The following is a 57671-nucleotide window of genomic DNA, read 5'->3' on the forward strand; positions in this document are numbered from 1 at the left end:
GCGGGTGCGCGAGACGAGCGAGCCGACTTCTTCCGCGCGGCGGGTGGAATCCTTCACCGTCGTGGTGATCTCTTCCAATGCGGCGGCGGTTTCCTCCACGGAGGCGGCCTGCTGTTCGGTCCGCCGGGCAAGCGCGTCGGCGGAGCCGCGGATCTCGTTGGCACCGCCGTCGATCGCCAGAGCCTTCTCGCCGACCGTCGACATGGCCTGGTGCAGACGGGTGACGGAGTTGTTGAAGTCGATCCGCAGGCGGTCGAGGTCGCCGGCGAAGGGCGTGTCGATGCGGGAAACGAGGTCACCGTCGGCAAGACGGCCCAGCGCGTCGGCGACCGTCTGGACGGCCTGGGCGACGGTCTCTGCTTCCTGTGCCTTGATCGCGTCGCGCTCGCGGCGTTCCTGTTCGCTCAGCGCCTGGTTCTCTTCCGCCGCACGCGCAAGGCGCCCGCGTTCGATGATGTTTTCGCGGAAGACGGTGACGGCGGCCGCCATCTGGCCGATTTCGTCGGTGCGTCCGGCGTCCGGGATGGTCTCGGAAACGTCGCCGCGCGCCAGCTTGCTCATCATGCCGGTCATGCGCACCACCGGCCGCACGACGAGGCTCGACAGAAGAAGGGCAAGGACGCCGATCATGGCGAGAACGCCGACGGCAGTGGCGATGGTGGCGGCGATGCGGAATTCGGAAATGCCGGCATAGGCCATGTCGCGGTCGACGATCAGGCAGAGATACCAGCTGTCGAGCACCGGCAGGCCGGTGACCTGCACGAAGCGTACGAGGACGCGCTTGCCGTCGAGTTCGGTTTCCGTCAGCCCGGCCGCCTCGATGGACGGGGTCTCCTGCGGGAACACCTCGGTCAGCGGCTTGGCGACGAGATCGCCGTTGGGATGCACGAGGACCGTGCCGGACTTGTTGACGAGGAAGGCGGACCCCATGCCGCCGAGATCAACCTCGCCGATCATGCCGAGCAGTCCCTGCAGGGGAAAGTCGGTGCCGGCGATGCCGAGCAGCTTGCCGTCGCGCTTGACCGGAGCGGTGGCGCTGATCACGAGCTTCTGCGAGGCGGAATCGACATAGGGATCGGTCAGCACCGGGGCGTCGAGCCTGACGGTATCCTTGTACCAGCCACGCTTGCGCGGGTCATACCCCTTCGGCATCGTCGCGGCGGGAATGCGTGTCATGGTGCCGTCCTCGCCGCCGAAATAGACGAGGGCGAATTCGCGGCTGAGCAGCGCGTTGTCAAAACCCTTGAGAATGTCCTGGGTATTTTCCGCCCGGGTGACGCCGGCGCCGGCGAGCTCGGTCAGCATGACGCGGGCATTCAGCCAGTTGGCGATACCGGTAGCCGCCAGCTCGCCGGCGGATTCGATTTCGGCCGCTGCTTCCCTGGAGAGGGTGTTTCGCTGAAGGCTGTCGATATAGACCGAAAAGCCGCAGAAGGCCGCAATGACGGCGAGCGAGGCGGCCAAAAGAATTTTGGTCATGAGATTGAAACGTGTGCTCAAGGAAACCCCCCAGTATTCCATTGCCGAACGGCACGCGTCTTGCGCGCATGGGCTCGGCACAGCAAATGTCAGGAAAAAACGCGCCTTCATGGCAGCCGGCGCGAGAACCGCGCTCGTGATCGGTAAAATTGAACGGAGTTCGTTAACACTCACCTAAGGCGGCGGCATTTGCCCGGATTGTAAGTGAAATAGGCCGGGTCCGTCATGCTCGCGGAATTTTCCTGCCCTCAGTCCGGCTTGTAGCCATGCCGGGCGAAGAAGCGGTCGAGTTCCCGTTTCTGCGGGGTTTCTCCGGTGTAGATCGCGATGTAGTCGGGAATGCGCTTCATCCGTAGCGCGGTGTCCTCGGTGGACTGCATCGAGATGTATCCGATCTGGACGAGATAGGTCGTCCGCGCGCGAACATCCGCCGGGCCCTCGTCATAGCCGAACCGCACGAACATACGGCCGATCGCCTCTATCCTTGTCTGGTCTGCTGCCTGCACCTCAGCCAGGATGTCAGGCGATTGCAGCGCCCAGCTGCGCACCGCGAACTCGAACTGGGAATCGAACAGGTCCTTGTTCAGCCAGCAGTCGAAGACATTGAGCATCGCTTCGGCGAGCGTTTCCGCATAGGCCTCGGACTGCTTGACGAGATTGCCCGTGTTTTTCTCCCGCCAGCGCGCGATCAATGCGCTCAGCAGCTCCTCCCGATCCTTGAAGAACCAGTAGAAGCTGGTGCGGGACAGATTGAGCCGCTTGGCGAGCGGCAGGATCTTGACCGATTCCACGCCGGATTCGAGCAGGCAGTCATAGGCGGCTTCCAGCCACCCTTCAGGGGAGCCACGCCAGCCGTTGTCGCTCGTCGCCTGTTCCATGCCGACCATCTAACGAATCCCATATGTCACGACAAGCAGAATGTGCATTCATGTTCTCTATATTGACTATGATGTCATTGATATTGACACTAGTGTACATTTTCCCTTAGCGTTCGCAAAAGATCCCAGTCCGGAGCCCGTGGCATGTCGAACGACCCTCTGCTTCAGCCCTATCAGTTGAAGCATCTGACCCTGCGCAACCGCATCATCGTCACGTCGCACGAGCCGGCCTATCCGGAGGACGGCATGCCCAAGGGCCGTTATCGGGCCTATACGGTGGAGCGGGCGCGCGGTGGCGTGGCGCTGACCATGACGGCCGGCTCGGCTGCCGTCTCGAAGGACAGTCCGCCGGTCTTCAACAACCTGCTCGCCTACAAGGACGAGATCGTGCCGTGGATCCGGGAAATGACCGATGCCGTGCACGAGGCCGGCGCTGCGATCATGATCCAGCTCACCCATCTCGGTCGCCGCACACGCTGGGACAAGGGCGACTGGCTGCCCGTCCTCGCCCCCTCCCACCAGCGTGAGGCGGCGCACCGTGCCTTCCCGAAAAAGCTGGAAGACTGGGATATCGCGCGCATCATCAAGGACTTCGCCGATGCAGCCGAGCGCATGAAGGCGGGCGGCATGGACGGCGTCGAGCTGGAAGCCTATGGCCATCTCATCGACCAGTTCACATCGCCACTGACCAATGAGCTCGATGGCCCCTATGGTGGTTCGCTCGACAACCGCCTGCGTTTCTGTTTCGACGTGTTCAAGGCGATGCGTGAAAGAGTCGGCGAGGATTTCATTCTCGGCGTGCGCTACACGGCCGACGAATGTCTTCCCGGCGGGACCGGGAAGGCCGAGGGCCTTGAAATCTCCCGCCGTCTCAAGGAAAGCGGTCTCATCGACTACCTGAACGTCATCCGTGGCCATATCGATACGGATCCGGGCCTGACCGACGTCATCCCGATCCAGGGCATGGCAAGCGCGCCGCATCTGGATTTCGCCGGTGATATCCGCGCCGCAACCAGGTTTCCGACCTTCCATGCGGCAAAAATCCAGGATGTTGCGACGGCGCGGCATGCGATCGCCGCCGGCAAGGTCGATATGATCGGCATGACCCGCGCGCACATGACCGACCCGCATATCGTGCGCAAGATCATCGAAAAGCGCGAGGACGACATCCGCCCCTGCGTCGGCGCGAACTACTGTCTCGATCGCATCTACCAGGGCGGCCTTGCCTTCTGTATCCACAACGCGGCAACCGGCCGGGAGGAGACGATGCCGCATGTGATCCCGAAGGCGGATGTGCGCAGGAAGGTTGTGATCGCCGGAGCCGGCCCGGCCGGCCTCGAAGCGGCAAGGGTCTGCGCCGAACGCGGCCACGAGGTGGTGGTGTTCGAGGCGGCGAGCGATCCGGGCGGCCAGATCCGCCTGACGGCACAGAGCGAACGCCGGCGCGAAATGATGAGCATCATCGACTGGCGCATGAGCCAGTGCGAAAAACATGGCGTCACCTTCCGTTTCAACAGCTGGGCCGAGGCGGACACGATCCTTGCCGAAAAACCCGATGTCGTGATCGTCGCGACGGGCGGCCTTCCGCATACGGATGTCCTTTCGAAGGGCAACGAGCTGGTGGTCTCCTCCTGGGACATCATTTCGGGCGATGTGAAACCGGGCACCAACGTCCTTGTCTACGACGATGCCGGCGACCATGCCGGGCTGCAGGCGGCCGAACTCATCGCCAAGGCGGGTGGCAAGGTGGAGATCATGACCCCGGATCGCGCTTTCGCGCCGGAGGTCATGGCGATGAACCTCGTCCCCTATATGCGCGCATTGCAAAAGCTCGACACGACCTTCACCGTCACCTACCGGCTGGAAGCGGCGGAAAGGAGCGGCAACCAGCTCATCGCCCATGTCGGCAGCGATTATGGCGGCGTCGCCCGGGAGCGCGTGGTCGATCAGATCGTGGTCAACCACGGCACCATTCCGCTGGACGAACTCTATTTCGAGCTGAAGCCCGGCTCGCGGAACCTCGGCGAGGTCTCCTATGACGCGCTGCTTACCGGCACGCCGCAGACCATCGCGCGCAATGCGGACGGCGCCTATCAACTCTTCCGGATCGGCGATGCGGTCGCCGCCCGCAACACGCATGCGGCGATCTATGATGCACTGCGTCTTGCCAAGGATATCTGAGACCACCCGTGTGCCTGCCGGCGCCTTGCGAACGCGTCCGGCGCGCCGCTCCGGCGGAAGATCGCTTTGCGTTCCGGCCCGGCAGGGCAAACCGGTTGACATCGCGCTTTGCCGGTGTCTTCTTCCCGTCCGTGATGCCGAAGCAGTAGAGCTGCGGGCACCGCCATCGTCTGCATTTCCTGGAAGAGCAGACGAAGCAGAAGAGTTTGGAACCGTTGAATGCCGGCAGTCATCGTCGTCAATCGTATGATGGAATTCTTTTCCAGCCTGGCCCTCGGCTAGCGGCGAGCGCTGTTCTGCGTCCCTTGGCGGGATGAATACATCAAAAGTCGGAATCTGTTCGTTGGGAAAGCGCCGGTGTCGTCGCCCGTCGCATCGGCACGCCGCCAGTTCCGACTTTTCGCTCCGTGTCCTCGTCTGGTGCTCTGTCGCCGCTGCGAGGCGACTTGAACACTTGATCTGAAATCACCGAAAAGGAGGGGACATGAAACGCATCGATCTCCTGGCGCGTCTCAAGGCTGTCGAAGGCAATGATCTCTACAGAGGCAAGCGGATCGGCTCCCTCAGCGCTTACATGAGCGATGAGCAGCTTGATAAGCACATCCGCGATATCGAGGACCGGATGCATGCGAACCGGCCGCAGCCGGAGTGACCGCCTGTCGTGCAGCCTTGATAAACACAGGGTGATCGGGTGGCGATGTCGCCCGATTGCCGCGCTTGCGAGGCGCCTTGCGGCATGTCTGCCGGGTGACGAATCATATAACAGGGGAATCCCAGTCAACTTTTATGCGGCAACGGCAGCATTTCGCATCGCCCTTTCGGCTGCCCGGAGAGACCATGTCCCATTCATCGTCCGACGTTACAGGATCGCCCGTCACGCTTGCCGGTGCGACATTCACGGATATGAAACTCGGCACGGGCGACCAGCCGCACCGGATCTTCCTCTACCGCCCGCCAAGACCGGCTCCGCCTGAAGGCTGGCCAGTGCTCTACATGACGGACGGCAATGCCTGCTTTGCGACGGCCGTCGATGCGCAGAAGGTGCAGATGTCCTATCCGAGCGGCACGAACGTCTGCGACGGTGTGATCGTGGCGATCGGCTACCCCACCGACGATGCTTACGATCCATTCCGCCGTTCCTGGGATCTCAGCCCGCCGCCCGGCCGGACCTATCCGCCGTTCTTTCCCGATACGCCTGACGTCAAGACCGGTGGCGGTGACGGCTTTCTCTCCGCGATCGAGGACGAGGTGAAGCCCTGGGTCGAGCGGCAGGTGCCGATCGACCGGTCTCGCCAGGCGCTTTTCGGTCATTCCTTCGGGGGGCTGTTCGTGCTCCATGCGCTCTTTACCAGGCCGCATGCGTATCGGCGCTGGATCGCGGCAAGCCCGGCGATCTACTGGGAGGATGCGGCCATTCTGGCGACGGAGCAGGCGTTTCTGGAGCGTTCCCACGTGCCCCCGGGCATCGAACTGCATCTTTCCGCCGGGCAATATGAAAGCGAGACGCGCATCGCCCCCTTCCACAAGGGTCGGCCCGACGAGGCACAGAGACAGGCCCGTGCGCTCGAAACCAGAACGGTGGAACTGGCCCGGACGATGGCGGAACGTTGGCAGGCGTCCCCGGGTCTCGCCGGTGTTGCCCATTTCGAGGAGTATGCCGGCGAGAACCATATGTCCGTTCTGCCAGTTGCCCTGAACCGTGCCGTCCAGATCGCCTTCCGGCAGGAGACGTAGCTCCGGCTTGGAGAGTGCTCGTTGGATGTTATGCGCGGTCGGCAGCCGGGCGGAAGAACCCCGCGCGCCGAAGCGTGCGGGGCAAAGATCAACGGGAGTGCTGCAGCCAGAAGTCCTGCCAGTCCTGCAGCTTGGCAAAATCGTCCTGGCTCGTTTCGGAGTGGTTGACGTAAAGCTTGTCGACATGGCTCGCGATGCCGGAGACTTCGCTCTCGGGCATCTTGGCCTCCGTATTCGTCGAGATCTTGCCGTCGCCGAGCTGCGGGGCCATGCCTTCCTCGGTCATCATGAAGCGGGCGAAGAGCTTTGCTGTGTTCGGGCTCTTCGTGCCGGCGGCGATGACGGCGACGCGCGGCGTCAGCTGGCCGATCCACGGCTTCATCTCCTTGCAGATGCCCATGCCGTAGCCGTCCTTCTTGGCGTCGCGGAAGATCGCGACGGAGAGGAAGCCGATCGGCGGCTTTTCCTCCTTCGCGCCGACGATCGGGCCGACATCGGTGTCGCTGCGCGTGACCTTCGTTTGGTTCCTGGCGAGACGCTTGACCCATTCGGCCGTTGCGCTGGCCTCGTCGGTCGTCAGCTCCTCGCCGAACTGAGCCTTGTAGGCCTCGCGCATCGCGGCGTCTTCGTGTGTCGCGAGCTGGTTGAACCAGAACATCGTCTCGTTGCGCAGCAACGGATCGGGAATGGCGACGCGGCCCTTCCACTCCTCCGTCGTCAGCGCCCAGAGGTTGTCGACCGGGCAGGTCTCGCCGTTGACGTCGGTGTTGTAGGCGAAGACCCAGGGATTGTTGCTGGTGATCGCCGGGCTCTGGTAGGCGGCCGGGATCTTGTCCTTGAGATCAGGCGCGAGCCAGGAGATGCCGAAGCCTTGCGGCAGGATCTGGCTGGTCACCGACGGCAGGTTGCTCATGTTGAAGACGTCGGTGCGTACGTTGCCGGCGGCCGCTTCCCGGGCGATGATCTGTTCCTGATCCTGGCCGCTCATCTTCACGCCCGTCGCCTTCAGGCCGTATTTCGCCGAGAAATTCTCGGCCATGCTGACGATCTTGCCGGTCGCGTCGATGACCGTGATCGGCTCTTCCTTCTTGGCGGCCTCGATCAGCGCCTCCAGCGAATAGTCGCTGTCGGGAATGCCGATCTGCTTGGCCTCCTGGGCCATGGCGCCCGTCAGGCCCATGGCCAGGACGGATGCGCTCGTGAACAGGCTGATCAATGTCTTAGGCATCATTTCCTCCGTTGCCTTGATGGCGCATGCCCTGTCAGAGGGCGATGCGATTCCTGTCCCGGTCGAAAAGGTGCAGATGCTGCCTTTCGACCCAGAAATGGGTGGTCTCGCCCGCGGCCTTGCGCGGGTTTTCGGTTGCGATCGCGAAGAAGCGGCTGCCATCGACATCGAGCTCGACAATCCAGCTGCCGCCAGTGGGCACGATGTCGACGATGGTTCCCAGGCCGGCGGCGCAGCGCGCGGCCTCCGCCGTGTCGAGGTCGCCAAGGCGCACCGCCTCCGGCCGGATGCCGGCCGAGGCGACCTGGGTGCCATCGACTGAGAAATGCGCGAGAAGCCGATCGACCCAGCCATGCAGCGGGCCGGACTGCGCCTCGCCGCGCTCGACGATGTTGATCGGCAGGCTGCCGACGAATTCCGCGACGAAGCGGTTTGCGGGGCGCTCGTAGATGTCGTCGGGCGTGCCGACCTGCTGCAATTCGCCCTCGCTCATCACGGCGATGGTCGTCGCCAACGTCATCGCTTCCCACTGGTCGTGGGTGACGAAGACGATGGTGGAGCCGGCCTCTGCGTGGATGCGTTTCAGTTCCGCGCGCATTTCCAGCCGCAGCTTGGCGTCGAGGTTGGAAAGCGGTTCGTCGAGCAGGATGACGGACGGGTTCAGCGCCAGCATGCGGGCAAGCGCCACGCGCTGCTGCTGGCCGCCGGAAAGCTCCGCCGGGTAGCGGGAGGCATAGCGGACGATGCCAAGTTTGGTCATCACCCGGTCGACGGTGGCGTCGCGCTCGGCGGCAGGCGTCTTGCGCAGCTTCAGGCCGAAGGCGACGTTCTCGCGGATCGTCATGTGCGGCCAGAGGGCGTAGTTCTGGAAGACGAGGCCCATGTTGCGCTTTTCCGGCACGGTGAAGACGCCGTCGGCAACGGAGACGATCGGTTCGCCGTCGACGAGGATGCGGCCGCCCGTCGGGTGTTCGAGGCCGGCGATCATGCGCAGCGTCGTCGTCTTGCCGCAGCCGGAAGGGCCGAGCAGGCAGAGGAATTCCGACTTGCCGATTTCCATGCTCAGATCGCCGATGGCGGCGGGGCCGCCGCGGCCATAGGTCTTGCGGATATTTTCCAAGGTTATGCTGGACATTACTTGCTTCCCATGCCGTCTGAGAGGTTGGCCCGGCCGATCTTCTGGACGAGCATCGTGCCGGTGAAGGCGACGACGCAGAGCATCAGGACGACCGCATTGGCAGCCTGGCTGTAGCCGTAGTCGACGAGGCGGATTGCGTAGGTGGTGAGCAGGTCCGTGCCGGGAACGGCAAGGACGACGACGAGGCTGAGCCCCTTGATGCCGGAAATGAAGGGCAGGAGGATCGCCGAGACGAGGGCTCCGCGCTGGATCGGCAGCACGATGGAGCGCATGCGGCGCAGCCAGCCGGCGCCGACGATCTGGCCGGCCTCCTCCGGCTCGCGGCCGAGCTGCATCATCGAGGCGATGCCGGCGCGTGAGGCGAAGGGCATCTGGTCCGCGAGGATCGCCAGCATGAGGATGATCGGCGTGCCGTAGAGCGCCGGCAGCGGCGGGCGGGCGACGGCGAACATCGAGAGATAGGCGGCGGCAAAGGCGATGCCCGGCACAAGATAGGGCAGGAAGGTGATTTGCCGCAGCGCGACGGAGACGAAGCGGACGGGCGAGCGCACGACGGCATAGCCGACGAGGAGGCCGAGCACGCCGGCGCCGAGAGCGGCAAGGCCCACCATCCACACCGTGTTCCACAGCGCCAGCCAGAATTCGCCCGTCAGGAGAATGCCCTGGCGCAGCGCGGTCGTACCGAGATCGGTGCCGATCCAGTAGTCGAGCGTGAAATTGTCGAGGCTGAAAGCGCCCGGCACCCGCATGACCGTCGTCAGCGCCAGCGCGAGAAGCGGAATGCCGGCGCTGAAGGCGAAGACGGCAAGCGCCCAGAGGAAGGCCGGCGTCCGCCACTTGCCGAGCGGCGTGGCGCGCACCATCGCGCCCTTGGAGCCGATGGTGACAAAGCGCTTTGCTTCCTTCAGCAGGCGCATATCGATGAGGATGGAGAAGACGCCGAGCAGCACGATGACGCCGGCAAGCACGGCGGAAGCACCGGCCTGGCTGGTCGAGATCGCCCGGAACAGGGAGGTCGCGAGCACGTCGAAGCCTACCGGCACGCCGAGCACATAGGCGACACCGAAATCGCCGAGGCACTTGGCGAAGATCAGCGTGGCGGCCGAAATGAGCGAGGGCAGCATCAGCGGCAGGATGATCTTGCGCGCCACGTCGAGTGGGCTAGCGCCGAGACTGCGGGCGGAATCCTCCAGCTGCGTGTCGAACTGCTTCAGCGCATTGCCGAAGAGCAGGATGACGAAGGGCGCATAGTGCAGGGCGAGGATGAGCGCGATCGGCAGGGCGCCATAGGCCAGCCAATCCGGCGGGGTGACGCCGAAGGTCTCCATCCAGCCGGGAAGCCCGCCTGTCGTGCGATTCTTGAAAAGGGTCAGCCAGGCGAGCGCGAAGGTCCAGGACGGCAGCATGTAGGGGACAAGCAGGGCCGTCGAGAGCCACTTCTTGCCGATGAGGTCGGTGCGGGCGAGCAGCCAGCCGATTGGCCCGCCGACGAGGAAAGCGATGGCGATGGCACCGGCGGAGATGATCGCCGTATTGGCGAGCGGCCACCAGAAGAGATCCCGCGCGATGGGCGAGAGGAGGACGCGGTTGAGGTAGTAGAGCGTGAACGTCCCGAGCTGCTGCCCGGTGCGCGCGGTATCGGCGAAATGCACCGTTACGGCGTCCGCGAGCAGAAGCAGGACGGGCGCGAGGATGAGATAGGCGAAGACAGCGACCAGGGCCAGGCCGAGCAGCAGCGTCGGATCCGCGCTGTTGACGCGGATGAGGTAGGAGAAGCGTCTCCAGGGCGAGGCCGGCTCAGGACGTAAACGGTCCTCCGGCAAAGGGATTTGCAGGGTCATAGGCTCAACTTTGCGTTCGGAACGAAAAAGGTTGGGGGCGTGTCAGTCCGGGAGGGCGCCGACCGCGGCGATGACGTCGCGGACTGCCTGCCAGGCGGTGTCGTAGCGGAGCGGCAGGAACTGCTCGTCGCCGTTGAAGGCCGCTGTCATCTCCGGCGGGAAGCGGAAGGCGAAGAAGCAGGCTGTCAGCTTCTTCGCCAGCGCTGGATCGAGATCATGAGCGTGGGCGAAGGACGATGTCGGGAACAGCGGGCTCTGATAGAGGACCCGCAGGGCATGGCGATCCACCGCGCCGCGCTCCTCCAGCCGTTCGAGCACGTCGGAGGCGACGGCCGCCATGTCGTAGTCGCCGGAAAGCACACCCATCACCGACTTGTCGTGCGCTCCGGAGAGGATCGGCTTATAGTCGGTATCGGGTACCAGCCCTTCGACGGGAAAGAGCGCCCGGGGCGCGAGATTACCGGAGTTCGACGCCGCGGAAACATGGGCGACGCGTTTGCCCTTGAGATCCGCGAGCGTCTGGTAGGGCGAATCCGCCCGCACGATGGCGACCAGATGATAGCCGCGCAACGCCCCGTTCTCGCCTTTGCCGGCAAAGGGAACCGCCCCCGCCTTGTTGACGGCTTCCACCGTCGGGCCGGTGGAGAAGCCCGCGAAATGCAGGCGACCGGCGCGCATCGCGCTGATTTCGGCCGCGCTCGACTGCACGGGGTAATAGACGATCTGGCGATCGAGACAGTGCGACAGGTGCTGTGTGAAAGGCCGGAACAGTTGCGCATAGACCGCCGGATCCTCGATGGGGGCGAAGGCCCAGACGAGCGTATCGGGATTGCGCCACTTGGCCGGATCCGCCGGCAGGTCTGCCACGAGATCGCCATCGGCATCGCAATAGGCCTCGTCCAGACCGGAGCTCTGCTGGCACGGTTCGGCGCGGGCCGCCATGCCGCCGCCCAACAGCAGGCCGACCAGCATCATGCAGGCCGCTATGGCGCTGTAGCGTTTCATTTTATCCTCCCGAAGGGTTTTTACCGTCTCGCGTTCGGCAAAGCCCTTGCTATAGGATGAGGGAATAATCCAAAGTTCCTGTCAGAGTCCTGTCAGCATCATGCGCATCCTGGTCATCGAAGATTCCATCGACATCGCCGAGGCGATCGACGCGAAACTGTCGCGGGCTGGCCACCATGTCACGCTGGCCGAAGACGGTATCTCCGGCGAGGAGCTTGCCATCCACGGCGAATTCGACGTGGTGGTGCTCGACATCAACCTGCCGGGGCGCAGCGGTTTCGACGTGATGGCGCATATGCGCGGCCGCAATTCCCCGACGCCCGTGCTCGTCATCACCGCCCGCAACCAGCTGGACGACAAGATCAGCCTGCTCGATCTCGGCGCCGATGACTATATCGTCAAGCCGTTCGATCTCGGCGAGCTGGAGGCGCGGCTGCGCGCCGTCACGCGGCGGCACCAGGGCCTTGCCAAGTCGCTTATCCGGATTGGTACGCTTGAAGTGGACATGTCCGCCCGGGCGGCGCGGGTCACCGGGCGGCTGCTCGAACTGGGGCGCCGTGAGTTCGAGGTGCTGGAGGTGCTTGCGGTCCACGCCGGCAGTACGGTGAGCAAGGACCGGCTCTACATGAAACTCTTCGGCCATGACGACGTGGGCACGCCCAATGCCGTGGAACTGTTGGTCTCGCGCGTTCGAAAGAAGCTGGAATCGAGCGACGTGGAGATCGTCACGCATCGCGGCGCCGGTTACGTGCTGCGCAGCAAGGCCGGCACGGTGACCTGATGGCACGACTGTCGATCGAGCGCCGGCTGCTGATCACGACCGCTTGCCTCTTCCTGGTCATCGGCAGCGTCCTGGCGCTGACGGTGCGTGCCTATGCGCGGCGGGCCGCCGACGAGGCGTTCGACCGGGTGCTGACGGCCTCGGCCCTCTCGATTGCCGATACGGTCGCCATAGAGGAGGGTGCCGTCGCCGTCGACATTCCCTATTCGGCCTTCGCTATCCTCGGCACGTCCCGTCTCAACCGGGTCTTCTACCGGATCACCGCACCGGACGGCAGCCTGGTGACCGGCTCGCCGACGCTCGGCCTCGACATACCCGCGAACCCGAACGAGACGCTGCACCTGCACGACGCTGTCTATCGCGGCGAGCCGGTGCGCATCGCCGCCGTGCAGCGCTACCGCGCCGACACGGTCACCGGAACGGGCGGCTGGATCGGCATCCAGGTGGCCGAGACGCGGGAGGCCCGCCGGGAGCTGGCAGGGCAGCTGACGCTGAACGGCATGCTACCGGCGGTGGCGATCGCGCTGCTTGCCTGCGGCCTCATCCTCGCCTCGGTGCGCTCGGCCTTCTCGCCGCTGCGCCTCATCGAAAGCAATCTCAGGGCCCGTCGTCCGTCCGATCTCAGCCGCATTGAGACCGAAGTTCCGGCCGAGGTCTCGGCGCTCGTTTCCGCACTCAACGACTTCATGGACCGGCTGGGTTCGGTGCTTGACGGTGTCAAGCGCGTGACGGCGGATGCGGCTCACCAGCTGAGGACCCCGCTTGCAGCCATCCAGGCGCAGGCCGAGGTGGCGCTGGAAGAGGTGGCCGGCGAGCGGGTGAAGCGGCGCCTGACGCGCATCCACCACAATGCGCGCGAGGCGGGCCTCCTGGCCAACCAGCTGCTCTCCGACGCGACGACGCTGCACCGCCTCGAAACGCAGGAGCGGGAGGTTGTCGATGTCGGGCAGTCGGTGCAGGACGCGCTGCAGATGCTTCGGGCGGAGAGTGCCTATGCCGGGCTGATGCAGTCGCTTGCCCTTCACATGGAGGGCAGTGCCCTGCGCGTCATGGCTGAACCCGTGGTGCTGCGGGAAATGGTACGCAATATTGTCGAGAATGCCTTCATCCACGCGCCGGGCCCGACGCTCGTGCGGCTCTTCGAGCGGCAGGGGCAGGCCGTGCTGCAGGTGATGGACCGGGGGCCGGGCATACCGGATAGTGCCAAGGGCCGGGTGTTCCAGCGCTTCGTGCGCGCCGATCACCGGTCCGCCGGCTCAGGCCTTGGCCTGGCGATTGCGAAGGACGTGGCGGTTGCCTTCGGCGGCGCGATCGCGGTGGCCGACCGAGAGGGCGGCGGGCTTGTCGTCGAGGTCGTTCTGCCGGTCATTCGGGAAAGGACGGAATGATGCGGCTTTTTCCTGAGGGCCTTCGGTTGCGGAACGTCGGCGCCCTTCTCCTTCTCATGGCCTTGGTGATGCCGGGTTTCGCGGCGGCGCAGGAGCGCACGCTGCGGCTGGCCGGTGTCGTTTCCGAGGTGCGCATGGCGCCGTTGATCGTCTCGCTCTCGGTGAACCTGCCCGGCACGCGGCTCGTCTACAGCCGGCTCTCCTCCGCGCAGATCGCTGCAGCCGCCCGCCGCCCGCAGGATGCGCCGTTCGACATCGCCTTCCTGTCCTCGCCCGACGTCGCCGTTTCCATCGCCAACGAGGGTTATGCCGTGCCCGACGAGGCGGCCGGCGCGATGGCCGGTGTGCAGTGGCGCAACGAGGTCTTTGGCTTCTGGTCCGATCCTGCCGTGATCGTCGTGCGCAAGGCGGCATTCGAGAACCGCATGCCGCGCACCCGTATCGAACTGGTGCGCTCGCTCGAGCAGAACAGCGGTCGATTTGCCCGCCGCGTCGGCGTCGTCAATGTCGGCATTGACGATATCGGCTATCTGCTCGCCTCGCAGGATTCGATCCGCACCTCGCTCTATTGGCGGCTGATCCGGGCGCTCGGCGGGGCGAAGGCGAGGATCTATGACACGACGGACGATCTCCTGGAGGCGTTGCAGGCCGGTGATCTCGACGTTGCCTATAATGTGCCGCTCTCGGCCCTGCGATCCGGCGGCGACCTGCCCGAGGGCATGGAAGTTCTCGTCCCGCAGGATTACGTGCTCGCCGTTCCGTGGACGGTGCTGATGCCAAAGGGGGCTGCGAACCTGCGCGAGGCCCGCATCCTGCTGCACATGCTGCTGGCACCGGAGGGTCAGACGGCACTTTCCTCCGCAGGCTTTTCGCTCCCGCAGCAGCCTGCGGGTTTCGAGGGGCTGCAGAAGATCGAGCTTGGGCCGGAGCTTCTGGTCTTCCGTGACATGATCAAGCGCAGCCGGTTTCTTGATGCCTGGTTCCAGATGGTCGTCGGCTGAGGGCGCGCCTTTGACATGGTGGGCAACTCGTCATAGGTTTCGCCCCCATTTTCCGATGCTTTGGCGGCAAGAACCCTGAAAACGACCAAGAAGACCAAGGCGCAGAAGAGCCGCAGGCCCAAGACCCTTCTGCAGAAGCTGGCGGCTACCCCCGAAAAGCTGTTTTCGGGGGCGTTTCGCCAGCAATATGCTGCCCTGTGTTTCCGCATTGCGCCTGAAGGCCCCGGGATCGAAGTCCTCGTGGTAACCTCGCGCGATACCGGCCGCTGGATCATTCCCAAGGGCTGGCCGATGAAGGACAGGAAACCCTATGAGGCGGCCGCGATCGAAGCCTTCCAGGAGGCAGGCATTCGGGGAAAAGTCCACAAGAAACCGGTCGGCAGTTATACCTATCTGAAACTGCTCGACGACGGCGACGTGGCGCCCTGCATCGTCGATGTGTTCCAGATCGAAGCCACCGAGCTTGCCACGAAATTTAAGGAAAAGGGCGAGCGGCGGCTTGCCTGGGTCAGCCCGGACGAGGCGGCGCGTCGCGTGCGCGAAATCGAACTCAAGTCGCTGCTGGTGGAGTTCAAGCCCCGCTGAGGCCACCCTTTCGCGGGACTAGTGTCATCCCGCGGCCGGCGCAAGCTTTCTTGCAATGTCGAAGAAGGCGTTGACCAGTTTGCCGTTGGCACGCTCGCGCAGACAGATAAGGGCCTCGTCCATCAGCATTTCAGGCGCGTCGATGGGTATCGGGACGAGGCGGTTATCCTGCCCGAACTCGGCGGAGGAGACGAAGCCGACCCCGCCGCCCGCCGCCACGATCTCACGGACCGCCTCCCGGCCTTCCGCCTCGATGAGCGGCGTCAGCGACACGCCGCAGACGGCGGCCATCGCCTCCAGCTTCTGGCGGGTCTTGGAGCCGCGCTCGCGCATGACGAGAGGATGCGTCGCCAGTTCCGGGAATGTCACGGTCCTCTGGCCGGCGAGGGGATAGTCGCGGCTGGCAAAGGCGATGATCGGCGTCGAATTGAGCTTCAGGATCTCGAAGTCGCTGGATTGCGGCACCTCGCCGAGCACGCCGATATCCGCCTCATAGGCGTGCAGGCTGGTGATGACCGTCTCGGTGTTGCCGGCGTCGATCGAGACCTGCACGGTCGGATAGGCTCGACGGAAGGCCGCGAGGATGTGCAGGAGATGGTGGGCGGCATCGGCGACGATGCGCAGCTTGCCCGCCCGGAGCGCGCGGGATTCCGACAGCAGGTCGAGCGCCTGCTGCTCCACGTCGAACATGCGCCGCGTGACTTCCAGAAGCTGCTGGCCGGCCTGGGTCAGCGTTACCTGCTTCTTGTTCCGGTTGAAGAGCAGGACGTCGTATTCCTCCTCCAGCTTGCGTACCTGATCGGAAATGGCCGGCTGGGTCAGGAACAGTGCTTCCGCTGCACGCGAAAAGCCGCCGTGGATGGCAACGTTATGAAAGGCACGAAGCTGGACATAGCGCATGCGGCGACCCCCATTGATAGATTGAATCTATGCTTTCATTAATACGAACGATTTGATTTATGTAAAGCCGCGACGGATAGTTTTCGGTTTCCATTCTCTTGCGGAGCACGCCCATGAGTCTGCCGGCCGTCGCCCTCGAACTTGCCGCCGCCACCGTTCTTCTGCTCTACGCCGTCAGACTGGTGAAGACCGGCGTCGAGGCGGCCTCGGGTGATCTCGTGGCACGCAGTGTCGGTGGAGGCGGCAGCCGGCTGCGGGCGGCGCTTTATGGGTGTCTCGTCGCCATCGGCCTGCAGAGCTCCACGGCGGTCGCCATGCTCGCGGCCGGCTTTGCCATCAGCGGTGCGCTGGCGCTCGATGTTGGGCTCGCGGTGCTGCTCGGGGCGGATCTCGGCTCGGCGCTGGTGGTCAAGATCCTGTCCTTTGACCTTCATTGGCTTGCGCCGCTGCTCATTGCCGCCGGCGGGCTGCTGCATCTGAAGGCGCGTAAGCGCAAGACTGTCGAAGCCGGTCGCGCCGTGCTGGGTATCGGCCTCCTGCTCCTGTCGCTGCAGATGATCGGCCACGCGACGGCACCACTGGCGCAAAGCCCGCTGCTGCCCTCCGCCATCGCCTTCATCGGCAAGGACGGACTGACAGTGATGATCCTTGCCGCGCTCTTCACCTGGGTGCTGCATTCCAGCGTCGCTGCCATTCTTCTCATTCTCACCTTCGCGGCCAGGGGCATCGTGCCAATCGATGTCGGCATACCGCTTGTCCTCGGTGTCAATCTCGGCGGCGGGCTGATTGCGCTCTGGCTGACGCGCGGCCTGCCGGTCGAGGGACGGCGCCTGCCGCTCGGCAATCTGTTCTTCCGCGCGCTGTTCAGCGTGGCGATCTTCACGCTGTTTTCGCTGGATGTACCCTTTGCATGGCTGCCGGGCGACACCGCTGCCGGCAAGCTGGTCAACCTGCATGTGCTGTTCAATGCTGCGCTGGTTGCCGTCGGGCTCGTCACCTGTGGCTCGATGGCGCGCCTGGTTCGACTGCTGACGCCAGAGGTGGCGCGGGAGGGCGACTTTACCGCCCATGCCAGCGCGCTGGACCGTGCGCTGATCGACAAGCCGGCGCAGGCTCTGGCGGCTGCGGCGCGCGAGGTGTTGTACATGGGCAACCTCATTACCCGTATGCTGGAACCGGTGATGACGGTGATCGAGGCACCGACGCCCGAAGCCGTAAAGGCGCTCCGCCGCATCGATGGCGATATCCACCGGGCTCACAGCGAGATCAAGCTCTATATCGCTACGGTCAACCGCGGTGTGCTGACGGAAGAACAGTCTGCTCGCGGCATCGAGCTTACCGAAGCGGCAATCCATCTTGAATATGCCGGTGATGTGGTGGCGAAGAGCCTGTTGCAGATGGCGGAGGAACGGCTTGCCGGAGCGGGTGCCTTCTCGCAGGAGGGCTGGCGCGAGCTGACGCTGCTGCATGCTGCGGTGTCTTCGAATGTCCGGCTTGCGGCCAATCTGCTTGTCTCGCCGGACCCGGTCATTGCTCGTGAGATGGTGCGGCAGAAGGAGCACGTGCGCCGTCTCGTCGAGGAGAGCAGCAAGAGCCATCTGGAGCGGCTGCGCCAGGGCATAGGCGCGAGCATCCAGTCCAGCGACATGCATCTTGAGATCGTACGTGCGCTGAAGGAGGTCAATTCTCTGGTCACGACCATGGCCTATCCGCGCCTGCGCGAGACGGGAGACCTCCTGGAAAGCCGTCTGATCCCTGCTGCCTGAAAGGCATAAATTTAATCGATGGATTGATACAAAAGAACGATTTTACAGATATGTGTTTCCACCGCATTGTCACATCCGGAAAAGCCAAATGCGAGGACGGACCATGCCCAACACCGCTTCTGACAGAACCATCGCACCGCTGGAGACGCCACGGCTCGGCGAGCCCTATCTCCTGACACCCGGCCCGCTGACGACGGCTTACGAAGTCAAGGAAGCCATGCTGCGGGACTGGGGCTCCTGGGATGGCGACTTCCGCGCCATGACGGCGGACCTGCGCCGCCAGCTGCTCGAGATCGCCGGCGATACGGCCGGTGAATTCGACTGCGTGCCGATGCAGGGCAGCGGCTCGTTCTCGGTGGAGGCGATGCTCGCCAGCTTCGTGCCGAAGGACGGCAAGGTGCTGGTGCTGAGCAACGGTGCCTATGGCAAGCGTATCGCCCAGACGCTCTCCTATCTCGGCCGCGACCATGCCGTCATCGACAAGGGTGACTACATGCCGCCGCGCGGTGTCGAAGTCGCCGCGGCGCTGGATGCCGACCCCGCCATCAGCCATGTCGTCGTCGTCCATTGCGAAACCAGTTCGGGCATCCTCAATCCGCTGAAGGAAATCTCCGACACCGTCTACGCCCGTGGTCGCAAGCTTCTCGTGGATTCCATGAGCGCTTTCGGTGCGGTGCCGGCCAGCCTTTCCGACTTCCGCTACGAGGCGATCGTCTCCTCGGCCAACAAATGTATCGAGGGCGTACCGGGCTTCGGCTTCGTCATCGCCCGCAAGAGCGAACTTGAGGCCGCCAAGGGCCGCAGCCATTCGCTGAGCCTCGATATGCATGCCCAGTGGGATTACATGAACAAGACCGGCCAGTGGCGCTTCACGCCGCCGACCCATGTCGTCGCCGCGTTCCTGGAGGCGCTGCGCATCCACCGCGAAGAAGGTGGGGTTGCCGCCCGCGGCGCGCGCTATGCCCGCAACCGCGACGTCATGGTGGCAGGCATGCGCGAGGCCGGCTTCGAGACGCTGCTCGCCGACCAGTGGCTCTCGCCCATTATCGTCACCTTCTTCAGCCCGGCCCACCCGGCCTTCGCTTTTGACCGCTTCTATGAACTGATGAAGGAGAAGGGCTTCATCATCTATCCCGGCAAGCTGACGGTGGTCGACAGTTTCCGTGTCGGCTGCATCGGCCGCATGGACGAGCATGTCATGCGCCGTGTGGTGGACGCCGCCCGCACGTCCCTTGCCGAAATGGGCGTCGATAGCGCCGCCCCGCCGGCCATCGCCCTTGAAGAACGCAGCCGCCTGGCGGCCTAACGAGAATGGAATCCCCGATGAACCAGATGTCCAAGATCACCGTCACCGCCAACCGCCGCACCTATCCCTGGCCGAATGTCCCGGCCATCGCCATCTGCCTCGACGGCTGCGAGCCGGCCTATCTCGACGAGGCCATCAAGGCCGGGCTGATGCCGACGCTCAAGCGCATCCGCAAGACAGGTACGGAGCGCACCGCGCTCAGCGTCATCCCGAGCTTCACCAACCCGAACAATCTCTCCATCGCCACCGGCCGCCCGCCGGCGATCCACGGTATCTGCGGCAACTATCTCTATGAGCCCGCGACCGGCAAAGAGGTGATGATGAACGACCCGCGGTTCCTGCGCGCGCCGACCGTCTTCAAGGCTTTTTATGATGCCGGCGCCAAGGTCGCCGTGGTGACGGCGAAGGACAAGCTGCGCGCACTGCTCGGCCATGGCCTGAAGTTCGACGAGGGCCGCGCCGTCTGCTTCTCTTCGGAAAAGTCCGACACGTCTACCAAGGCGGAACACGGCATCGACAACGCCTCGGCCTGGCTTGGCCTGCCGGTGCCGGAGGTCTATTCCGCCGACCTCTCGGAATTCGTCTTCGCCGCGGGCGTGAAGCTCCTCAAGGAGTTCCGCCCCGACGTCATGTACCTGACCACGACCGACTACGTGCAGCACAAATATGCGCCGGGCGTGCCGGAGGCCAATTCCTTCTACGAGATGTTCGACAAGTACCTGACCGAACTCGACGCGCTTGGTGCGGCAATCATCGTTACCGCCGACCACGGCATGAAGCCGAAGCACAAGGCAGACGGCACGCCCGACGTCGTCTACGTCCAGGACCTGCTCGACGAATGGCTCGGCAAGGACGCCGCCCGCGTCATCCTGCCGATCACCGACCCCTATGTCGTGCACCACGGCGCGCTCGGCTCCTTCGCCACCGCCTACCTGCCTGAGATGGCCGACAAGGAAGAGATCATCGAGCGGCTGAAGGCGATCGAGGGCGTCGACGTCGTCCTGTCGCGGCCGGAAGCCTGCGTCCGCTTCGAGCTGCCGGACGACCGCATCGGCGACATCGTGCTCGTCTCCTCGCAGAACAAGACGCTCGGCACCAGCGAGCACCGGCACGATCTTGCCGCGCTCAACGAGCCGCTGCGCTCGCATGGTGGCCTCACGGAACAGGAAGTACCCTTCATCGCCAACCGCACCCTGCCGGAACTCTCTTCCGCCGGCACGCTGCGCAATTTCGACGCTTTCTACTATGCACTCGTCGCCGCCGCGCAGCCGGCGCATTGAGGAGGGAGCGATGACAAAAGTCGAAACGACATTCGCGATCCGCCACGAGCCGATGCGGATCGCCGGCAAGAAGGTCGATACCGAGGGGCGGGTCGAGGTGCATTATCCCTGGAACGACGCCGTCATCGGCACCGTCCCGGCCGGCAATGCCGAGCACGCGAGAAAGGCCTTCGAGATCGCGGCCGCCTACCAGCCGAAGCTGACGCGCTACGAGCGTCAGCGCATTCTCCTGAAGGCGGCCGAACTGCTGGTCGCCCGCAAGGAGGAGATTTCCGATCTCATCACGCTGGAGCTCGGCATTTCCAAGCAGGATTCGCTCTACGAAGTGGGCCGCGCCTTCGATGTGCTGACGCTGTCCGGCCAGATGTGTATCCATGACGATGGCGAGATTTTTTCCTGCGATCTCACCCCGCACGGCAAGGCGCGAAAGATTTTCACAACGCGCGAGCCGCTGACCGCCATCTCGGCGATCACACCCTTCAACCATCCGCTCAACATGGTGGCGCACAAGGTTGCGCCGGCCGTCGCGACCAACAACTGCGTCGTGCTGAAGCCGACGGAGCTGACGCCGATGACGGCGCTCATCTTCGCCGACATCCTCTATGAGGCTGGTTTGCCGCCGGAAATGCTGTCCGTCGTCACCGGCTGGCCCGGCGATATCGGTATGGAGATGATCACCAATCCGAATTTTGACCTGATCACCTTCACCGGCAGTGTGCCCGTCGGCAAGCTGATCGCCGCGCACGCCCATTACAAGCGCCAGATCCTCGAACTCGGCGGCAATGACCCGCTGATCATCCTCAACGATCTCTCCGACGACGATCTCGCCAGGGCGGCCGACCTCGCCGTTGCCGGCGCGACAAAAAATTCCGGCCAGCGCTGCACGGCCGTCAAGCGCATCCTCTGTCAGGAGCGTGTTGCCGACCGTTTCGTGCCGCTGGTGCTGGAGCGGGCGAAGAAGCTGAAGTTCGGCGATCCCATGGACCGTGCGACGGAGCTCGGCACCGTGGTGCACGCCAGGGCCGCCGAAGTCTTCGAGCGCCGGGTGCATCAGGCGGCGGAAGAGGGAGCGGAAATCCTCTACAATCCCGGCCGCAAAGGCGCGCTGCTGCCGCCGATCGTCGTCGATCGCGTCTCCCATTCGAGCGAGCTCGTCATGGAGGAGACCTTTGCGCCGATCATCCCGATTGTCCGTGCACCCGACGATGACGACGCGCTGATCGCGCTCTCCAACTCCACTGCCTTCGGCCTTTCCTCCGGCGTCTGCACCAACGATTTCCGTCGCATGCAGAAATATATCGCGGGGCTGAAGGTCGGTACGGTCAACATCTGGGAAGTGCCGGGTTACCGCATCGAGATGAGCCCGTTCGGCGGCATCAAGGACAGCGGCAACGGCTACAAGGAAGGCGTCATCGAGGCGATGAAGAGCTTTACCAACGTCAAGACCTTCTCCTTGCCGTGGTGATCTGAAGCAATCCCCTGCGGGATCACCCCTTCTGGGAGCCGTTTCGTGCGGCTCCCTTTTTTGTTGCCTGCTTTTCTTGCGGAGCGTGCCGATTCCGGCAGCAAGGGGCTTTGAGACGCCTGTTCAAGTGGCAGGTTTGTTATAGTTTTTATCTTCCAAACGATAAGAATAATAAATTTTACTTACCAAAAACCCCTGCCAGAATGCCTCCTGAAGCCGACCACATGAAGGGTGACATCTAGATCGCCCGCCGCGCTTCCCGGATTTTTCCAGGCCTTCAGAGGAGATTTTCAATCATGAACAAACGCACGCTTTTTATGCTTGCCGGTGCCGTTTCCGCCGTGCTTCCGACCCTTGCCGCCGCTGAAACCCAGCTTACGGTCTACACCGCCGTCGAGGCCGTCGACCTTGACCGCTACAAGGCGACCTTCGAAAAGGCCCATCCCGATATCAAGATCAACTGGGTGCGCGATTCCACCGGCGTGATGACCGCCAAGCTTTTGGCCGAAAAGGACAATCCGCAGGCCGACGTCGTCTGGGGGCTTGCCGCGACCTCGCTGCTCCTCCTCAAGACCGAGGGCATGCTGGAAGGCTATGCGCCGAAGGGCGTCGAAGCGCTTGACAAGAAGTTCGTCGACAAGGACAACCCGCCGAGCTGGGTCGGCATGGACGCTTATGTCGCCGCGCTCTGCTACAACACGGTGGAGGGCGAAAAGCTCGGCCTGAAGGCACCGACGAGCTGGGAGGACCTGACAAAGCCCGAATACAAGGGCCATGTCGTGATGCCGAACCCGGCGTCATCGGGCACCGGCTTTCTCGACGTTTCCGGCTGGATGCAGATGTGGGGCGAGGAGAAGGCCTGGTCCTTCATGGACAAGCTGCACGAAAATATCTCGGCCTATACCCATTCCGGCTCGAAGCCCTGCAAGATGGCGGGTGCGGGCGAAGCCGTCATCGGCGTCTCCTTCGAGTTCCCGGGTGCCAAGGCCAAGAGCGCCGGTGCGCCGATCGACATCATCTTCCCCTCGGAGGGCTCCGGCTGGGAGGCCGAGGCGACGGCGATCATCGCGGGTACCGCCAATATCGAGGCGGCCAAGACGCTGGTCGACTGGTCGGTGACCAAGGAGGCCAACGAAATGTACAATGTCGGCTATGCCGTCGTTGCCTATCCCGGGGTCGCAAAGAAGGTCGAGCACCTGCCTGACGACATCGCCTCCAGGATGATCGACAACGACTTCGAATGGGCCGCCAACAACCGGGCCACCGTCCTGAAGGAATGGCAGAAGCGTTACGACTCCAAGTCGGAGCCGAAGAGCTGAGCCGATCGGCCGGGCGGAGCGCTTCTGCGCTCCGCCCTTCGCATTGTCCCGAAATTCCTGAAGCCAGCGGAGCTTGCAGATGAGACATGCCCTGTCGATCGAACCGACGCCCACCAACCTTCCCCGCTCCGCAGATGCCGCGGCCCCCTATCTGGAAGTCGCCGATCTCTGGAAGGCGTATGGTGATTTCGTCGCGTTGCGCGACATTTCGCTCAGCATTGCCAGGGGCGAGTTCATCTGCTTCCTCGGCCCTTCCGGCTGCGGAAAGACGACCCTTCTGAGAGCGATCGCCGGCCTCGACCTGCAATCGCGCGGCACCATCCTGCAGGGCGGCCGCGATATCTCCACCTTGCCGGCTTCCAGCCGCGACTACGGCATCGTCTTCCAGTCCTACGCGCTCTTCCCGAATCTCACCATCGAGCAGAACATTGCCTTCGGCCTGGAAAACACCGGCCGCTCCAAGGCAGCGGTGGCTTCGCGCGTGTCCGAACTCCTGGAAACGGTCGGTCTGTCGGCGCATGGCAAGAAGTATCCAGCCCAGCTTTCGGGTGGCCAGCAGCAGCGCATCGCGCTCGCCCGCGCCATCGCCATTTCGCCCGGCCTGCTGCTGCTCGATGAGCCGCTCTCTGCGCTCGATGCCAAGGTTCGCGTCCATTTGCGTCACGAGATCAAGGCCTTGCAGCGCAAGCTCGGTGTCACAACGATCATGGTCACACATGACCAGGAGGAGGCGCTCGCCATGGCCGACCGCATCGTCGTGATGAACCACGGCGTCATCGAGCAGGTCGGCTCGCCCACCGAGATCTACCGCCATCCGAGCACATTGTTCGTCGCCGATTTCATCGGCGAAACCAACCAGTTCTCGGCGCGGGTGCTGAAGGACGGCGAAGTGGAGATCGGCCATTCGGCCTTCTGCTGTTCGACCGAGGGTTTTTCGGCGGGCCACACCGCCACCGCCGTTGTGCGTCCCGTCGACATCATCCCGCACGGTGCGCATGCGCATGCCGTCAATGCGGTCGATCGTCCGGCGACGCCGCAGAACCTCATCGACGCCGAAGTGCAGGAGATGGAGTTTCTCGGCATGTTCTGGCGCACGCGGCTGACGGCACCCCGGCTCGGCGATCGTACGCTGGTCGCCGATTTCTCCGTCAATGCCGTGCGCCGCCTCGGCATCGAAACGGGAGGCGCCATCCAGGTGGAGATCCCGCGCGAGCGTCTGCTGCTCTATCCGAGGAGTGTTTGAGGATGACGATCGCCCTCGAAGCGACCCACCTGCCGCTTGCCGGCAAAAGCCTGCGCCAGCAGACCTCCCGCGACGACCGGATCAAGCTCGGCTTCATGGCCGTCATCGGCCTCTACCTCGTCATCGCGCTTGGTGCACCACTCTTCGTCATGCTGTCGAAGTCGCTGTCGACCTATAATTTCGACCTTGCCGCCTTCGAATTCCAGGTGAGCGACGAGAGCGGCGCGAACTGGGGGCCGGCCGTTACCGCAGCGGACATCAACCGGCAGCTTGGCGCGGTGTCGGAGGCCGAGCTTTCCACCAGTTCGGACGGCCGGCTTGCGGCGACGAAATTCTTCCCGGAGTTCAAGTTCCGCAGCCCCGTGCATTATCGCATCCGCGGCATCACGGATGATGCGGCCTTCCTGGTTGGCTCCACGCTGGAAAAAGGCACGGCGTGGCGTGAATATGATTCCGGCACCTTCCGGCGCGTCGTGCTGCGCCCTGCGCGCAGCCTCGGCCTGGAGAATTTCGCGACCTACTTCTCGACGCCGGCGCTTGCCCAGTCGGTCACCAATTCCGTGCTGATGGCCGCCATCAGCACGGTCGTCACCATTTCCATCGCGTTTGCGCTCGCCTATGGGTTGACGCGAAGCTGCATGCCGCTGAAGGGCCTTTTCCGCGGCATCCTCACCATCCCGATCCTCGTTCCGTCGCTTTTGCCCGGCATCGCGCTCGTCTATCTCTTCGGCAATCAGGGTGTCTTCAAGGACTGGCTGTTCGGTTACTCGATCTATGGCCCGATCGGTATCGTCATCGGCTCCGTCTTCTTCACGCTGCCGCACGCTTTCCTCATCATCCTCACGGCGCTTTCGGTCGCCGATGCGCGACATTACGAGGCGGCCGCCTCGCTGAAGGCGAGCAAATGGCGCACCTTCAAGACCGTCACGGTGCCGGGCGCGCGCTACGGCATCGTCTCGGCCGCCTTCGTCGTCTTCACGCTCGTCATCACGGACTTCGGACTGCCCAAGGTGATCGGCGGGCAATATGGCATGCTCGCCGTCGATATCTACAAGCAGGTCATCGGCCAGCAGAATTTCGAAATGGGGGCGGTTGTCTCCGTCATCCTGCTCGTGCCGGCCGTGCTCGCCTTCGCCGTTGACCGGCGCATGCAGAGGCGGCAGGTGGCGCTGCTATCCGCCCGCGCCGTGCCCTATGCGCCAAAGCCGAATGCCCGGATGGATGCGCTGTGTTTCTCCTTCGCGTGTCTCGTCAGCCTCTTCATCATTGGCATGATCGCCATGTGCCAGATCGCCGCCGTGGTGAAGTTCTGGCCCTATGACCTGACGCTGACGACGAAGAACTTCGCCTTCGATCTGATGGATGGCGGTGGCTGGGCGGCGTATGGCAACTCGATCCGGCTCGCCCTGCTGACGGCGCTTTTCGGCTCGCTCGTCGTCTTCGCCGGCGCCTATATGGTGGAGAAGGCGGACGGCTTCCGGTTGGGCCGCGGTGTCTTCCACTTCCTGGCGATGATGCCGATGGCGGTTCCGGGCATGGTTCTCGGCCTTGCCTACATCTTCTTCTTCAACAATCCCGCCAATCCGCTCAACCCGATCTACGGCACGATGGCGATCCTTGTCGTCTCGACGGTGACGCATTTCTACACGGTGGCGCACCTGACCGCGCTCACCGCGCTGAAGCAGATGGACCCGGAATTCGAATCCGTTGCCGCGTCGCTGAAGCAGCCCTTCCACCGGCTGTTCTTCCGCGTCACGGTGCCCGTCTGCCTGCCGGCGATCCTCAACATCGCGATCTATCTTTTCGTCAACGCGATGACGACGGTCTCGGCAGTGGTCTTCCTCTATTCCACCGACACCAAGCTCGCTTCGGTTGCCGTGCTCAATATGGATGATGCCGGGGATATCGCTCCTGCGGCGGCGATGGGCATGATGATCTTCTACACCAATGTCGCGGCCAAGCTGATTCACGCGCTGATCGCCCGTGGTCTCCTCGCCCGCACGCAGGCCTGGCGATAGCGCAAACGAAACGCGCCCTTCCTCCAGGCGGAGTAAGGGCGCGCGCCGGCTGGAAACCAGCAAGTGACCCCGTCAGGCGACGCGGTACTCCGCCATTGCCCTCTGATCACGGCCCGGCTGACGTTGACGCTCCTGTTCCGCCATGCGCGAGCGCTGCGGCGTGCAGCCGTAGCGCTCGCGGTAGGTGCGTGAAAAATGCGAGGCGGTGGAGAAGCCGCAGGCCATGGCGATCTCGATGACGGGTAACGAGGAGGTGAGCAGCAGGAGATGGGCGCGCTCCAGCCGCAGGTCGAGATAGTACCGCGCCGGCGTACGCCCCATCTCCCGCTGGAACAGGCGCTCCATCTGGCGCCGGGAGAGGCCGCTTGCCGGCGACAGGTCGGTCAGCCGCAAGGGCTCGGCAAGGTTGGCCTCCATCTGTGAAATGACCTTGATCAGGAAGGCATTGTCGATCCCGAGCCGGGCCTGCAATGGCAGGCGCTGGCGCTCACCGGTCTGGCGTAACCGCTCGCACAGGGCGATCTCGCAGATGCGGTTGGCGGCATCCGCGCCGAGGTCTGCCATGACGGCGCACAGGAGCATGTCGAAGGGGGCGTTGCCACCGGCGCAGGTATAGAGCCCGCCGTCGATCTCGAAGGCGGTCTGGCAGGCCTTGGCACCGAAAAACCGTTCCGAGAAGTCCGGAAAGTGTTCCCAGTGCACGGCGCAGCGCCGTCCTTCGGCAAGGCCGGCGCGTGCCAGTGGGTAGAGCCCGCCGGCAAAACCTCCGACGACTATCCGGTTGCGGCCACACAGGCGAAGCCAGGCCTCCAGCGCCCGGTCGGGCAATGGCACCCGTCGCCCACCGCAAACGACGACACATCGTGTCTGCCCCGCCCGCAGCATCCCCTCCCGTTCGTCGGCGAGCGATCCGTCCGCCGCAACGCGCATGCCGCAGGATGACAGTGCTGGCCGACCATCCGCTGTGACCGTGCGCCAGCCAAAGACCGGCCTGCCTTCCACGTCATTGGCAAGGCGCAGCACCGTGGCCGCCGCGGAAAACGCCTGCAGCGAGAAACCGTCGAGCAGATAGAAGGTGAAGGAACGGCCGCATGTGCCTGCCTGTTGCATGGTCTCCTCCTGAGCGGGTTTGGGTTGAGAAAATGCAAAATGAAAGAAAACATTACATTATGCAACATATTCGGACATACTATATGCAGATTTTTCCCGACCGCGATGGCGACGGTGGCGGAACGGACGGATTTAGCCGCATTTTTTCGTCCAGCTTGTCAAAGCGACAAAAATGATCGCAGATAACATCATGTCCGACAGTCAAAGCGCCCGTGCCCTAGCCCCCCGCCGCCACACTGAGATCCTGCGCCGCCTCGCGGCAGATGGAACGGTCGGTATCACCGAACTCGCCGAATTCTTCGATGTGTCGCGGCAGACGATCCGGCGGGACCTGAAGCTGCTTGCCGATCGCGGGCAGCTCGACCTCGTCCATGGCGGTGCGACCCTGTTCGAGCCGACCGAGGCGGCCTTTACGGAGCGTCGGGAGGAAAATGCCGATGCCAAGGCGGCAATCGGCCGGGCGGCGGCCGGTCTCGTGCGGGACGGAATGGTGGTCTTCCTCGATTCCGGTACCACGACCCTGGCGGTGGCGCAGGCGCTGGCGGAGCGGAAAAACCTAACAGTTTGTACCACATCGCTGTCGATTGCACTTTTGATGTGCCGCCAGCCGCTGGTGCGTGTGCACATGCTGGGCGGCGAGATCGATCCGGACGAGGAAGCTGCCGTCGGCGTCGATGCGCTGGAAGCGATCCGCCATTTTCGCGTCGACGTCGCCTTTCTCGGCGGTGGCGGCCTGTCGCCCGATGGCGAGGTGACCGACTTCACCCGCAATGGCGCCGAGCAGCGTTCGCGCATGGTGGCGACGGCGGGCAAGGCCTATTTCGTGCTCGACAGCTCCAAGTACGGCCGGCTGACGCCCTTGCGCATTCCGCGTTTCGAACTTGCCGCCGGTATCATTACCGATCGCCTGCCGCCGGAAGCGATCTGCGAGGCGCTGGAGCGAAAGGGACCGGTCCTGATCGTTCCGACGTGATGAAATGTAAGGTTTTGTAACTTTTTGTCTTGCTCTTTGTCGGTGTTTTGTTACCGTGCGGCCTTCCATGGCATCGGGAGGTCGTTTCATGGCACAGGAATTTCCAACGCAGGCACAGGTCGTCATCATCGGCGGCGGGATCATCGGCTGCTCGGTCGCATATCATCTGACGAAACTCGGTTGGCGGGACGTCGTGCTCCTGGAGCAGGGGCAGCTGAGCGGCGGCACCACCTGGCACGCGGCAGGCCTCGTCGGCCAGTTGCGCAGCCATGCCAACATGACGAGCCTCATCAAATACTCGACGCAGCTCTATACCGAGCTGGAGGCCGAGACCGGGCTTGCCACGGGCTGGAAGAACTGCGGCTCGCTTTCGGTCGCGCGCACCGTCGATCGCATGACCGTGCTGAAGCGCACGGCCGCCTCCGCCCGGGCGCAGGGCGTCGCCATCGAGGTGATCTCGCCGAAGGAGGCGCAGGACCTCTGGCCTGTCATGGCGATCGACGACCTCGTCGGCGCCGTCTGGTTGCCGGGCGACGGCAAAGCCAATCCGACGGATCTCACGCAGTCGCTTGCCAAGGGCGCGCGCAGCCGCGGTGCGCGTATTTTCGAGCGTGTCCGGGTCACCGGCGTCTCCGTGGCGAATGGTGCCGTCACGGGCGTGGAGACGGATCGAGGGACGATCTCGGCCGAGATCGTCGTCAACTGTGCCGGCCAATGGGCGCGCAAGGTCGGGAAAATGTGCGGTGTCTCCGTGCCGCTCCATTCGGCCGAGCATATGTATATCGTCACGGGTCGTATCGAGGGCGTGCATCCGGACCTGCCGGTCATGCGGGATCCTGACGGCTACATCTACTTCAAGGAGGAGGTCGGAGGCCTCGTCATGGGCGGCTTCGAGCCGGAGGCGAAGCCCTGGGGCATGGCCGGCATTCCCGACGATTTCGAGTTCGCCCTGCTGCCGGACGACTGGGACCAGTTCGAGATTCTCATGCAGAGCGCACTGCAACGCGTGCCGCAGCTCGCCACGTCCGAGGTCAAGAAATTCTACAACGGCCCTGAAAGCTTCACGCCGGACAACAATTTCATCCTCGGGGAGGCGCCGGAGCTGAAGAATTTCTATGTCGGCGCCGGTTTCAATTCGATGGGCATCGCGAGTGCCGGCGGCGCCGGACGGGCGCTGGCGGAATGGATCGTCAACTGCGCACCGACCATGGACCTCTGGCCCGTCGACATCCGCCGCTTCGCCACTTTCAACAACAATCCCCGCTGGCTGCACGACCGCGTCAAGGAAACGCTCGGCCTGCACTATGCTATGCCCTGGCCGAACCGGGAGCTGGACACAGCCAGGCCTTTCCGCCGTTCGCCGCTCTATGACCGGCTTGCCGCCAAGGGCGCCTGCTTCGGTTCGAAAATGGGCTGGGAGCGCGCCAACTGGTTTGCCGCCCCGGGCGAGGCGGCTGTAACCGCCTATGCCTTCGGCCGGCAGAACTGGCACGAGGCGGTGAAACGGGAGATGAAGGCGGTGCGCGAGGCGGCCGGCCTTTTCGACCAGACGTCCTTTGCCAAGCTTCTCGTCCAGGGACGGGATGCGGTGTCGGTGCTCAACCGGATCTGCGCGGCCGAGATTGATGTGGAGATTGGCCGGTCCGTATATACCGGGCTTCTCAACGAGCGGGGTGGCTATGAGAGCGACCTGACGGTCCTGCGCCTTGCGGCCGACCGTTTCCTTCTCGTCACCGGCTCGGCGCAGGCCGTTCATGATGCGGACTGGATCGGCAGGAACATACCGGCCGGTGCCCATGCGACGCTCACCGATGTGACCTCGGCCTATGCGGTCCTGGCGCTGATGGGGCCGAAGTCGCGGGACATCCTGGCTCGCCTCACCAGCGCAGACCTTTCCAACGAAGGCTTCCCCTTCGCCACGAACCGGGAGATCGACATCGGCTATGCTACCGCCTATGCGAACCGTATGACCTATGTCGGCGAGCTCGGCTGGGAGCTGATCGTACCGACGGAATTCGCCGTCGGCGTCTATGAGGCGCTGCAGGAGGCGGGACGCGATGCCGGGTTGGTGGATTGCGGCTATTATGCACTGGAGGCGCTGCGGCTTGAAAAAGGCTATCGTGCGTGGAGCCGCGAGCTGACACCGGACGTCACCCCCTATGAGGCGGGTCTTTCCTTCGCGGTATCTCTTGACAAGGCGGGTGGTTTCATCGGCCGGGAAGCGCTGGTTGCGGCAAAGGCGAGCGGTACGCCGTCGAAGCGTATCGTGCAGTTCACGGTCGATGATCCCCTGCCGATGCTCTGGGGCGGCGAGCTCATTCTTCGCGACGGCAAGCCGGTGGGCGAGGCCCGCTCGGCGGCCTATGGCCACACGCTCGGCCGCGCCGTCGCCCTGGGGCTCATCGAGAATGCCGCCGGCGTGGACAAGGCCTTCCTGGAGAGCGGGCGCTTTGAAGTCGACCTTGCGGGCGAACGGTTCGCGCTGACGGTGCATCTTGCGCCGGCCTATGATCCGAAGGCTGCGCGCGTCAAGGCCTAGGGACTGCCATCGTGGATGCACAAGGCCACCGCCGATGTCGCGGCGGTGGCCTTTCATGTGCGTCCATCGACAGGGCCGCTGAGGTCATTGGGTGTTCGCGGTCAGCCCTGTGTCGGCTTCCAGTCTGCCGACGGAATGCTGTTGATCATCCACGGGATGCCGAACTTGTCGACGAGGGAGCCGAAGCCGGGCGACCAGAACGTTTCGCTGAACGGCATGCCGATCTTGCCGCCTTCCGCGAGCTGGTCGAACCAGCGCTTGGCCTCGGCCTTGTCCGTGGTGTGCAGCGTCACGTCGAACCCGTTCTTGGGCTTGTCGATATTGGGCGCCCATCAGCGCCTGGTCGCCGACTTCCAGCCAGCAATGCATCAGCCAGTCCTTGTATTTCGGGTCGGTGATCGGCATGTCCGGCGGGGCCTCGCCATAGGGAAAGGCAGCGGTGATCTTGCCGCCCAGCACCTTGGCGTAGAATTCGAATGCCGCCCGACATTCTCCCTGAAAACTCAGGCTCGTCACGATCTTCATGCTTCACTCCTCCTCGTTGTTGGGATCTTCCCGCCGGAGCGGCGGCCGCAGATGTTGAAACCGATATGACAGGCAGGGCGAGAACCGACTGGCACGCTCGCCTTGCGTCGTTCCCGGAACAATGGTGTCGATCCCGTTGTCATTGATGTTGATATCAACGTAAATGCTGCGACAAGTCAACCCGTGGCAGGTTTGATCGCTCGGCCTTCTTTTCCAACGGGAAAAATGCGGCGTGGCGATCATCAGGGGCCCGGCTTCGAAGAGCTCGGTTTTTCGCCCGCGGCGGAAAACTCCCGCCTGACGATGCCGTGGCGCTGGAGCTTGTCATAAAAGGTTTTGCGCGGAATGCCGAGGGCGGCGATCGTTTCCTGCACGTTGCCGTCATGGGCGCTGAGCGTGTCGCGGATGATCTCGGCCTCGAGCCGCTCCAGCCGTTCCGGCAGGGAGCCGCCTCCGCCCGTTTCAGCGGCTGGGCTTTGCGGCGCGAGCGCCGTCGCCGTCATGCCCAGCACCGTCCGCTCGGCGAAGTGGGAGAGCTCACGTACATTGCCGGGCCAGTCGTGTTCGCGCAGGTGGCGCAGGATTTCGGCCGAAAGGCCGGGCGTCGTCCGCTGGAAACGCCGCGCCGCACGCTCGGCGAAATAGCTGAACAGCAGCGGAATGTCCTCACGGCGCTCGCGCAGGGGCGGAATGGTCAGGGAGACGACGTTCAGGCGATAATAGAGGTCCTCGCGAAAGGCCCTGCGCTGGGCGGGGTCGGCAAGATCGACCTTGGCGGCCGCGACGATGCGGATATCCACCGGGCGCACCTCGTTCGTGCCGAGCGGTGTCACCTCGCGCAGTTCGAGCACGCGCAGCATCTGGATCTGCGTGGACAGCGGCATGCTTTCCAGTTCGTCGAGGAAGAGCGTGCCGCCGCTCGAATGTTCGATGCGGCCAATGCGCTTCTTTTGGGCGCCGGTGAAGGCGCCGGGCTCATGGCCGAAGAGCTCGCTTTCGATCACCTGCTCGGGCAAGGCGCCGCAGTTGAGCGCCACGAAATTGCCCTTTGCCCGACGGCTCCAGCCATGCAGCAGGCGTGCCACGACCTCCTTGCCGCTGCCTGTCTCGCCCGTGACGAGCACGTCGACATCCGTATCGGCGATCTGCCGCAGCGTCTGGCGCAGGCGGTCCATCGCGGGTGTCTGGCCGATCAGGGGGAAATCATCCTCTGCCTGGCGGGCGTTTTCCCGAAGCCGGCGGTTTTCCAGGACCAGGCTGCGTTTTTCCGCCGCGCGCTGGACGCATTGGATCAGCCGCTCGGCGGGAAAGGGTTTGGCGATGAAGTCGTAGACGCCCTCCTGGATGGCCTTGACCGCTGTTGCGATATCGCCGTGGCCGGTGACGAGAATGACTGGAATCTCGGCATCCAGTGCGCGAATGCGCGCGAAAAGCTGGATTCCATCCATGGCGGGCATGCGGATGTCCGACACGACGACGCCGGCAAAATCCTTGTCGAGTCTCTCCAGCGCCTCGGCGGCCGAGCCGAGTGGCGATACGGTAAATCCCGCGAGGTCCAGTGTCTGGGCGGTGGCGCGCAGGAGTTGCCTGTCGTCGTCGATGAGGAGAACCGGCACGCTCATTCTTCAGCCTTTCGCAGATGGACGCGGAACGCAGCGCCTTGTGGGCCTGTCTCGACCTCCAGCCGGCCGCCATAATCGGAAACGATGTCCTTGGCGATAACGAGGCCAAGGCCGAGACCCTTTTCCTTCGACGTGTTGAACGGTTCGAAGAGTGACGCGAGGATGTCGGCCGGCAGGCCGGGGCCGTTGTCGGTGACGGAAATGACGACGCCACCGTTCTCCGTGGTGGTCGTGACGTCGACGCGCCCGTCCATGCGCTCCTCCACGGCTTCGAGTGCGTTCTGGAAAAGGTTGATGAAGACCTGCTCCAGCCGTAGCCGGTTGCCGGCGACGCGTAGCCCCTCCGGCAGGGGGGCGACGGCGAGGCGGTCGAGCCGCCCGGTAAAACGGCTGCGCAGCAAAAGGATCGCACCATCGATCACCTCGCGGAGAACGACTGGCTCCTCGGCAGTGCGCCCTTTGCGGGCAAGTGCCTTCAGGTCTTCCGTTATGCCAGCGATCCGGTCGGTTAGGCCGGCGATGAGACCCAGATTTTCCTGCGCCGGCTCCGGCTGGCTGCGTGCCAGGAAGACCCGGGCATTGTCGGCATAGGCGCGAATGGTGGCGAGCGGTTGGTTGATTTCATGTGCCACACCGGCGGCGACCTGGCCGAGGATGGCGAGCCGGTTGGCCTGTACCAGATCTTGCTGCACGGCCTGCAGGTGGTCGCGGGCAAGGTTGAGGTCGCGCGTGCGCTCGTCCACGCGGCGTTCGAGTTCTTCCCGCGCCGCCTGATCGCGGGCGGCATTGGCGAGCGCCACCTGACGCCGGCGCAGCCAGAGAGCTGCGACAAGCGTGATCGCACCGACGGCAAGGAGGGCCAGTACGCGTGTTTCGCGCATGCTGGCGGCTACGACGCTGCCGGTCGGCATGAGATATTCGAAATGCCATGGCGTCGTGGTGACGGCTGTCCTTATGCGCAGATAGGTCTCCGCGCCGCCGCCTGGCTGGACGGCGCGCAACAACGGGCCATTTCCGATGGGTTCGAAGGGAAGCGGGGCAAGCGGAGCTTCTCCGAACTGCAGGCTTTCGCGAATGGCCGCGAGGCTTTCGGCCGGCAGCGGCTCCGTCGTCATGAAGCGCCAGGAAGGAATGCTGGTGATCAGCACCACGTGGTTGGCATCGACCACATAGGAGGGGCGCTGCGTTTCGTGCCAGTCGCGCTCCAGCTGGTCGAATTCCATCTTGACGACGACGACGCCGAGGGGTGCGGCGGCCGGTCCGATACGGTGGGAGATGTAGAGGCCGGGTCTTTTGCTGACCGAGCCGAGCGCGAAATGCTCCGCCGTGCCCTCTGCCATCGCACGGGAAAAATAGGCGCGGAACGAATAGTCGTTTCCGACGAAGCTCGTCGGCTCGCGCCAGTTGCTGGCCGCGATCGCCACGCCCGTTGCGTCGATGAGATAGATGACCGCCGCATTGGTGCCGGCAACCAGATCCTCCAGCTTGCGGTCGAGCCGGGATCGCCTGGCAGCGTCGACACCGGCCAGGGCTTCGGTGACGTCACGATCGCGGGAGAGCAGGAAGGGAAGGGCCCGCGGGCGCTCCAGAACGGCCTGAAGCAGCGCGACCTTGAGGTTCGCCTCGGTCCGGCCCTGCTCCTCCAGCGCCGAAAGGGCCGTGGCTCGGCCATAGAGGCCGGCGGTATAAAGTGCGGCTAAGGCAAGAGCGAAGACTGCGGCGGTAAACACCGCCCACTGCCGCCGCGTCGCGCGGTGGAGGGCGATCTGGTTGCGCGTCAGCGGGGCCGAGGTCATCGGTAATTTTGAGCATAAAACCGCACGATACTCAATGCTGCTTGTGCGGAATGTCGCACTTTGGCTGGCTGGCGCGGGTGGCGCTACCACATGAAATCTTTTTAAAACAACCGGTTATCTTTGGATTTACGAACTGGCACGCCCTTTGCGAAGCCTTCTGCGATTGCAGCAAAACCACCCCGGGAAGAGCCAGCGTGCTGGTTGGGGTGCCAAAGGAGGAAGCCATGCACATTTCGTCTGCCGCCACGCCGGACCGTGGCCCGTTGCCGTTCTACCGTCATCTCTATGTCCAGGTGATCGTGGCCATCGTTGCCGGCATGCTCGTCGGTCACTACTATCCCGATTTCGGTGCCGGCCTGAAACCGCTCGGCGATGCCTTCATCCGGCTCGTCAAGATGATCATCGCCCCGGTCATCTTTCTGACGGTCGCGACCGGCATTGCAGGCATGTCCGATCTGAAGAAGGTGGGGCGCGTCGCCGGCAAGGCGATGATCTACTTCCTCACCTTCTCGACGCTCGCGCTTGCGGTGGGCATGGTCGTCGCCAATGTCGTGCAGCCGGGCGCGGGCATGCATATCGATCCGGCCTCGCTCGACGCCAATGCCGTGGCGACCTATGCCAGCAAGGCGCATGAATCGACCATCACCGGCTTCCTGATGAACATCATCCCGCAGACCATCGTCGGCGCATTCGCCGAGGGTGATATCCTGCAGGTTCTGTTCTTCTCGGTACTGTTTGGCATCGCGCTCGGCATGGTCGGCGAGCAGGGCAAACCGGTCGTCGATTTCCTGCAGGCCCTGACGACCCCGATCTTCCGGCTGGTCGCCATCCTCATGAAGGCCGCGCCGATCGGCGCCTTCGGTGCCATGGCCTTCACCATCGGCAAATACGGCATCGGCTCGGTCGCCAACCTTGCCTTCCTGATTGCCACCTTCTACCTGACCGCCTTTCTCTTCGTCTTCGTCGTTTTGGGTGCCGTCGCAAAGTACAACGGCTTCTCGATCATCGCGCTGATCCGCTACATCAAGGAAGAGTTGCTGCTTGTCCTCGGCACGTCTTCGTCCGAAGCGGCGCTGCCGGGCCTGATGCAGAAGATGGAACGGGCAGGTTGCAAGCGCTCGGTCGTCGGCCTCGTCATTCCGACGGGCTATTCGTTCAATCTCGACGGCACGAACATCTACATGACACTTGCCGCCCTCTTCATCGCGCAGGCAGTCGACATCCCGCTGTCGATGGGTGACCAGATCCTGCTGCTGCTCGTAGCGATGCTGAGCTCCAAGGGGGCAGCCGGCATCACCGGTGCAGGTTTTATCACGCTTGCCGCGACGCTTTCCGTCGTGCCCTCCGTGCCGGTCGCCGGCATGGCGCTTATCCTCGGTATCGACCGTTTCATGTCGGAATGCCGGGCGCTGACCAACTTCATCGGCAACGCCGTTGCGACGATCGTCGTCGCTCGCTGGGAAAACGAGCTGGACGTCGCCAAGCTGAACGCCGCGCTGAGCGGCGATCTCGAGGAGATGCCGGTCCTGGCGCCGGCGCTGCAGCCGGCGGAGTGACCGCGGCTCTCCCCTGAGCTCCGAACTTGCAGCCTCCTCAAGGCGCGGCGCTAGGATCGCCGCGCCTTGATCGTGTTCATCACGAAGCTGGTTTCGATCGTGTCGACGCATTTCAGTTTGGCGATCTTGTCCTTGATGAAGCGCTCATAGTGGTCGAGGCCGGCGCTCATGACGGTCAGCACATAGTCCCTCGCGCCCGTCACCAGCTGGCATTCGATGACCTCGTCCCAGCCCTTGACGGCCTCTTCGAACATGCGGATTTCGTCGTCGTGTTGGCGGCTGAGGCGGATCGATGCGATGGCGGTCATCGTCCAGCCCTCCACGATCGGGTCGATGATCGCGGCATAGCCGCGGATGATTCCCGTTTCCTCCAGGCGCCGCAGCCGGCGCAGGCATGCGGATGCGGACAGGCCGACCCGCTCGGCCAGTTCGTTGTTGGTGATACGGGCATCCGCGGCGAGTTCACGCAGGATACGCCGGTCGATCTCATCTGCAATTTTCTGCGACAATTTTTAGATATCCTTGCAAGAAGTTTCTTCTGAAAACAATAGGTCGCATCAAATAGCAAGGAAACGCCACAGGGTTTGATATAATTTGCGTCTGGAGCTGGCTACACGAACGAGGGAGACGTTTCATGACCGCGCCGCATCCGTCGAGAACCCATATCGGCAACCATGCCCTGCATCCCGAAACGCAGATGCTGAACTATGGCTATGATCCCGAACTCTCCGAAGGCGCCGTCAAGCCGCCGGTTTTCCTGACATCGACCTTCGTCTTCAAGTCCGCCGAAGACGGGCGGGACTTCTTCGACTATGTGTCCGGACGCAAGGAACCGCCGGAGGGCCGGGGGGCCGGTCTCGTCTATTCGCGCTTCAACCATCCCAACAGCGAGATCGTCGAGGATCGCCTCGCCGTCTACGAGCGGACGGAAAGCTGTGCGCTGTTTTCGTCCGGCATGTCGGCGATTGCCACCACGCTGCTCGCCCTCGTGCGGCCAGGCGATGCCGTGCTGCATTCGCAGCCCCTCTATGGCGGTACTGAGACCCTGCTCGCAAAGACCTTCCTCAATCTCGGCGTCTCGGCCGTGGGTTTTGCCGACGGCGTCAGCGAGGCATCGGTGCAGGCAGCGGCGGAGGCGGCAATGCAGAAGGGCCGGGTTTCCGTCATCCTCGTCGAAACGCCGGCAAACCCCACCAACAGCCTTGTCGATATCGCGATGATCCGCCGGGTCGCCGATGCGATCGGTGCGCGGCAGGGCCACATGCCGATCGTCGCCTGCGACAATACGCTGCTCGGCCCCGTCTTCCAGCGGCCGATCGAGCACGGAGCAGATCTCTCGCTCTATTCGCTGACCAAGTATGTCGGCGGTCACTCGGACCTGATCGCGGGGGCCGCGCTCGGTCGCAAGGCCGTGATGAAGCAGGTCAAGGCGCTGCGCGGCGCGATCGGCACGCAGCTCGACCCGCATTCCTGCTGGATGCTCGGGCGCTCGCTGGAGACACTGCAGATCCGCATGGAACGGGCCAACAGCAATGCCGCGGCGGTCGCCGCATTCCTGCGGGAGCACCCCAAGGTGGAGGCGATCCACTATCTGCCCTTTTACGACCCCGCTTCGCCGGCCGGCCGGACCTTCGCCACCCAGTGCAGCGGCGCCGGCTCGACCTTTTCCTTCGATATCAAGGGCGGGCAGCCGGCCTCGTTCCGGTTCCTGAACGCGCTGAAGATCTTCAAGCTCGCCGTCAGTCTTGGCGGTACGGAATCGCTCGCTTCGCACCCCGCGACGATGACCCATTCGGGTATCCCCGTGGAGGTGCGCCAGCGCATCGGCGTGCTTGAATCGACCATCCGCCTCTCCATCGGCATCGAACATCCCGATGATCTGGTGGCCGATCTGGTGCAGGCGCTCGACGCAAGCTAGGAAGCTTAGCCGTTCTCCATCGGCCCCTTGCCCTGACCGTCGAGCAGCCAGGCGATGCTCACCTGCAGGATACGGGCGAGCATGTCGAGGCGATTGGCGCGGGGCTCTGCGCGGTCGTTCTCCCAGTTGCTCCAGGTCTCGACCGTCACGCCGGCAATGGCGGAGATTTCTTCGACGGTGAAGCCGACGGCATCGCGCGCGAGCGAAATGCGCCCGCCGATCGTGTCGTAGGCCGTATCGACGGCGGTTCGCGGGGCGAGTGTGGCGTCGGTGTGCATGTCGGTGTCCTTAGTTCGTGAAAGAGATGCCCCGCGCGGTCCGCGCGCGAGGCAGGTCATCGATGGAGGGCCGGCGTCAGCCGTCTTCCTTGGCGAGCCAGGCCTTGATCTGATCGGGATGGTCGGCGATGTACTTGTCGACGGCCTTCTCGTAGGAGGTCTCCTGCGCGTTGAACATCGCGGCCTCGAGATCGGCGATCGGCAGCTTCATGCGCGACAGGAAGGCCGCGACATCGGGGTTGTCCTTGTCGAAATCCTTGCGGGCGATCACGTCGACATGCTCGGCCTTGCCGAGCGCGCCCTTCGGGTCGTCGATGTAGCGCAGCTTGTATTTGCCGAACATCCAGTGCGGGCTCCAGGAGGTGGCGACGAACCATTCCTCCTTGCGGATCGCCCGGTCGACCGTCGTCAGCATGCCGGCTTCGCTGGAGATCTGCAGCTTGTAGCCGTCAAGGCCATAGTCCTTGACCGCCTGTTCCGACAGACGGGTGAGGCCCGCGCCCGGATCGATGCCCTCGACGCGGCCCTTCAGCTTCTCCTTCACATCGTCCTTCTTCAGGTCCTCGATGGAGGCGATGGCGTCTTCCGGCACATAGGCAGGCACCACCCAGCCGAGCCTTGCCCCGTCATAGACGGTGCCGAGCGTCGTCACCTTGTCCTTCACCTTGGCGAAATAGTCGGCGTGGGTCTCAGGCAGCCAGGCCATCATCATCAGGTCGAGGTCGCCGCGGCCGACGCCCTGGTAGAGCGGAGCGACATCGGTCTGAACCAGCTCGACCTCACGGCCGAGTTCGTCCTTGATGAGCTTGGCGGCAAGTTTCGTCACGAATTCGGCGTCGGACCAGGCCGACCAGCCGATCTTTACCGGTGCCTTGCCTTCGGCCAGCGTCGCGCCGGCCGCGCCGACCAGCATTCCAGCCGCAAGGCCGAGTGTAGCGAGTGTCTTGAACATCTTTGCTCCTTTGGGAGGGTTCGCATTCGGCGGCGTGTGCCGCCGGCTTTCGGGTATCAGGCCGTGGCGGTGGAAGCCGCCGGCGCCTGTACCCGGGGTCGGAAGACGGTGCGCCAGAGGCTGGCGCGCGCCTTTCCGAGGCTCTGGGTGATCCGGTCGAGGATCACCGCGAGAATGACGACGGCGATACCGCCCTCGAATCCGGTGCCGACGTCGAGACGCTGGATCCCGGTCAGCACGGTGTTGCCGATGCCGCCCGCGCCGATCATCGAGGCAATCACCACCATCGAGAGCGACAGCATGATCGTCTGGTTGATACCGGCCATGATGGAGGGCATGGCGTTGGGAAGCTGTACCTTGAAGAGCAGCTGCGGAGCCGTGCAGCCGAAGGCATTGCCAGCCTCGATATATTCGACATGCACCTGACGAATGCCGAGATTGGTGAGGCGCACGACCGGCGGCATCGAGAAGATGACGGTCGCGATGGTGCCGGGTACGGCGCCGAGGCCGAAGAACATCGCTGCCGGGATCAGATAGACGAAGGCGGGCATGGTCTGCATGAGATCTAGTACGGGGCGCACGACCGCCGCGACCCGGTTGCTGCGCGCCATGGCGATGCCGAGCGGCAGGCCGATCAGCATGGCGACCAGCGTCGAGGCAAGAACCAGCGACAGTGTCTCCATCATCGCGGACCACAGGCCCATATGCTCGACGAGCCACAGCGAGGCGGCAGTGAAAGCGGCAAAGCCGAAGCCGACGCGCCAGAGCGAGAGCAGGACAAAAACGGCAAGGCCGAGGGGCATGGGTACCGCCAGCAGTACGGCCTGGATACCGTTCGTCACCGTGCCGATCGCGGCGGCGATGAAATCGAGCAGCGGGGCGAAGTTGTCGAGGATGTAATTGACGGCACTGTCGACGCCGTCACCGATATCGAATGTCATGGATTTTCTCCGGGTCGGCGGGATCAGGCGGTGCGGTCAAGCGCCTCGAGAAGCGCGGACTTGCTGATGGAGCCGAGGTAGCGGTTGGCCTCGTCGACGACCGGAACCGGAAAGGCACTGGCGGCGACCTTGCCGAGGACATTGGCGAGGTTTTCCGATGCGGGGATTGGCTCTACCCCCGGCAGGAAGGCGCGATGGTAGGGATCGCTCGCGCCGTCCCGGGTGGTCGAAACCAGCGAGGTGCGGCTGACCATGCCGTGGAAGGTCTTGTCGCGGCCGAGGATGATGGCGACGTCCCTGTCGAAATGCTCCATGCGCTCCAACGCAGCGGCGGCGGAGACGCCCTGGCGCTCGATGATCGTCACCTGCGTCTTGCGGGCGACATCCCCGGCGCGGAAGACCTGCGAGACGTCGACATTGCGGAAGAAGGAGCGGACGTAATCGTTGGCGGGCTTCAGCACGATCTCGTCGGGTGTGCCGACCTGCACGACCGCGCCGTTCTGCATGATGCAGATGCGGTCGCCGATGCGCATGGCCTCGTCGAGGTCGTGGCTGACGAAGACGATGGTCCGGCTGTGCTCGGCCTGAAGGCGCACCAGCTCGTCCTGCATTTCCGTGCGGATAAGGGGGTCAAGCGCGGAAAAGGCTTCGTCCATCAGGAGAACGCTTGGCTCGCCGGCAAGCGCCCGGGCGAGGCCGACACGCTGCTTCATGCCGCCGGAGAGCTGATCTGTACGGCTGTCGTCATAGCCTTCCAGCCCGACAGCCCGCAGCGCCGCGCCGGCGCGCTGCCTGCGCTCGGTCTCGCCAATGCCAGCAACTTCCAGACCGAAGGCAGCATTGTCGATGACGTTGCGGTTCGGCAGCAGCGCGAAGGATTGGAAGACCATGCTGATGTCGCGGCGGCGGAGTGCGATCAGCTCGCTGCGCGGCATGCGCGCCACGTCGCGGCCCTCGATCTCGATCGCCCCCGATGTCGGCTCGATCAGCCGGTTGATGAGGCGCAGCATGGTGGATTTTCCGGAGCCCGAAAGTCCCATGATGACGAAGATTTCGCCGGTGCGGATATCGAAGCTGGCGTTGTTGACGCCGATGGTGCAGCCTGTGGCCGCGTGGATATCCGCCTTCGTCTTGCCGGCCTTCAGAAGGGCAAGAGCCTTGTCTGGCCGCTCGCCGAAAACCTTGAAGACGTTCTTGATACTGATCTTGATCTCCGGGTCGTTTGCCGAAGAACCGCTCTCAGTTGCAAAAGCCATATTGTCCTGGGCCCGGCTCCGGAAGCGGGGCACTCTCCTTTGTTGATTGTCAGCTGATGACGCACTCAGCGGTATGGAATACGCGCAGGCCAAGATGCTTCGCAAAAACGATAGCGCGTCGCAATATGGACATTGTTTGGCACATTGATGCCGTAATGTCCACAGTGTAAGAAAAAAATACTATTCTCTAGTCGATTATAGCGCGATATCGAAAAGGATTTGTCGTGAACTTCTATCGGGCTAGGCGTTTGGGCTGTCCGTGACGTATGCCTCTTGCGCCGTCGTTGGCAGGCCACAAAGAGCGGTGTGGCATGAGCAGTCGCGTGCACGCCGAACATCGGCCGGCTCCAGGGGGTACGCGGGCTCATACGGAAAACATGCCTTGTCGGGACAGCACAGGGGTTCTTTTTACGACGAAGGTCTTGCCGAAGAGGCGGGGGTGTAAGAAAAAGACTGGCGTATCAGGCGGTTGGTTGCGTTGCGGATTTCTTTCCCTTCGCGCGGTAACAAAGTCGTGTTCCCGAACGTAGAGAAGGAAACGGTGAAACAAGCGGCGCGTGAAGAGGAATGGGCAGCATGGTTGCGGCTCGCCATCGAGGGCGATGCGCAGGCCTACAACCGTTTTCTCACGGCTGTAACGCCGCATCTGCGTGCCATGGCGCGACGGCGTTGCGATCAATATGGCGCGCCGCCGAGCGAGGCGGAGGATGTGGTGCAGGAAGTGCTGCTCGCCATTCACCTGAAGCGCGGCACCTGGGATCCCGCCCGGCCGCTCGGCCCCTGGCTGACGACGATCGTGCGCAACAAGCTGGTTGACAGCCTGCGCCGTCGCGGCCGGCATGGCAGCGTGCCGATTGACGACGTTTCCGATTTCCTGGAGGCGGCGGACGAGACGCACGAGGCCGCCGACCGCCTCGACACGGAGACGGTGCTGGCGCGGCTGAAGGATCCACAGCGCGATATCGTCCGCTCGATCTCGATCGAAGGGGAAGGTATCCGCGAGACGGCGGCGCGGTTGAAGATGACGGAGGGCGCGGTGCGCGTCGCCCTCCACCGGGCGCTGAAATCGCTGGCCGCCTTCTATCGGAGCGACTGACATGAAGACCGATGAGCTGATCACCCTGATGACGCAAGACGCGCCCGTTCGCCTGCGCTATGGCCGGGCGATCGGCACCGCGCTTGCGGTGGGTGTCGTGTTCTCCGCCGTGCTGCTCATTGCCACCGTCGGCCTGCGACACAACATGGCGACGGTCTTCGAGACGGCGCGGGTCTGTTTCAAGATAGGGGTGACGCTGGTGCTTGCCGTGCTTGCGGCGCGGCTGGCCATGCGCATCGGGCGACCGGGTGTGGCGATCCGCCTGCCGGCCCTGCTGCTTGCCTTGCCGGTGATGATGGTCGTAGCCGCCGTCGTGATGGAGCTTTCCGTATTGCCTCAAGGTACATGGGCGGCCAGCATGGTCGGCGAGAATGCGCTTTTCTGCCTGCTTTTCGTGCCCGTTCTGTCGCTTGCCCCACTGGCCGGCCTGTTTTGGGCGCTTCGGCGGGGAGCGCCGGAGAACCCGGCAATGGCGGGCGCGGCGGCCGGATTTGCTGCCGGCGCCATTGCCGCTGCAATCTATGCCTGGCACTGCCCGGACGACAGCCCACTTTTCCTTGCCACCTGGTACACGATCGGTATCGCTATCGTTACTGGCGCCGGGGCACTGCTCGGCCGCCGCTGGCTGCGGTGGTAGGGATCGTTTGCCGAAAGCGCCGCGGCGGAGAGGTAGCTTGCGCCTCCGAAGCTGCCCCGGACGCGCGGGCTTTTGGACAGATGTTCCGCTCTTTCTGTTTCATGCGCTGCCAAGCCCATAGCGGGCTGCGGCGCGGGCAAGCGAGAGGTTCGGCCGCAGGGCGTCACGGGCGGCAAGGTAGGCGTCCAGATCGGCCGTGTCCGGAAGGGAGGGAACGGTCAGCGCCTCGCCGAGATCAAGGCCGGCCAGTGCGGCATCGACCATCTCCTCGACGTCCATGACCATGGCTGCTGGCAGGGTTTCAAGCTTTTCTTCCTCCCAGATCGCGGTGCGTGTGATGCCCGGCAAAACGCCCTGCACCCGGACGCCGGCCGGGGAAAGCTGCGCTTGCAGCGCCTCGGTGAAAGCAAGGACGAAGGCCTTCGTGGCCGGATAGACGGCGGTGAAGGCGGCCGGCATGAGTGCGGTGACCGAGGTTATGTTGATGATCGTACCCCTGCCTGTGGCGGCAAGCCGCGGAGCGATCGCTGCGGCAAGGCGGGTGACGGCGAGGATGTTGAGGTTGATCATGCCGGTGACGTTCACGGGGTCCAGTTCGGTGATCATGCCTTCCCCGGCGATGCCGGCATTGTTGACGAGGCCGGTGATGGCGGCATCCTCGCGCAGGCGGGCTTCGACCGCGGCCAGCCCTTCGGGCCGCGCAAGGTCGGCAGCGAGAGTTTCGACGGCAACGCCGTGCGCCGCCTGCAGCCGCGCGGCAAGCGCCGCCAGTCTTTCGGCACGGCGTGCGACGAGCAGCAGGTTGTGGCCGCGGCGGGCAAGCCGGTCCGCATAGACCGCGCCGATGCCGTCGGATGCGCCGGTGATGAGGAAAGTGTCTTTGCTCATGGTCTGTCTCCTTGATAGCGCGTTGGATGAAACGGCGCCGGGCCGGCGCGCTCTGGCGCCGAGGCCCGTGCCGGAAGGCGGTCAGGCATTGATGAAGGCGAGAAGGTCGCCGTTGAACCGGTCCTGATGGGTCTGCGTCAAGCCGTGATCGGCGCCCTCGTAGACCTTCAGCACGGCATGTTCGACGATCCGGACGGTCGACAGGGCGGAGGCGCCGATCGGCACGATCTGGTCGTCATCGCCGTGCAGCACCAGCGTCGGCTTGTCGAAGGCCTTGAGATCCTGGTGGAAATCGCTTTCGGAGAAAGCGCGGATGCTGTCGAGCTGGCCCTTGAGGCCGCCCATCATGCCCTGCCGCCAGAACTCCTCGCGAATACCTTCGGAAAGGACAGCACCATCTCTATTGTAGCCGTAGAAAGGAATGGTCACGTCCTTGAAGAACTGGCTGCGATTGTCATAGGTGCCCTTGCGGATGCCGTCGAAGACATCGATAGGCAGGCCACCGGGATTGGCTTCCGTCTTCAGCATCAGCGGCGGAACGGCGCCGATCAGTGCGACCTTGGCGACGCGGTCCGTGCCGTGGCGGCCGATATAGCGGGTGACTTCGCCGCCGCCCGTGGAATGGCCGACAAGGATGACGGCGCGGAGGTCCAGCTGCTCGATCAGCTCTGCCAGGTCATCGGCATATTGGTCCATGGTGTTGTTGTGCCAGACCTGGTCGGACCGGCCGTGGCTGCGGCGGTCGTGGGCGATGGTGCGAAAACCCTGATTGGCGAAGAACACCATCTGTGCGTCCCAGGTATCGGCGCTGAGCGGCCAGCCGTGAGAGAACAGGATGGGCTGGCCGTCGCGCGGACCCCAGTCCTTGTAGAAGATATGCGTGCCGTCCCGGGTTGTGATCGTGCTCATTGGTCTGTCTCCTTTTGTCGAGGGCTTGATTGCCTCCCGTGTGAATAGAGATACTCTGGCGTGTGTCCGGGCTGGATGGGCGCTTCTGACAGAAGGCGAGCCGAAACTGACAAAAGGCGGGAGATGCGCAATGGAAGTCGGATTGATGCTCTACCGGGATTGCCAGGCTGCGATGGTGCACGGCATCACGGACCTCTTCGCCATTGCGTCGATCTTCTCGCGTGATCGCGGCGGACCCGCCGTGCGGGTCAGCCATTGGCGCATGGATGCGGAAGGGCGCTTTTCCCGCAGCCATGACACCGATCCCGGTGCTCCCGGAACGCCGGATATCCTCGTCGTGCCGGGTCGGCTGACAGGGCCGGCCGAAGCGGAGGAGGCGGCGCCTTACGCCCGCTGGCTGCTGGACCGCCACGGCCAGGGGGCAACGCTTGCCTCCACTTGTGGCGGGACGTTCATCCTGGCGGCGACGGGCCTGCTTGCCGGCCGCCCCGCCACCACGCACTGGCTGTTTGCCGAGCGGTTTCGCGAACGATTTCCCGATGTGCGACTGGAGGCGGACAAGATCGTCATCGAGGATGGCGACATCATCACCGCCGGCGGGCTGATGGCCTGGACCGACCTCGGCTTGCGCATCGTCGATCGCCTGCTCGGCCCCTCCGTGACAATCGAGACGGGCAAGTTCCTGTTGGTCGATCCGTCCGGACGCGAACAGCGGCATTACAGCAATTTCGCGCCCCGCCTCACCCATGGCGATGAGGCGGTGCTGAAAGTGCAACACTGGCTGCAAGAACGAGGCGGCCGGCCCACCAGCATCGCCGATATGGCCGGCCATGCGCGGCTGGAGGAGCGCACCTTCCTGCGCCGCTTCAAGACGGCGACCGGCATGAAGCCGATCGAATATGTGCAGCACCTGCGGATCGGCAAGGCGCGGGAGCTGCTGGAGTTCACGCGACGCACCGTCGATCAGATCGCCTTTGCGGTGGGCTACGAGGACGCGGCCGCGTTCCGCCGTGTGTTCCACCGCATCCTCGGTCTCTCTCCGGGCGAATATCGCAGCCGGTTCTCGGTGGCTGTGGCGGCGTGAGCCCGGGGGGCGCCTCTTCTTTGCCCCGGCGCAAAGACCGGCTGCTCTTCTCCTGCAAGGGTTGGCGAAAACTGGAAACGCCAACCCTTGCAAAGGAGCCAGGATGCAAACGCTTTCTCTTGACCGGACCGTGACGTCGATTGCGGCGGAACTGCCGGGCGCTGCCGATCTGTTCCGTCGATCGGCCATCAATTTCTGCTGTGCGGGCGATATCCCGCTTCGTGCCGCGGCCGAGCGGGCGGGGCTTTCGCCGGAAGACCTGCTAGCCACGCTGGAAGCGCTCGAACGGTCGGCCGGCCGGGATGCGCCGGAGGAGACGGAGCCGCTCATCGAGCATCTCCTCAGCCGCTATCACGAGACCCATCGGCAGGAACTGGCTTTCCTTATCCCGCTTGCCGAGAAGGTCGAGCGGGTCCACGGGGACCATCCGGCTGCGCCCTCGGGGCTTGCCGCGGCGCTGACCGCGCTGCGCGACGAGCTGGAAGGTCACATGATGAACGAGGAACAGGTGGTTTTCCCGATGATGCGTCGGGGCGGGGCCGCGCGGATCAACCAACCGGTCGCACAGATGCGCCGCGAACACGACGATGCCGTGCGACTTCTCCACGATATCGAGCATGCCGCCCACGGCATGGCCCTGCCATCGGGCGCCTGCGGTTCGTGGACGGCGCTTTATACCGGGCTGAGAAAGCTTACCGACGATCTCGTGATGCACATGCATCTGGAAAACACGGTGCTCTTTCCGCGTTTCGAGGCGCCTGCCGCCTGAGGGCGAAAGCCCGGCGCTGCTGCTGCTCGGTGAGTGGTGGCGGCGACGGTTGTCCGGGCCGAGGTTGGCGAACCATCGACCTCTGCCCGCCGGCTGCGTCCTTCGGCCTGTCAGCTCTTTCAGCGGCCCGTTCGAAGGGCAGATATGCAATCGAGGATCCGGGCGGCATAGGTTTGCGCCCGGGCGCGGCCCGCTTCGTCCGGAAGGCGTTCGGCAAGATCGAGGTAGGCGTCGAGCAAGGCTTCGCTCAAAGCCCGCGGTGCTTCCAGCACGGCCGGGTCCAGTGAAACGAGTGCCGGCGACAGCGGGTGGTGGGTAAGGGCTTTTGCCCGGGCGCTGGCCTGAGCCGACAGGTCCGCGAGCGTGGCCCCGGCTGATCCCGGCACGTCTTCGACGGCCCTAGCGGCAAGCAGCGTCGATAGGTGCTCCTCAAAGGCGACGAGCGTCCACTGCTGCGCCCTTCCGGATATTGCTTCGCGCTGGAGATGGAAGGCACGCCGCCGTTCCTGCCGCAAGGTCGCGATATGCGACAGTTCCTCGCGCGCCATCTGTTCGGCCGCCTCGCGCAGCGGGGCGGAGGGGCTGCGGGAGGCGAGATAGGTCCAGAAGGCGAAAGCACGTTCCTCGTTGCGCACGGCGATCGAGAAGGCGCGGTAGGCGCTGAGAAGTTCCGGTGCGACAAGGGAAGCGCCTTCGTCGTCGAAGGTCGGGTCGAGGCTCCAGCGCACCGCGGACGGGTCCGGTTCCTTGCCGGTCGTGCGCTGCGACCAGTAGCCGACATTGCCGAGGTGGTCGCTCTCCTCCTCCACCAGCTTTTCAAAGACCGCGGCAAGGTCGGGCCGGCCTTCTCTCCTCATGCGATCGGCGAGTGAGGCATAGCCCGCGATGGCCTCCTGCTCCATCGCCGCGGCGATCGCAAAAAGCTCTTCCATGGTTTCAACGGTGCCCGAAGGCTCGTTCCCGAGTAGCGGCATCGGCAGCATCTCCCTTGCATGCGCCACTCTCCCATCGTGGATCGCTGCGGTGTTTGTGCTGCAACAAATTGCGCGCAGGTATCTTGCCTAGAATGCCGGCATCGATACTCGCTTGCCGGAATACGACACCTTGACGGACTGCCCGCAGACCCTATCCCGCAAAACGATGCGTCCCGCCGTCTGGTTGAGACGGGTCCTGGTGGTGCTGTTCACCCTGCTGGCGGCGATGCCGGCCGTGTCGATGGCAGAGGCCGCCTCCCGGCTAGCGGAGTACCTGCCGAAAGCGCAACCATCGGATCTCTTTCCCGGTGCTGACCGCTTCGGCGAGCCGGCAGGCGAACCACCGATCGCCCCTGTCTGGCGAGGTGAAGTTCTCGCCGGCTACGCTTACCTCAATTCCGATTTCACCAGCGCGACCGGCTATTCGGGCAAGCCGATCCACATCCTCGCCGGCATCGACCCGCAGGGTGTGCTGCACGGCTTCAAGCTGGTCCATCACCAGGAACCGATCGTCCTCATCGGCATTCCCGAGGAGAAGGTGGTTGCCGCGCTCGACACACTGATCGGCCGCGATATCGGCCGTGTCGCCGCAGGCGCGGACCGCCCGCCCCAGGTCGACATCGTCAGCGGTGCGACGGTGACGGTGCTCGTCATGGGCGACAGCGTCGTGCGCTCGGCCGTGCGGCTCATCCGCAGCGGGCGATTGGGGGGCGATGCTGCGGTAGGTGCAGCGCCGCCGGCCGAAATCCGCAAGCTCAAGACGGAAGCCGGCGCGGCCCGTTCCTGGGAAGAACTCGTCGGTGACGGCTCCATCCGCGGCCTCGGCCTGTCCGTCGGCGAGGTGAGCGAGGCTTTCGCACGCGCCGGCGAGGACAAGGCCGCACAGCATCCCGAAACGCGCAGCCCCGAAGACCGCTTCATCTCGCTCTACATCGCGCCCGCCAGCGTGCCGGAAATCGGCCTCAGCCTGCTCGGCAAGGAAGGCTATGAGCGGCTTCGCGCAAAGCTGCGGCCGGGCCAGCAGGCCATTCTCGTTGCCGGTGACGGGGCCTATTCGTTCAAGGGCTCGGGCTATGTGCGCGGCGGCATCTTCGATCGCATCGAGCTGATGCAGGACGGGCAGGGCGTTCGGTTCCGCGACCGCGGGCACACGCGACTTGCCGATATCGCCGCCGAAGGCGCGCCGCCCTTCCGGGAAATCGCGCTCTTCACCGTGCCGGAGGATCTCGTCTTCGACGTAACGGCGCCCTGGGAGCTGCAATTGCTGGTGCAGCGCTCCTGGAGCGTGCGCGACAAGGCCGTCCTACCCTTCGACCTCGGCTACAGCCTGCCGGATCGCTACGTCACGGTCGAAAAGGCGAAGCCGGTGCCGGTCGCCACGACCGAAGCCGAACCGCAGGCTGCCGCACCGTTCGCAGACGAGAGTGAGCCGCTCTGGATGCAGATGTGGCGCATGAACACGGTTGAGATCGGTATCACGGCCTTCGCGCTGCTGCTGCTCACCGTCATCTTCTTCTTCCAGGACTGGCTCGTCCGCCGTCCCGTGCTGCATGTCTGGGTGCGGCGCTCCTATCTCGCCTTCGTTCTGGTCTGGCTCGGCTGGTATGCCAATGCGCAGCTTTCCGTCGTCAATGTCCTGACCTTCACCAATGCGCTGATCACCGGCTTCAACTGGGAGTTCTTCCTCTCCGCGCCACTGATCTTCATCCTCTGGGCGACAGTTGCGGCGGGGCTCCTCTTCTGGGGGCGGGGGCCGTTCTGCGGCTGGCTCTGCCCGTTCGGCGCCCTGCAGGAACTCACCAACAATTTCGCACAATGGCTGAAAGTGCCGCAGATCAAGGTGCCGTTCTGGCTGCACGAGCGGCTGTGGCCGGTGAAGTACATTCTCTTCCTCGGCCTGTTCGGCCTGTCGTTCTACTCGGTTGCGCTCGCAGAGGTCTTTGCCGAGGTCGAGCCGTTCAAGACGGCGATCATCCTGAAGTTTGCCCGTGACTGGCCCTTCGTGATCTTTGCGCTGACGCTGCTCTCGCTCGGCCTCTTTATCGAGCGCTTCTATTGCCGCTACCTCTGCCCACTTGGCGCTGCGCTCGCCATTCCCGGCCGCATCCGCATGTTCGAATGGCTGAAGCGGTGGCCCGAATGCGGCTCTCCCTGCCAGCGCTGCGCCAAGGAATGCCCCGTGCAGGCCATCCATCCCGAGGGGCAGATCAACGTCAACGAGTGCATCTACTGCATGCACTGCCAGGAACTCTACCACGACGACCACCGCTGTCCGCACATGATCCAGGTGCGGCTGAAGCGGGAGAAGTTCGAGCGGCTGTCCTCGCCCGCAACACGCGGGCCGGGGCCGGCTCCGCCGGTCATCACCCACAGGGGCGTCGCCATCGAGAAACCCGATCCGGCTGCCGGATCGCCGAACTGACACCAGAACAAGGAGAGGTGCCATGTCACAGGATGAAACGAAAGCAGGTCTGAGCCGCCGCCAATTGCTCGGTTCCACGGCTGTCGCGGCGGGGGCGGTGGGAACCGGTGCGCTCGCCCTCGGCAGCATCACCGCGGCGCCCGCGCTTGCACAGGCCGCTGCCAGCGGCAATTACGAGGTCAAGCCGGGCGAACTCGACGAGTATTACGTCTTCTTCTCCTCCGGCCAGACGGGCGAGGTGCGCATCCTCGGCCTTCCCTCGATGCGTGAGCTGATGCGCATTCCGGTCTTCAACCGGTGCAGCGCCACCGGCTGGGGGCAGACCAACGAGAGCCTGAAGATCCTGACAGAGGGCATGCTGCCGGAATATCGCGAACTGATGAACAAGCGGGGCGCCGCCGCCTATCTCAACGGTGACCTGCACCATCCGCACCCCTCCTTCACCGAGGGGACCTATGACGGCCGCTATCTCTTTGCCAACGACAAGGCGAACACCCGCGTCTGCCGCATCCGCCTCGACGTGATGAAGTGCGACAAGATCGTGCAGCTGCCCAACCAGCACACGGTCCATGGCCTGCGCGTCCAGAAATATCCGAAGACCGGCTATGTCTTCTGCAACGGCGAGGATCGCGTGCCGATCCCGAACGACGGCAAGGTGCTCGACGACAAGTCGCATTACCGCTCGATCTTCTCGGCCGTGGACGGCGAGACGATGAAGGTCGCCTGGCAGATCATGGTGGATGGCAACCTCGACAATGTCGATGCCGACTACCAGGGCAAATATGCCTTCTCCACCTGCTATAATTCGGAGGAGGGCGTGAACCTTGCCGAGATGATGGAGGCCGAGCAGGACTGGGTCGTCGTGTTCAACCTGAAGCGCATCGAGGAGGCGGTTGCCCGCGGCGACTTCACCGAGATGGGCGGGGTGCCGGTTCTCGACGGGCGCAAGGGCTCGCCGTTCACCCGCTACATCCCGATCTCCAACGGCCCGCACGGCATGAACACCGCGCCTGACGGCATCCATATCGTCGCCAACGGCAAGCTCTCGCCGACCGTGACCGTCATGGATGTGCGCACCTTCGACGATCTGTTCGAAGACAAGATCCAGCCGAAGGAGACGATCGTCGCCGCGCCGGAGCTCGGTCTCGGCCCGTTGCACACGGCCTATGACGGCAGGGGCAATGCCTATACGACGCTCTTCATCGATAGCCAGATCTGCAAGTGGAACATCGAGGATGCCAAGCGCGCCTACAAGGGCGAAAAGGTCGATCCGATCCGCCAGAAGCTCGACGTGCACTACCAGCCCGGCCATAACCACACCTCCATGGGCCAGACCAAGGATGCGGACGGCAAGTGGCTGATCTCGCTCAACAAGTTCTCCAAGGACCGGTATCTCAACGTCGGCCCGCTGAAGCCGGAGAATGACCAGCTCATCGATATCTCCGGCGACGAGATGGTGCTGGTGCACGACAATCCGACCTTCGCCGAACCGCATGACGCCACCATCGTCCACCGCTCGAAGATCGATCCGGTGCATGTGTGGAAGCGCGATGACCCGTTCTTCGCCGATGCGGTGAAGCAGGCTGCCGCCGACGGCATCGACCTGATGGCCGACAGCGAAGTGATCCGTGACGGCAGCAAGGTGCGTGTCTACATGACCTCCGCCGCACCGGCCTTCGGGCTGGAGACCTTCTCCGTCAAGCAGGGCGACGAGGTGACGGTCTACGTCACCAATATCGACGAAGTCGAAGACCTCAGCCACGGCTTCTCCATCATCAACTACGGTCTCAACATGGAGGTGGCTCCGCAGGCGACGGCTTCTGTGACCTTCACCGCCGACAAGCCCGGCGTCTACTGGTACTACTGCTCGTGGTTCTGCCATGCCATGCACATGGAGATGAAGGGTCGCATGTTCGTCGAGCCGCAGGCGGCCTGACGTGACAGCCTGTTCCGTCATGATGAGGATTGCGGTGGCGGCCCTTGCGGCCGCCCTCGCACCCGTTTTCGTGCGGGCGGAGACCGTCTCCGTTCCCTCCGGCGCGGAGAACCTGCAGGCGGTTCTGGATGCCGCCCGGCCGGGGGATATAATCCGGCTGGAGGCGGGCGCGCACCGCGGTCCTCTGCGGATCGCCACGGCATTGACGCTGGAAGGCGAGGGTGGTGCGGTGCTCTCGGGTACGGGCACGGGCAGCGTCGTCACTGTCACTGCGCCCGGCGCAGTAGTGCGCGGGCTTGAAATCCAGGGTTCCGGTACGGATATCGGCGCGCTCGATTCCGGCGTCTTCCTTGACAAGACCGCGACCGGAGCGATTGTCGAGAACAATCGGATCATCGGCAATCTCTACGGCGTCTATATACGGGGCGCCAAGGATGCGATGGTGCGCGACAACCGGATCGAGGGCATGCGCGAGGGGCGCTCGGCGGAGGCCGGCAACGGCGTGCACCTGTGGAATGCGCCGGGGGCGAAGGTGATCGGAAACGATATCCGTTTCGGCCGTGACGGCATCTTCACCAATGCCAGCCGTCGCAACGTCTTTTCCGGCAACCGCATGCGCGACCTGCGTTTTGCCATCCACTACATGTATACGAATGAAAGCGAGATCAGCGACAACGTCTCGACCGGCAATTCCGTCGGTTACGCCATCATGTATTCCGACCGCCTGACCATCACCGGCAATGTCTCCGATGGCGATCGCGATCACGGGCTGCTGCTCAACACCGCGAAGGGCTCGACGGTCTCCGGCAACCGGGTGAAGGGACGGATGCAGCCGGTTTCCCGCTGGATCAATGCCGGCCGCCAGAGCGACACACACGGTGTGACCATGGAGAGCGATGCCGGTCACGACGTCGCGGACCAGCGCCTCGGCCCGGAGAAATGCGTCTTCATCTACAATGCCAACCGCAACCGCTTTTCCGGCAACCGCTTCGAGAATTGCGCGATCGGCATCCATTTCACGGCGGGTTCCGAGGGTAACCGCATGAGTGGCAATGCCTTCATCCGCAATCGCAATCAGGTCAAATATGTCGGCACGCGCTACCTCGACTGGTCGGCGGAAGGGCGCGGCAACTACTGGAGCGACAACCCCGCCTTCGATCTCGACGGCGACGGTATCGCCGATACGCCTTACCGGCCGAACGATCTCGTCGACCGGGTTCTGTGGACCGCGCCGCAGGCGAAAATCCTCACCAACAGTCCGGCCGTGCAGGTTATCCGCTGGGCGCAGAGCCAGTTTCCGGCGCTCCTGCCCGGTGGCGTGGTCGACAGCCGTCCGCTGATGGCCCCGCCGGGCGAAGGAATGTGAATGCCATGACCCACCGCATCGACATCCAGGCTGTTTCCAAGGCCTTCGGCGCCTTCACGGCCGTACGCGACGTTTCCTTCTCGCTCGCCGAAGGCGAGATTGTTGCGCTGGTCGGCCACAACGGCGCGGGCAAGACGACGCTGATCAAGCTGATGCTCGGCCTTCTCCGCCCGACCGCCGGCACTGTTCGTGTGCTCGGGGGCGATCCGGCGGCTGATCCTGCCGTGCGGGCGCATCTCGGCTACCTGCCGGAAAGCGTGTCCTTCAATCCGGCCCTGACCGGCCGCGAGACGCTGGCCTTCTATGCTGCGCTGAAGCGCGCGCCGCACCGCCAAATCATCGAACTGCTCGAACGGGTCGGCCTGGCACAGGCCGCCGACCGGCGCGTGCGCACCTATTCCAAGGGCATGCGGCAGCGGCTCGGGCTGGCGCAGGCGCTGCTCGGCGCGCCGCAGGTCCTCCTGCTCGACGAGCCGACGACCGGCCTCGACCCGGCGCTCCGCCGCGATTTCTATGGTTTCCTCGACGAACTGCGCGCAGGCGGCGCGACGATCCTGCTTTCCTCCCATGCGCTCAGCGAGCTGGAGGGGCGGGCCGACCACATCGTCATCATGGGGCAGGGCGTCAAGATCGCGGATGGTTCGCTGGATGCGCTGCGCAGCATCGCGCGGCTGCCGACTCGCATTCGTGTGCGCCTTGCCGAGGGCGAAGAAAGACGGCTTGAAGGGGACGCGGACTGGCGGCCGGTCAACGGCCACATGCTGGAGATAGAGGCTGCGCCGGAGGACAAGGTGGCGCTGCTGCGCGCCGCCGTCGGTGCCCGCATCGCCGATCTCGACGTGACGCCGCCGACGCTCGACGAACTCTACGCCCATTTCCAGGACAGGCAGCGGGAGGCCGGCCAATGAGGACCATCCTCGTCATCGCGCGCAAGGAAATCCAGGAGGGCCTGCGCAATCGTTGGGTCCTCGCGACCACGCTGCTTCTGGCAACGCTTGCGCTCACCCTCACCTTTCTCGGCAGCGCGCCCACCGGCAATGTCGGGGCAAGCGCGCTCGATGTGATCGTCGTCAGCCTGTCGAGCCTGTCGGTGTTTCTCGTGCCGCTTATCGCGCTCCTCATCTCGCACGACGCCATCGTCGGGGAGGCGGAACGGGGCACGCTCCTCCTGCTGCTCAGCTATCCGCTGGCGCGTTTCCAGGTGATCGCCGGCAAGTTCATCGGGCATCTGGCAATCCTCGCCTTCGCAACATTCATCGGTTACGGCGCAGCGGCGCTGGCGCTCGGCCTTGGCGGTAGCGCCGGGCTCGTCGCCGGCTGGCCGGCCTTCGTGCTCCTGATCGGCTCCTCGGTGCTGCTCGGCGCGGTCTTCATCGCCATCGGCTATCTCGTCAGCACGCTCGCCGGCGAGCGCGGTACTGCGGGCGGCATTGCCGTCGGTGTCTGGCTCGTCTTCGTGCTGGTCTACGACATGGCGCTGCTCGGCCTTCTGGTCGCCGACCAGGGGCGCACGGTCACAGGCGGGCTGCTCAATGCCCTCCTTCTGCTCAACCCGACCGATGCCTACCGCCTGCTCAATCTCGGCGGTGAGGCGGGGGCGATCTCCGGCATGGCCGGCTCGGCCTCGCTCAGTGCGCCAGCGCTTGCCGCTGCGCTCGTGCTGTGGGTAGCGCTGCCGCTTGCTGCTGCCATGCTGGTCTTTTCAAGGAGAGAGGCATGAAGCGCATCCTCGCTACCCTTGTTCTCGTCCTCGTCGCGGGCTGCTCGGAACAGCAGGCCGAGACGCCGCAGCCTTTCGCCCTGACGCAGGAGGCGATCGGTCGCTATTGCGGCATGAACGTGCTCGAGCACGAAGGCCCCAAGGGCCAGATCATCCTGTCGCAGATCCCCGAGCCGATCTGGTTCTCCTCGGCGCGCGATGCGGTCGCCTTCACGCTCCTGCCGGACGAGCCGAAAGCCATCGCCGCCATCTATGTGTCCGATATGGGCGCTGCTGCGAGCTGGGCGCAGCCCGGTGCGGAAAACTGGATCGACGCCCGCACCGCCTTTTATGTGATCGGCAGCACGCAGCGTGGTGGCATGGGTGTCGCCGAGACCATTCCCTTTTCCAGGGAAAGGGACGCGCGCGACTTTGCCGGAAAACATGGCGGCGAGGTGGTCGGCTTCCCGGATATTCCATCTGGCTATGTGCTGGGTGACGGTCAGGCGAACGACGGCGCCGACCCGCAGCGTGAGGAGGCGGAACAATGATCATGGGTGCAAGGCCGACCCGTCGCCGGTTCATCAGCCTTTCAGCCGCGGCCGCCGGCACGGCGCTCTGCCCGCTCGGCGCTCGCGCTGGGTCTGCGGCTGTCCGCTGGCGCGGCCGTGCCCTTGGCGCCCCGGCGGAAATGATCCTGCATCATTCCGACCGGGCACAAGCCGAACGGCTGATCCGGCGTGTCGTCGTCGAGATCGATCGCCTCGAGCGCATTTTCAGCCTGTACCGGCCGGATTCCGCGCTTGCGACGCTGAATGCTCGGGGTGCGCTCGCCGATCCGCCGGTAGAACTGATAGAACTGCTGGAACAGAGCCATACCGTCTGGGCGCTGAGCGGCGGCATGTTCGATCCCACCGTCCAGCCCTTGTGGCTGCTGCATGCCTGGCACTTCTCGACTCCCGACGCCGACCCGGCCGGCCCCCCGCGCGAGAGCATCGAGGCTGTATTGGCGCGCACAGGCTTCGAGCATGTCGCCTTCGACCGCAACCGTATCGCCTTTCGCAGGCCGGGCATGGGGCTGACGCTGAACGGTGTCGCGCAGGGCTATATCACCGATCGGGCGGTGGACATCCTGCGCGCCGGCGGTGTGTTACATACGCTCGCCGATCTCGGTGAGATACGCGCCCTCGGGCCGCGTGAGAACGGCACACCTTGGCACGCTGGTATCGCCGGGACAGATATACGCGTCGATCTCGTAAACCGCGCGATCGCGACCTCCGGAACGAACGGTTTCCGCTTTGCCGGGCCGGGCTCCCCGAGCCATCTGCTTAATCCTCGGACCGGTGTTTCGGCTGGCCGTCATGACAGCGTCAGCGTCGTCGCGCCGACCGCCACAGCCGCCGACGCTCTTTCCACAGCCTTCAGCTTCATGGATGGCGACGGGATCGTGACAGCGCTGCGGGCACTTCCCGCAACGCAGGTGCATTTGCATGAGCCGGACGGCAGCTATCGGCATATCGTGTGATGATCCCGGACAGTTGCGGACGGCCGGCAGCGCCGTAGCCGCCCATCAGGCGCCGAGCATCACGACACGGTTGCGGCCCGTCCGTTTGGCTTCATAGAGTGCATTGTCTGCCCTGAGGATCGCCGAGCCGAAGGGTTCTTCCGATGGGTCCGCAAGCGTGGCGCCGATGCTGACGCTGACTGGGATCACGGCGCCTTCGATATCGAAGGGCGAAGCATGGATCGCCATGCGGATGCGCTCAGCCAGTGTCACGGCCGCTACCGGCTCCTCGGCTGCCAGCAAGACCGCGAATTCCTCGCCGCCAAGCCGTGCAAAACGGTCGCCCGATCGCACGACCTCCTGGCAGCGACGGGCGAACTCCATG

49 protein-coding genes and 1 pseudogene (1 of these 50 running past the window's edge) are annotated in these 57671 nt (G+C 64.2%); 29 read left to right on the top strand and 21 right to left on the bottom strand.

What is annotated here, in order from left to right; genetic code table 11:
* Both EXZ48_RS22510 and EXZ48_RS22515 read right to left on the bottom strand, forming a co-directional pair.
* A partial coding sequence (locus EXZ48_RS22510; protein ID WP_245462301.1) for a methyl-accepting chemotaxis protein occupies positions 1-1500 on the bottom strand: 1500 nt, incomplete at its 3' end.
* Positions 1501-1727: 227 nt separating this feature from the next.
* Positions 1728-2357: a TetR/AcrR family transcriptional regulator gene (locus EXZ48_RS22515; RefSeq protein WP_050745305.1), complete on the bottom strand. Its 630-nt coding sequence runs from the start codon at positions 2355-2357 to the stop codon at positions 1728-1730.
* 144 nt (positions 2358-2501) lie between these two features.
* Here EXZ48_RS22515 and EXZ48_RS22520 point away from each other — a divergent pair, with 144 nt between their 5' ends.
* The 3 genes from EXZ48_RS22520 (at position 2502) to EXZ48_RS22525 (ending at position 6272) form a co-directional block, all read left to right on the top strand.
* Positions 2502-4538, top strand: coding sequence for an NADH:flavin oxidoreductase (locus tag EXZ48_RS22520; protein WP_130518431.1), 2037 nt, complete (start codon positions 2502-2504; stop codon positions 4536-4538).
* Positions 4539-5022: 484 nt separating this feature from the next.
* Positions 5023-5190, top strand: a complete 168-nt coding sequence (locus EXZ48_RS34960; RefSeq protein ID WP_165909386.1) for a hypothetical protein — start codon at positions 5023-5025, stop codon at positions 5188-5190.
* Positions 5191-5375: 185 nt separating this feature from the next.
* The gene (locus tag EXZ48_RS22525; RefSeq protein ID WP_130518432.1) at positions 5376-6272 is read left to right on the top strand and encodes an alpha/beta hydrolase; all 897 of its coding nucleotides are present in this window, start codon (positions 5376-5378) and stop codon (positions 6270-6272) included.
* An 88-nt stretch (positions 6273-6360) separates the two neighbouring features.
* Here the strand turns inward: EXZ48_RS22525 and EXZ48_RS22530 are convergent, their stop codons facing one another.
* Genes EXZ48_RS22530 through phnD form a run of 4 tightly spaced genes read right to left on the bottom strand, consistent with a single transcriptional unit; the run spans position 6361 to position 11484 of the window.
* Positions 6361-7500, bottom strand: coding sequence for an ABC transporter substrate-binding protein (locus EXZ48_RS22530; RefSeq protein WP_245462303.1), 1140 nt, complete (start codon positions 7498-7500; stop codon positions 6361-6363).
* A gap of 34 nt (positions 7501-7534) precedes the next feature.
* Positions 7535-8635, bottom strand: coding sequence for an ABC transporter ATP-binding protein (locus EXZ48_RS22535; RefSeq protein ID WP_130518436.1), 1101 nt, complete (start codon positions 8633-8635; stop codon positions 7535-7537).
* Complete coding sequence (locus EXZ48_RS22540) at positions 8635-10479, bottom strand: iron ABC transporter permease (RefSeq protein ID WP_130518438.1); 1845 nt, start codon at positions 10477-10479, stop codon at positions 8635-8637. Before EXZ48_RS22540 ends, EXZ48_RS22535 begins: the two co-directional genes overlap by 1 nt.
* A gap of 42 nt (positions 10480-10521) precedes the next feature.
* The gene (gene phnD, locus EXZ48_RS22545; protein WP_130518440.1) at positions 10522-11484 is read right to left on the bottom strand and encodes a phosphate/phosphite/phosphonate ABC transporter substrate-binding protein; all 963 of its coding nucleotides are present in this window, start codon (positions 11482-11484) and stop codon (positions 10522-10524) included.
* A 100-nt stretch (positions 11485-11584) separates the two neighbouring features.
* On the opposite strand from phnD, the gene EXZ48_RS22550 reads away from it, so the two are divergent.
* The 4 genes from EXZ48_RS22550 (at position 11585) to EXZ48_RS22565 (ending at position 15239) form a co-directional block, all read left to right on the top strand.
* The gene (locus EXZ48_RS22550) at positions 11585-12265 is read left to right on the top strand and encodes a response regulator transcription factor (protein ID WP_130518442.1); all 681 of its coding nucleotides are present in this window, start codon (positions 11585-11587) and stop codon (positions 12263-12265) included.
* Entirely contained in the window at positions 12265-13653 is a 1389-nt protein-coding gene (locus tag EXZ48_RS22555; protein WP_130518444.1) for a sensor histidine kinase, read from the top strand. The genes EXZ48_RS22550 and EXZ48_RS22555 overlap by 1 nt, the downstream gene beginning before the upstream one ends.
* A complete protein-coding gene (locus EXZ48_RS22560; RefSeq protein ID WP_023513914.1) occupies positions 13653-14654 on the top strand; it encodes an ABC transporter substrate-binding protein in 1002 nt (333 codons plus the stop codon). The genes EXZ48_RS22555 and EXZ48_RS22560 overlap by 1 nt, the downstream gene beginning before the upstream one ends.
* A gap of 75 nt (positions 14655-14729) precedes the next feature.
* The gene (locus tag EXZ48_RS22565) at positions 14730-15239 is read left to right on the top strand and encodes an NUDIX hydrolase (protein ID WP_037407534.1); all 510 of its coding nucleotides are present in this window, start codon (positions 14730-14732) and stop codon (positions 15237-15239) included.
* Positions 15240-15263: 24 nt separating this feature from the next.
* Here EXZ48_RS22565 and EXZ48_RS22570 read toward each other — a convergent pair whose 3' ends face one another.
* Positions 15264-16139, bottom strand: coding sequence for a LysR substrate-binding domain-containing protein (locus EXZ48_RS22570; protein WP_130518446.1), 876 nt, complete (start codon positions 16137-16139; stop codon positions 15264-15266).
* A gap of 113 nt (positions 16140-16252) precedes the next feature.
* On the opposite strand from EXZ48_RS22570, the gene EXZ48_RS22575 reads away from it, so the two are divergent.
* The 7 genes from EXZ48_RS22575 to EXZ48_RS22605 all read left to right on the top strand — a co-directional run bounded on the left by EXZ48_RS22575 (position 16253) and on the right by EXZ48_RS22605 (position 26536).
* A complete protein-coding gene (locus EXZ48_RS22575) occupies positions 16253-17905 on the top strand; it encodes a Na/Pi cotransporter family protein (protein ID WP_130518448.1) in 1653 nt (550 codons plus the stop codon).
* Positions 17906-18008: 103 nt separating this feature from the next.
* Entirely contained in the window at positions 18009-19211 is a 1203-nt protein-coding gene (locus tag EXZ48_RS22580; RefSeq protein ID WP_130518450.1) for a 2-aminoethylphosphonate--pyruvate transaminase, read from the top strand.
* 17 nt (positions 19212-19228) lie between these two features.
* The gene (gene phnA / locus EXZ48_RS22585; RefSeq protein WP_130518452.1) at positions 19229-20491 is read left to right on the top strand and encodes a phosphonoacetate hydrolase; all 1263 of its coding nucleotides are present in this window, start codon (positions 19229-19231) and stop codon (positions 20489-20491) included.
* 10 nt (positions 20492-20501) lie between these two features.
* Positions 20502-21956 (top strand): phosphonoacetaldehyde dehydrogenase, encoded by a 1455-nt coding sequence (phnY, locus tag EXZ48_RS22590; protein WP_130518454.1) that lies wholly within the window; start codon positions 20502-20504, stop codon positions 21954-21956.
* A 296-nt stretch (positions 21957-22252) separates the two neighbouring features.
* Positions 22253-23275, top strand: a complete 1023-nt coding sequence (locus EXZ48_RS22595; RefSeq protein ID WP_130518456.1) for a putative 2-aminoethylphosphonate ABC transporter substrate-binding protein — start codon at positions 22253-22255, stop codon at positions 23273-23275.
* Between the two features lie 79 nt (positions 23276-23354).
* Positions 23355-24518, top strand: a complete 1164-nt coding sequence (locus EXZ48_RS22600) for a putative 2-aminoethylphosphonate ABC transporter ATP-binding protein (RefSeq protein ID WP_130518458.1) — start codon at positions 23355-23357, stop codon at positions 24516-24518.
* A gap of 2 nt (positions 24519-24520) precedes the next feature.
* Positions 24521-26536, top strand: coding sequence for a putative 2-aminoethylphosphonate ABC transporter permease subunit (locus EXZ48_RS22605; RefSeq protein WP_130518460.1), 2016 nt, complete (start codon positions 24521-24523; stop codon positions 26534-26536).
* Between the two features lie 72 nt (positions 26537-26608).
* On the opposite strand, the gene EXZ48_RS22610 is transcribed toward EXZ48_RS22605, so the two are convergent.
* Positions 26609-27646: a GlxA family transcriptional regulator gene (locus EXZ48_RS22610; protein WP_130518462.1), complete on the bottom strand. Its 1038-nt coding sequence runs from the start codon at positions 27644-27646 to the stop codon at positions 26609-26611.
* 190 nt (positions 27647-27836) lie between these two features.
* On the opposite strand from EXZ48_RS22610, the gene EXZ48_RS22615 reads away from it, so the two are divergent.
* Both EXZ48_RS22615 and EXZ48_RS22620 read left to right on the top strand, forming a co-directional pair.
* Complete coding sequence (locus EXZ48_RS22615; protein WP_165909387.1) at positions 27837-28619, top strand: DeoR/GlpR family DNA-binding transcription regulator; 783 nt, start codon at positions 27837-27839, stop codon at positions 28617-28619.
* An 88-nt stretch (positions 28620-28707) separates the two neighbouring features.
* A complete protein-coding gene (locus EXZ48_RS22620) occupies positions 28708-31158 on the top strand; it encodes an FAD-dependent oxidoreductase (protein ID WP_130518466.1) in 2451 nt (816 codons plus the stop codon).
* Between the two features lie 101 nt (positions 31159-31259).
* Here the strand turns inward: EXZ48_RS22620 and EXZ48_RS22625 are convergent.
* The 4 genes and pseudogenes from EXZ48_RS22625 to EXZ48_RS22640 form a co-directional block, all read right to left on the bottom strand.
* Positions 31260-31683 (bottom strand): annotated as a pseudogene (locus EXZ48_RS22625) (VOC family protein).
* A gap of 3 nt (positions 31684-31686) precedes the next feature.
* On the bottom strand, positions 31687-31926 hold the full coding sequence (locus EXZ48_RS22630; RefSeq protein WP_130518468.1) for a hypothetical protein: 240 nt from the start codon (positions 31924-31926) through the stop codon (positions 31687-31689).
* On the bottom strand, positions 31926-33305 hold the full coding sequence (locus tag EXZ48_RS22635; protein WP_130518470.1) for a sigma-54 dependent transcriptional regulator: 1380 nt from the start codon (positions 33303-33305) through the stop codon (positions 31926-31928). Before EXZ48_RS22635 ends, EXZ48_RS22630 begins: the two co-directional genes overlap by 1 nt.
* Positions 33302-35101 carry an ATP-binding protein gene (locus tag EXZ48_RS22640; protein ID WP_130518472.1) on the bottom strand — a complete coding sequence of 600 codons (1800 nt, stop codon included), beginning with the start codon at positions 35099-35101 and terminating at the stop codon, positions 33302-33304. Before EXZ48_RS22640 ends, EXZ48_RS22635 begins: the two co-directional genes overlap by 4 nt.
* Positions 35102-35325: 224 nt before the next feature.
* Between EXZ48_RS22640 and EXZ48_RS22645 the strand changes: the two genes are divergently transcribed.
* Complete coding sequence (locus EXZ48_RS22645) at positions 35326-36657, top strand: dicarboxylate/amino acid:cation symporter (protein ID WP_130518474.1); 1332 nt, start codon at positions 35326-35328, stop codon at positions 36655-36657.
* Positions 36658-36707: 50 nt separating this feature from the next.
* Here EXZ48_RS22645 and EXZ48_RS22650 read toward each other — a convergent pair whose 3' ends face one another.
* A complete protein-coding gene (locus EXZ48_RS22650; RefSeq protein WP_130518476.1) occupies positions 36708-37166 on the bottom strand; it encodes an Lrp/AsnC family transcriptional regulator in 459 nt (152 codons plus the stop codon).
* A 125-nt stretch (positions 37167-37291) separates the two neighbouring features.
* On the opposite strand from EXZ48_RS22650, the gene EXZ48_RS22655 reads away from it, so the two are divergent.
* A complete protein-coding gene (locus tag EXZ48_RS22655) occupies positions 37292-38575 on the top strand; it encodes a cystathionine gamma-synthase family protein (protein ID WP_130518478.1) in 1284 nt (427 codons plus the stop codon).
* A 5-nt stretch (positions 38576-38580) separates the two neighbouring features.
* Here the strand turns inward: EXZ48_RS22655 and EXZ48_RS22660 are convergent, their stop codons facing one another.
* The 4 genes from EXZ48_RS22660 to proV form a co-directional block, all read right to left on the bottom strand.
* Complete coding sequence (locus EXZ48_RS22660) at positions 38581-38853, bottom strand: helix-turn-helix domain-containing protein (RefSeq protein WP_130518480.1); 273 nt, start codon at positions 38851-38853, stop codon at positions 38581-38583.
* Between the two features lie 76 nt (positions 38854-38929).
* Positions 38930-39805, bottom strand: a complete 876-nt coding sequence (locus EXZ48_RS22665; protein ID WP_023514210.1) for a glycine betaine ABC transporter substrate-binding protein — start codon at positions 39803-39805, stop codon at positions 38930-38932.
* Between the two features lie 56 nt (positions 39806-39861).
* A complete protein-coding gene (locus tag EXZ48_RS22670; protein WP_130518483.1) occupies positions 39862-40746 on the bottom strand; it encodes a proline/glycine betaine ABC transporter permease in 885 nt (294 codons plus the stop codon).
* 23 nt (positions 40747-40769) lie between these two features.
* Positions 40770-42002, bottom strand: a complete 1233-nt coding sequence (gene proV / locus EXZ48_RS22675) for a glycine betaine/L-proline ABC transporter ATP-binding protein ProV (RefSeq protein ID WP_130518485.1) — start codon at positions 42000-42002, stop codon at positions 40770-40772.
* Positions 42003-42543: 541 nt separating this feature from the next.
* Here proV and EXZ48_RS22680 point away from each other — a divergent pair.
* The gene (locus EXZ48_RS22680; RefSeq protein ID WP_037405382.1) at positions 42544-43098 is read left to right on the top strand and encodes a sigma-70 family RNA polymerase sigma factor; all 555 of its coding nucleotides are present in this window, start codon (positions 42544-42546) and stop codon (positions 43096-43098) included.
* Position 43099: 1 nt separating this feature from the next.
* Complete coding sequence (locus EXZ48_RS22685) at positions 43100-43735, top strand: NrsF family protein (RefSeq protein ID WP_130518487.1); 636 nt, start codon at positions 43100-43102, stop codon at positions 43733-43735.
* Positions 43736-43834: 99 nt separating this feature from the next.
* Here EXZ48_RS22685 and EXZ48_RS22690 read toward each other — a convergent pair whose 3' ends face one another.
* Complete coding sequence (locus EXZ48_RS22690) at positions 43835-44623, bottom strand: SDR family oxidoreductase (protein ID WP_130518489.1); 789 nt, start codon at positions 44621-44623, stop codon at positions 43835-43837.
* Between the two features lie 81 nt (positions 44624-44704).
* Complete coding sequence (locus EXZ48_RS22695; protein WP_023515383.1) at positions 44705-45532, bottom strand: alpha/beta fold hydrolase; 828 nt, start codon at positions 45530-45532, stop codon at positions 44705-44707.
* 130 nt (positions 45533-45662) lie between these two features.
* Here EXZ48_RS22695 and EXZ48_RS22700 point away from each other — a divergent pair, with 130 nt between their 5' ends.
* Entirely contained in the window at positions 45663-46616 is a 954-nt protein-coding gene (locus EXZ48_RS22700; RefSeq protein ID WP_050745235.1) for a GlxA family transcriptional regulator, read from the top strand.
* A 103-nt stretch (positions 46617-46719) separates the two neighbouring features.
* On the top strand, positions 46720-47385 hold the full coding sequence (gene ric, locus EXZ48_RS22705) for an iron-sulfur cluster repair di-iron protein (RefSeq protein ID WP_023515385.1): 666 nt from the start codon (positions 46720-46722) through the stop codon (positions 47383-47385).
* Positions 47386-47504: 119 nt separating this feature from the next.
* Here ric and EXZ48_RS22710 read toward each other — a convergent pair whose 3' ends face one another.
* Complete coding sequence (locus EXZ48_RS22710) at positions 47505-48359, bottom strand: ferritin family protein (protein WP_130518491.1); 855 nt, start codon at positions 48357-48359, stop codon at positions 47505-47507.
* A gap of 166 nt (positions 48360-48525) precedes the next feature.
* On the opposite strand from EXZ48_RS22710, the gene EXZ48_RS22715 reads away from it, so the two are divergent.
* The 7 genes from EXZ48_RS22715 to EXZ48_RS22745 are packed head-to-tail and all read left to right on the top strand — an operon-like array spanning position 48526 to position 57307.
* A complete protein-coding gene (locus EXZ48_RS22715) occupies positions 48526-50781 on the top strand; it encodes a NosR/NirI family protein (RefSeq protein WP_130518627.1) in 2256 nt (751 codons plus the stop codon).
* A gap of 22 nt (positions 50782-50803) precedes the next feature.
* Positions 50804-52717 carry a TAT-dependent nitrous-oxide reductase gene (gene nosZ, locus EXZ48_RS22720; protein WP_130518493.1) on the top strand — a complete coding sequence of 638 codons (1914 nt, stop codon included), beginning with the start codon at positions 50804-50806 and terminating at the stop codon, positions 52715-52717.
* A 19-nt stretch (positions 52718-52736) separates the two neighbouring features.
* On the top strand, positions 52737-54083 hold the full coding sequence (locus tag EXZ48_RS22725) for a nitrous oxide reductase family maturation protein NosD (protein ID WP_130518629.1): 1347 nt from the start codon (positions 52737-52739) through the stop codon (positions 54081-54083).
* A 5-nt stretch (positions 54084-54088) separates the two neighbouring features.
* On the top strand, positions 54089-54991 hold the full coding sequence (locus EXZ48_RS22730) for an ABC transporter ATP-binding protein (protein WP_130518495.1): 903 nt from the start codon (positions 54089-54091) through the stop codon (positions 54989-54991).
* Positions 54988-55803 (top strand): ABC transporter permease, encoded by an 816-nt coding sequence (locus EXZ48_RS22735; protein WP_130518497.1) that lies wholly within the window; start codon positions 54988-54990, stop codon positions 55801-55803. Before EXZ48_RS22730 ends, EXZ48_RS22735 begins: the two co-directional genes overlap by 4 nt.
* Complete coding sequence (locus EXZ48_RS22740; RefSeq protein ID WP_130518499.1) at positions 55800-56333, top strand: nitrous oxide reductase accessory protein NosL; 534 nt, start codon at positions 55800-55802, stop codon at positions 56331-56333. The genes EXZ48_RS22735 and EXZ48_RS22740 overlap by 4 nt, the downstream gene beginning before the upstream one ends.
* Entirely contained in the window at positions 56330-57307 is a 978-nt protein-coding gene (locus tag EXZ48_RS22745) for an FAD:protein FMN transferase (protein WP_245462333.1), read from the top strand. Before EXZ48_RS22740 ends, EXZ48_RS22745 begins: the two co-directional genes overlap by 4 nt.
* A 45-nt stretch (positions 57308-57352) precedes the next feature.
* Here EXZ48_RS22745 and EXZ48_RS22750 read toward each other — a convergent pair whose 3' ends face one another.
* A protein-coding gene (locus tag EXZ48_RS22750) for a sensor domain-containing diguanylate cyclase (RefSeq protein WP_130518501.1) crosses the window boundary here: on the bottom strand, positions 57353-57671 show its 3' portion. The gene runs 980 nt beyond the window's last position; 319 of the gene's 1299 nt are visible here — the last part of the coding sequence; its start codon lies beyond the right edge, outside the window; it ends in the stop codon at positions 57353-57355.

The organism is Shinella sp. JR1-6 (assembly GCF_004284735.1).
GTDB lineage: Bacteria > Pseudomonadota > Alphaproteobacteria > Rhizobiales > Rhizobiaceae > Shinella.

Coding starts and splice junctions, on each gene's coding strand:
- EXZ48_RS22515 (WP_050745305.1), bottom strand. CDS start 2,357: ATGGAACAGGCGACGAGCGACAACGGCTGGCGTGGCTCCCCTGAAGGG.
- EXZ48_RS22520 (WP_130518431.1), top strand. CDS start 2,502: ATGTCGAACGACCCTCTGCTTCAGCCCTATCAGTTGAAGCATCTGACC.
- EXZ48_RS34960 (WP_165909386.1), top strand. CDS start 5,023: ATGAAACGCATCGATCTCCTGGCGCGTCTCAAGGCTGTCGAAGGCAAT.
- EXZ48_RS22525 (WP_130518432.1), top strand. CDS start 5,376: ATGTCCCATTCATCGTCCGACGTTACAGGATCGCCCGTCACGCTTGCC.
- EXZ48_RS22530 (WP_245462303.1), bottom strand. CDS start 7,500: ATGCCTAAGACATTGATCAGCCTGTTCACGAGCGCATCCGTCCTGGCC.
- EXZ48_RS22535 (WP_130518436.1), bottom strand. CDS start 8,635: ATGTCCAGCATAACCTTGGAAAATATCCGCAAGACCTATGGCCGCGGC.
- EXZ48_RS22540 (WP_130518438.1), bottom strand. CDS start 10,479: ATGACCCTGCAAATCCCTTTGCCGGAGGACCGTTTACGTCCTGAGCCG.
- phnD (WP_130518440.1), bottom strand. CDS start 11,484: ATGAAACGCTACAGCGCCATAGCGGCCTGCATGATGCTGGTCGGCCTG.
- EXZ48_RS22550 (WP_130518442.1), top strand. CDS start 11,585: ATGCGCATCCTGGTCATCGAAGATTCCATCGACATCGCCGAGGCGATC.
- EXZ48_RS22555 (WP_130518444.1), top strand. CDS start 12,265: ATGGCACGACTGTCGATCGAGCGCCGGCTGCTGATCACGACCGCTTGC.
- EXZ48_RS22560 (WP_023513914.1), top strand. CDS start 13,653: ATGCGGCTTTTTCCTGAGGGCCTTCGGTTGCGGAACGTCGGCGCCCTT.
- EXZ48_RS22570 (WP_130518446.1), bottom strand. CDS start 16,139: ATGCGCTATGTCCAGCTTCGTGCCTTTCATAACGTTGCCATCCACGGC.
- EXZ48_RS22575 (WP_130518448.1), top strand. CDS start 16,253: ATGAGTCTGCCGGCCGTCGCCCTCGAACTTGCCGCCGCCACCGTTCTT.
- EXZ48_RS22580 (WP_130518450.1), top strand. CDS start 18,009: ATGCCCAACACCGCTTCTGACAGAACCATCGCACCGCTGGAGACGCCA.
- phnA (WP_130518452.1), top strand. CDS start 19,229: ATGAACCAGATGTCCAAGATCACCGTCACCGCCAACCGCCGCACCTAT.
- phnY (WP_130518454.1), top strand. CDS start 20,502: ATGACAAAAGTCGAAACGACATTCGCGATCCGCCACGAGCCGATGCGG.
- EXZ48_RS22595 (WP_130518456.1), top strand. CDS start 22,253: ATGAACAAACGCACGCTTTTTATGCTTGCCGGTGCCGTTTCCGCCGTG.
- EXZ48_RS22600 (WP_130518458.1), top strand. CDS start 23,355: ATGAGACATGCCCTGTCGATCGAACCGACGCCCACCAACCTTCCCCGC.
- EXZ48_RS22605 (WP_130518460.1), top strand. CDS start 24,521: ATGACGATCGCCCTCGAAGCGACCCACCTGCCGCTTGCCGGCAAAAGC.
- EXZ48_RS22610 (WP_130518462.1), bottom strand. CDS start 27,646: ATGCAACAGGCAGGCACATGCGGCCGTTCCTTCACCTTCTATCTGCTC.
- EXZ48_RS22615 (WP_165909387.1), top strand. CDS start 27,837: ATGTCCGACAGTCAAAGCGCCCGTGCCCTAGCCCCCCGCCGCCACACT.
- EXZ48_RS22620 (WP_130518466.1), top strand. CDS start 28,708: ATGGCACAGGAATTTCCAACGCAGGCACAGGTCGTCATCATCGGCGGC.
- EXZ48_RS22630 (WP_130518468.1), bottom strand. CDS start 31,926: ATGATCGCCACGCCGCATTTTTCCCGTTGGAAAAGAAGGCCGAGCGAT.
- EXZ48_RS22635 (WP_130518470.1), bottom strand. CDS start 33,305: ATGAGCGTGCCGGTTCTCCTCATCGACGACGACAGGCAACTCCTGCGC.
- EXZ48_RS22640 (WP_130518472.1), bottom strand. CDS start 35,101: ATGACCTCGGCCCCGCTGACGCGCAACCAGATCGCCCTCCACCGCGCG.
- EXZ48_RS22645 (WP_130518474.1), top strand. CDS start 35,326: ATGCACATTTCGTCTGCCGCCACGCCGGACCGTGGCCCGTTGCCGTTC.
- EXZ48_RS22655 (WP_130518478.1), top strand. CDS start 37,292: ATGACCGCGCCGCATCCGTCGAGAACCCATATCGGCAACCATGCCCTG.
- EXZ48_RS22660 (WP_130518480.1), bottom strand. CDS start 38,853: ATGCACACCGACGCCACACTCGCCCCGCGAACCGCCGTCGATACGGCC.
- EXZ48_RS22665 (WP_023514210.1), bottom strand. CDS start 39,805: ATGTTCAAGACACTCGCTACACTCGGCCTTGCGGCTGGAATGCTGGTC.
- EXZ48_RS22670 (WP_130518483.1), bottom strand. CDS start 40,746: ATGACATTCGATATCGGTGACGGCGTCGACAGTGCCGTCAATTACATC.
- proV (WP_130518485.1), bottom strand. CDS start 42,002: ATGGCTTTTGCAACTGAGAGCGGTTCTTCGGCAAACGACCCGGAGATC.
- EXZ48_RS22685 (WP_130518487.1), top strand. CDS start 43,100: ATGAAGACCGATGAGCTGATCACCCTGATGACGCAAGACGCGCCCGTT.
- EXZ48_RS22690 (WP_130518489.1), bottom strand. CDS start 44,623: ATGAGCAAAGACACTTTCCTCATCACCGGCGCATCCGACGGCATCGGC.
- EXZ48_RS22695 (WP_023515383.1), bottom strand. CDS start 45,532: ATGAGCACGATCACAACCCGGGACGGCACGCATATCTTCTACAAGGAC.
- EXZ48_RS22700 (WP_050745235.1), top strand. CDS start 45,663: ATGGAAGTCGGATTGATGCTCTACCGGGATTGCCAGGCTGCGATGGTG.
- ric (WP_023515385.1), top strand. CDS start 46,720: ATGCAAACGCTTTCTCTTGACCGGACCGTGACGTCGATTGCGGCGGAA.
- EXZ48_RS22710 (WP_130518491.1), bottom strand. CDS start 48,359: ATGCCGCTACTCGGGAACGAGCCTTCGGGCACCGTTGAAACCATGGAA.
- EXZ48_RS22715 (WP_130518627.1), top strand. CDS start 48,526: ATGCGTCCCGCCGTCTGGTTGAGACGGGTCCTGGTGGTGCTGTTCACC.
- nosZ (WP_130518493.1), top strand. CDS start 50,804: ATGTCACAGGATGAAACGAAAGCAGGTCTGAGCCGCCGCCAATTGCTC.
- EXZ48_RS22725 (WP_130518629.1), top strand. CDS start 52,737: ATGATGAGGATTGCGGTGGCGGCCCTTGCGGCCGCCCTCGCACCCGTT.
- EXZ48_RS22730 (WP_130518495.1), top strand. CDS start 54,089: ATGACCCACCGCATCGACATCCAGGCTGTTTCCAAGGCCTTCGGCGCC.
- EXZ48_RS22735 (WP_130518497.1), top strand. CDS start 54,988: ATGAGGACCATCCTCGTCATCGCGCGCAAGGAAATCCAGGAGGGCCTG.
- EXZ48_RS22740 (WP_130518499.1), top strand. CDS start 55,800: ATGAAGCGCATCCTCGCTACCCTTGTTCTCGTCCTCGTCGCGGGCTGC.
- EXZ48_RS22745 (WP_245462333.1), top strand. CDS start 56,330: ATGATCATGGGTGCAAGGCCGACCCGTCGCCGGTTCATCAGCCTTTCA.